The organism is Streptomyces sp. AV19 (genome assembly GCF_015999245.1).
Taxonomy (GTDB): Bacteria; Actinomycetota; Actinomycetes; order Streptomycetales; family Streptomycetaceae; genus Streptomyces.
This window is the reverse complement of the sequence record NZ_JAEAMR010000022.1, coordinates 840,915-887,353: the sequence shown is the minus strand read 5'-3', so window position 1 is coordinate 887,353 and position 46,439 is coordinate 840,915. Positions and strand designations below refer to the sequence as shown.

At 71.4% G+C, this 46,439-nt stretch carries 43 protein-coding genes and 1 pseudogene (1 of these 44 only partly in view); 23 read left to right on the top strand and 21 right to left on the bottom strand.

All coding sequences use genetic code 11. The features are described from left to right. From I5Q34_RS35290 to I5Q34_RS32025, 3 genes are all read left to right on the top strand, one after another. Positions 1 to 257 (top strand): hypothetical protein (locus I5Q34_RS35290; RefSeq protein WP_234429722.1); only part of this gene is annotated, 257 nt, incomplete at its 5' end. Between the two features lie 263 nt (positions 258 to 520). After that, complete coding sequence (locus tag I5Q34_RS32030; protein ID WP_199895944.1) at positions 521 to 754, top strand: DUF397 domain-containing protein; 234 nt, start codon at positions 521 to 523, stop codon at positions 752 to 754. A gap of 93 nt (positions 755 to 847) precedes the next feature. Then, positions 848 to 1,765 carry a helix-turn-helix transcriptional regulator gene (locus tag I5Q34_RS32025; RefSeq protein WP_199895943.1) on the top strand — a complete coding sequence of 306 codons (918 nt, stop codon included), beginning with the start codon at positions 848 to 850 and terminating at the stop codon, positions 1,763 to 1,765. A 20-nt stretch (positions 1,766 to 1,785) separates the two neighbouring features. Here I5Q34_RS32025 and I5Q34_RS32020 read toward each other — a convergent pair whose 3' ends face one another. The 6 genes from I5Q34_RS32020 to I5Q34_RS32000 all read right to left on the bottom strand — a co-directional run bounded on the left by I5Q34_RS32020 (position 1,786) and on the right by I5Q34_RS32000 (position 8,630). After that, a complete protein-coding gene (locus I5Q34_RS32020; protein ID WP_199895942.1) occupies positions 1,786 to 2,619 on the bottom strand; it encodes an SAM-dependent methyltransferase in 834 nt (277 codons plus the stop codon). A 151-nt stretch (positions 2,620 to 2,770) separates the two neighbouring features. Further along, positions 2,771 to 3,565 (bottom strand): helix-turn-helix domain-containing protein, encoded by a 795-nt coding sequence (locus tag I5Q34_RS36200; RefSeq protein WP_347343474.1) that lies wholly within the window; start codon positions 3,563 to 3,565, stop codon positions 2,771 to 2,773. Positions 3,566 to 3,945: 380 nt separating this feature from the next. Continuing rightward, positions 3,946 to 4,080 carry a hypothetical protein gene (locus tag I5Q34_RS35645; RefSeq protein ID WP_267912046.1) on the bottom strand — a complete coding sequence of 45 codons (135 nt, stop codon included), beginning with the start codon at positions 4,078 to 4,080 and terminating at the stop codon, positions 3,946 to 3,948. A 741-nt stretch (positions 4,081 to 4,821) separates the two neighbouring features. Then, a complete protein-coding gene (locus I5Q34_RS32010; RefSeq protein ID WP_199895940.1) occupies positions 4,822 to 6,963 on the bottom strand; it encodes a hypothetical protein in 2,142 nt (713 codons plus the stop codon). A 3-nt stretch (positions 6,964 to 6,966) separates the two neighbouring features. After that, positions 6,967 to 7,797, bottom strand: a complete 831-nt coding sequence (locus I5Q34_RS32005) for a hypothetical protein (protein ID WP_199895939.1) — start codon at positions 7,795 to 7,797, stop codon at positions 6,967 to 6,969. Then, positions 7,794 to 8,630, bottom strand: a complete 837-nt coding sequence (locus I5Q34_RS32000; RefSeq protein WP_199895938.1) for a vWA domain-containing protein — start codon at positions 8,628 to 8,630, stop codon at positions 7,794 to 7,796. The genes I5Q34_RS32005 and I5Q34_RS32000 overlap by 4 nt, the downstream gene beginning before the upstream one ends. Positions 8,631 to 8,910: 280 nt before the next feature. On the opposite strand from I5Q34_RS32000, the gene I5Q34_RS31995 reads away from it, so the two are divergent. From I5Q34_RS31995 to I5Q34_RS31985, 3 genes are all read left to right on the top strand, one after another. Continuing rightward, positions 8,911 to 9,303: a hypothetical protein gene (locus I5Q34_RS31995; RefSeq protein ID WP_199895937.1), complete on the top strand. Its 393-nt coding sequence runs from the start codon at positions 8,911 to 8,913 to the stop codon at positions 9,301 to 9,303. A 68-nt stretch (positions 9,304 to 9,371) separates the two neighbouring features. Next, entirely contained in the window at positions 9,372 to 13,013 is a 3,642-nt protein-coding gene (locus I5Q34_RS31990; RefSeq protein ID WP_347343473.1) for an AAA domain-containing protein, read from the top strand. Positions 13,014 to 13,088: 75 nt separating this feature from the next. Next, positions 13,089 to 13,484 carry a helix-turn-helix transcriptional regulator gene (locus I5Q34_RS31985; RefSeq protein WP_199895935.1) on the top strand — a complete coding sequence of 132 codons (396 nt, stop codon included), beginning with the start codon at positions 13,089 to 13,091 and terminating at the stop codon, positions 13,482 to 13,484. Between the two features lie 218 nt (positions 13,485 to 13,702). Here the strand turns inward: I5Q34_RS31985 and I5Q34_RS31980 are convergent, their stop codons facing one another. The 3 genes from I5Q34_RS31980 to I5Q34_RS31970 form a co-directional block, all read right to left on the bottom strand. Further along, a complete protein-coding gene (locus I5Q34_RS31980) occupies positions 13,703 to 15,046 on the bottom strand; it encodes a nitrate/sulfonate/bicarbonate ABC transporter ATP-binding protein (protein WP_199895934.1) in 1,344 nt (447 codons plus the stop codon). A gap of 11 nt (positions 15,047 to 15,057) precedes the next feature. Further along, the gene (locus I5Q34_RS31975; RefSeq protein WP_199896084.1) at positions 15,058 to 16,740 is read right to left on the bottom strand and encodes an ABC transporter permease subunit; all 1,683 of its coding nucleotides are present in this window, start codon (positions 16,738 to 16,740) and stop codon (positions 15,058 to 15,060) included. A 191-nt stretch (positions 16,741 to 16,931) separates the two neighbouring features. Further along, on the bottom strand, positions 16,932 to 17,090 hold the full coding sequence (locus I5Q34_RS31970; RefSeq protein ID WP_199895933.1) for a hypothetical protein: 159 nt from the start codon (positions 17,088 to 17,090) through the stop codon (positions 16,932 to 16,934). Positions 17,091 to 17,614: 524 nt separating this feature from the next. On the opposite strand from I5Q34_RS31970, the gene I5Q34_RS31965 reads away from it, so the two are divergent. Next, complete coding sequence (locus I5Q34_RS31965) at positions 17,615 to 19,291, top strand: APC family permease (protein ID WP_199895932.1); 1,677 nt, start codon at positions 17,615 to 17,617, stop codon at positions 19,289 to 19,291. Between the two features lie 95 nt (positions 19,292 to 19,386). After that, positions 19,387 to 21,606, top strand: a complete 2,220-nt coding sequence (locus I5Q34_RS31960) for an NADP-dependent isocitrate dehydrogenase (RefSeq protein ID WP_199895931.1) — start codon at positions 19,387 to 19,389, stop codon at positions 21,604 to 21,606. A gap of 229 nt (positions 21,607 to 21,835) precedes the next feature. Here I5Q34_RS31960 and I5Q34_RS31955 read toward each other — a convergent pair whose 3' ends face one another. Further along, entirely contained in the window at positions 21,836 to 22,495 is a 660-nt protein-coding gene (locus tag I5Q34_RS31955; RefSeq protein WP_199895930.1) for a class I SAM-dependent methyltransferase, read from the bottom strand. A gap of 458 nt (positions 22,496 to 22,953) precedes the next feature. Between I5Q34_RS31955 and I5Q34_RS31950 the strand changes: the two genes are divergently transcribed. From I5Q34_RS31950 to I5Q34_RS31935, 4 genes are read left to right on the top strand one after another with little or no spacing between them, the layout of a single operon-like run. Beyond that, on the top strand, positions 22,954 to 23,340 hold the full coding sequence (locus tag I5Q34_RS31950) for an SdpI family protein (protein ID WP_199895929.1): 387 nt from the start codon (positions 22,954 to 22,956) through the stop codon (positions 23,338 to 23,340). Positions 23,341 to 23,365: 25 nt separating this feature from the next. Further along, positions 23,366 to 24,061 (top strand): hypothetical protein, encoded by a 696-nt coding sequence (locus tag I5Q34_RS31945; RefSeq protein WP_199895928.1) that lies wholly within the window; start codon positions 23,366 to 23,368, stop codon positions 24,059 to 24,061. Continuing rightward, positions 24,058 to 24,723 (top strand): SdpA family antimicrobial peptide system protein, encoded by a 666-nt coding sequence (locus I5Q34_RS35915; RefSeq protein WP_199895927.1) that lies wholly within the window; start codon positions 24,058 to 24,060, stop codon positions 24,721 to 24,723. The genes I5Q34_RS31945 and I5Q34_RS35915 overlap by 4 nt, the downstream gene beginning before the upstream one ends. Positions 24,724 to 24,731: 8 nt before the next feature. After that, complete coding sequence (locus I5Q34_RS31935) at positions 24,732 to 25,703, top strand: sporulation-delaying protein SdpB family protein (protein WP_267912062.1); 972 nt, start codon at positions 24,732 to 24,734, stop codon at positions 25,701 to 25,703. Positions 25,704 to 25,770: 67 nt separating this feature from the next. On the opposite strand, the gene I5Q34_RS31930 is transcribed toward I5Q34_RS31935, so the two are convergent. The 5 genes from I5Q34_RS31930 to I5Q34_RS31910 form a co-directional block, all read right to left on the bottom strand. Further along, positions 25,771 to 26,106: a hypothetical protein gene (locus I5Q34_RS31930; protein WP_199895925.1), complete on the bottom strand. Its 336-nt coding sequence runs from the start codon at positions 26,104 to 26,106 to the stop codon at positions 25,771 to 25,773. 131 nt (positions 26,107 to 26,237) lie between these two features. Continuing rightward, complete coding sequence (locus I5Q34_RS31925; RefSeq protein ID WP_199895924.1) at positions 26,238 to 27,113, bottom strand: phosphotransferase family protein; 876 nt, start codon at positions 27,111 to 27,113, stop codon at positions 26,238 to 26,240. A 3-nt stretch (positions 27,114 to 27,116) separates the two neighbouring features. Beyond that, complete coding sequence (locus I5Q34_RS31920; RefSeq protein ID WP_199895923.1) at positions 27,117 to 27,632, bottom strand: DinB family protein; 516 nt, start codon at positions 27,630 to 27,632, stop codon at positions 27,117 to 27,119. A gap of 109 nt (positions 27,633 to 27,741) precedes the next feature. Beyond that, on the bottom strand, positions 27,742 to 28,587 hold the full coding sequence (locus tag I5Q34_RS31915; RefSeq protein ID WP_199895922.1) for a S9 family peptidase: 846 nt from the start codon (positions 28,585 to 28,587) through the stop codon (positions 27,742 to 27,744). A 139-nt stretch (positions 28,588 to 28,726) separates the two neighbouring features. Further along, on the bottom strand, positions 28,727 to 29,488 hold the full coding sequence (locus I5Q34_RS31910; protein WP_277965563.1) for a thioesterase II family protein: 762 nt from the start codon (positions 29,486 to 29,488) through the stop codon (positions 28,727 to 28,729). Positions 29,489 to 29,664: 176 nt separating this feature from the next. Between I5Q34_RS31910 and I5Q34_RS31905 the strand changes: the two genes are divergently transcribed. Then, positions 29,665 to 30,051, top strand: coding sequence for a hotdog fold thioesterase (locus I5Q34_RS31905; RefSeq protein ID WP_199896083.1), 387 nt, complete (start codon positions 29,665 to 29,667; stop codon positions 30,049 to 30,051). A 164-nt stretch (positions 30,052 to 30,215) separates the two neighbouring features. On the opposite strand, the gene I5Q34_RS31900 is transcribed toward I5Q34_RS31905, so the two are convergent. Together I5Q34_RS31900 and I5Q34_RS31895 are read right to left on the bottom strand one after the other, a co-directional pair. Next, a complete protein-coding gene (locus I5Q34_RS31900; RefSeq protein ID WP_199895920.1) occupies positions 30,216 to 31,469 on the bottom strand; it encodes an MFS transporter in 1,254 nt (417 codons plus the stop codon). A 142-nt stretch (positions 31,470 to 31,611) separates the two neighbouring features. Then, positions 31,612 to 33,273: a class I adenylate-forming enzyme family protein gene (locus I5Q34_RS31895; protein WP_234429719.1), complete on the bottom strand. Its 1,662-nt coding sequence runs from the start codon at positions 33,271 to 33,273 to the stop codon at positions 31,612 to 31,614. A 489-nt stretch (positions 33,274 to 33,762) separates the two neighbouring features. On the opposite strand from I5Q34_RS31895, the gene I5Q34_RS31890 reads away from it, so the two are divergent. The 7 genes from I5Q34_RS31890 to I5Q34_RS31860 all read left to right on the top strand — a co-directional run bounded on the left by I5Q34_RS31890 (position 33,763) and on the right by I5Q34_RS31860 (position 40,858). Then, positions 33,763 to 35,574, top strand: a complete 1,812-nt coding sequence (locus I5Q34_RS31890; RefSeq protein WP_199895918.1) for an AMP-binding protein — start codon at positions 33,763 to 33,765, stop codon at positions 35,572 to 35,574. After that, the gene (locus tag I5Q34_RS31885) at positions 35,574 to 36,707 is read left to right on the top strand and encodes a beta-ketoacyl synthase (protein ID WP_199895917.1); all 1,134 of its coding nucleotides are present in this window, start codon (positions 35,574 to 35,576) and stop codon (positions 36,705 to 36,707) included. Before I5Q34_RS31890 ends, I5Q34_RS31885 begins: the two co-directional genes overlap by 1 nt. Then, positions 36,704 to 37,636, top strand: coding sequence for a beta-ketoacyl synthase N-terminal-like domain-containing protein (locus I5Q34_RS31880; protein ID WP_199895916.1), 933 nt, complete (start codon positions 36,704 to 36,706; stop codon positions 37,634 to 37,636). The genes I5Q34_RS31885 and I5Q34_RS31880 overlap by 4 nt, the downstream gene beginning before the upstream one ends. Positions 37,637 to 37,692: 56 nt before the next feature. Further along, positions 37,693 to 37,950: an acyl carrier protein gene (locus I5Q34_RS31875; RefSeq protein ID WP_199895915.1), complete on the top strand. Its 258-nt coding sequence runs from the start codon at positions 37,693 to 37,695 to the stop codon at positions 37,948 to 37,950. Next, positions 37,947 to 38,687, top strand: coding sequence for a 3-oxoacyl-ACP reductase FabG (fabG, locus tag I5Q34_RS31870; RefSeq protein WP_307811763.1), 741 nt, complete (start codon positions 37,947 to 37,949; stop codon positions 38,685 to 38,687). Before I5Q34_RS31875 ends, fabG begins: the two co-directional genes overlap by 4 nt. 109 nt (positions 38,688 to 38,796) lie before the next feature. Next, on the top strand, positions 38,797 to 39,594 hold the full coding sequence (thyX, locus tag I5Q34_RS31865; RefSeq protein ID WP_199895914.1) for an FAD-dependent thymidylate synthase: 798 nt from the start codon (positions 38,797 to 38,799) through the stop codon (positions 39,592 to 39,594). A 52-nt stretch (positions 39,595 to 39,646) separates the two neighbouring features. After that, complete coding sequence (locus I5Q34_RS31860; protein WP_199895913.1) at positions 39,647 to 40,858, top strand: acyl-CoA dehydrogenase family protein; 1,212 nt, start codon at positions 39,647 to 39,649, stop codon at positions 40,856 to 40,858. Between the two features lie 7 nt (positions 40,859 to 40,865). On the opposite strand, the gene I5Q34_RS31855 is transcribed toward I5Q34_RS31860, so the two are convergent. Together I5Q34_RS31855 and I5Q34_RS31850 are read right to left on the bottom strand one after the other, a co-directional pair. Further along, entirely contained in the window at positions 40,866 to 41,870 is a 1,005-nt protein-coding gene (locus I5Q34_RS31855) for a winged helix-turn-helix domain-containing protein (RefSeq protein ID WP_199895912.1), read from the bottom strand. 429 nt (positions 41,871 to 42,299) lie between these two features. Beyond that, positions 42,300 to 43,202 carry a helix-turn-helix transcriptional regulator gene (locus I5Q34_RS31850; RefSeq protein ID WP_199895911.1) on the bottom strand — a complete coding sequence of 301 codons (903 nt, stop codon included), beginning with the start codon at positions 43,200 to 43,202 and terminating at the stop codon, positions 42,300 to 42,302. A gap of 102 nt (positions 43,203 to 43,304) precedes the next feature. On the opposite strand from I5Q34_RS31850, the gene I5Q34_RS31845 reads away from it, so the two are divergent. Both I5Q34_RS31845 and I5Q34_RS31840 read left to right on the top strand, forming a co-directional pair. Next, complete coding sequence (locus I5Q34_RS31845) at positions 43,305 to 44,831, top strand: MFS transporter (protein ID WP_199895910.1); 1,527 nt, start codon at positions 43,305 to 43,307, stop codon at positions 44,829 to 44,831. Then, a pseudogene (locus I5Q34_RS31840) lies at positions 44,828 to 44,942 on the top strand (IS481 family transposase); the annotation flags it as partial. The gene I5Q34_RS31845 and the pseudogene I5Q34_RS31840, both read left to right, overlap by 4 nt. Here the strand turns inward: I5Q34_RS31840 and I5Q34_RS31835 are convergent. Together I5Q34_RS31835 and I5Q34_RS31830 are read right to left on the bottom strand one after the other, a co-directional pair. Further along, positions 44,943 to 45,698, bottom strand: coding sequence for a CbtA family protein (locus I5Q34_RS31835; protein ID WP_199895909.1), 756 nt, complete (start codon positions 45,696 to 45,698; stop codon positions 44,943 to 44,945). It lies immediately after the preceding pseudogene. Positions 45,699 to 45,716: 18 nt separating this feature from the next. After that, positions 45,717 to 45,923, bottom strand: a complete 207-nt coding sequence (locus I5Q34_RS31830; RefSeq protein ID WP_199895908.1) for a CbtB-domain containing protein — start codon at positions 45,921 to 45,923, stop codon at positions 45,717 to 45,719. A 241-nt stretch (positions 45,924 to 46,164) separates the two neighbouring features. Here I5Q34_RS31830 and I5Q34_RS31825 point away from each other — a divergent pair, with 241 nt between their 5' ends. After that, positions 46,165 to 46,439, top strand: the 5' portion of a protein-coding gene (locus I5Q34_RS31825; protein WP_234429718.1) for a histidine phosphatase family protein. 283 nt of this gene lie beyond the right edge of the window; the window shows 275 of its 558 coding nt (coding positions 1-275); it begins with the start codon at positions 46,165 to 46,167; its stop codon lies off the right edge, out of view.

Genomic DNA, 46,439 nt, shown 5'->3' with positions numbered 1-46,439 from the left:
GCCAACTCCTCCCCGCGGCGGACGGCTTGGCCGGTGCGGGCAGCGGTGTCGTCACCCTGGGCCCGGTCGCCCACCACCTGGGCGCCCTGGCCCACCTTCTGGACCGTCCGCGCGCGGCCGCCGATCACTACCGCCGCGCGCGGGCGGTGGCGGAGCGGGCGGGGGCGCGGCACTGGGCGGAGGCGGCGGGGAGGGGGTTGGCGGGGCAGGTGGGTGACCCGCCGGGGAGGGCGTGCCGGGCTGGAGTTCCGCCATGAGCTCGTGCTCCATGGACATCTTGCCGCTCACCGCCGGGCAACTACGTCTGGCCGTTCACATGGGTCTTATGGGGCGAAATCACTACAACTCGAGCTCTAACCACACACTTTCGAGGGACACCACTGGGTGCGTCCGCTGGCCTAGCATTTTCGCCAGCCGTCCCCGTGCAATCGCATATGAGAATCCGCGATCTTGTGACGGCATCTCCCATCGGCAAGCCGCCCCATGGGCGGCGCAAGCGAGAGAAGGCCGAGGTCACTTCATGACGTTCGACAACAGCGTCCCTCCCGGCAGCATCGAGGGTGTGGAGTGGATCAAGAGCAGTGAGAGCGTCGGTCAGGGCAACTGTGTGGAGCTCGCGAAGCTGCCGAGTGGGGAGGTGGCAGTGCGCAACTCGCGTTACCCGGAGGGCGTGGCTCTCGTGTACACCCGTGAGGAGCTCGCCGCCTTCCTGAAGGGTGCCAAGGGATCGGAGTTCGATCACCTGACGGTGTGAGTGCCTGAGGCGTAGGCCAAAGGTTGGTCCGGCGGACATCCACCCCCCATCCTGGTAGCTGTCGACTGCGTCAGCCTCTCAGCGGGAGCCCAGATGTCCGCCGTTCCCAAGTCAGTTGAAGCCGCGACTGCTTCGGTGATCGCCATGAAGGGCGACCCGAAACAGGCGGCTGCGGCGCGCTTGCTGGGCGATCAACTACGGAGGTTGCGCCAGGAACGCGGACTCGGGCTGAAGGATGTGGCTCCGGTCATCAGGGGTTCGGTGTCCAAAGTGAGCCGACTGGAGCGGGGGGAGAGCCCACCGAAGGACCGGGACGTTCAAGACCTCGTGAGATTCTACCGGGTATCACCCGAGTTGGCCCATGAGATCGAAGGCCTCGTGCAGCAGGCACGCAATGAGGAGTGGTGGCAGCAGTACCTCGATGTGACACCGGGATTCCTGAAGAGGCTCATCAGCCTTGAAGGAGCAGCGGCCAAGATCTGTACTTACGAGACGCATGTGGTACCCGGACTGTTGCAGACTCCCGCGTACGCCCGTGTCCTGGTGCAGGCCGCCATGCCCGGAGCGACGATGGAGGAGATCGACAGGCGGGTCGCTCTGCGCATGGGCCGGCAGAGGATTCTGGACCAGCAACGCCCGGCTGTCGTCGCCCTCTTGGACGAGGGGGTCCTGCATCGCTGCGTGGGCGGTCCGGACGTCATGCGGGAGCAGCTCGAGCGCCTTCAGGAACTCGCCGGGCTCGATCATGTCAACATCCGGGTGGTTCCTTTCAAGCGAGGTGTGGACGTGACGCCGTCCTACCCCATCTCCCACCTGTACTTCGATGACGGCGGACCGGCCGAGCTGGTCTACCTGGAGCACATCAACAGCGCTCAGTACCTGACACGTCCGAAGGAGATCGACCAGTACCGGAGTGTGCTCGACAGGCTGCGGGATGCCGCTTCCCGCTGGGAGGAGAGCAATGCCCTCCTCGCCACGGCGATCGGACGGTGCAGGAGCGATCAGGTCTGACGGCCCGGCCGTCTCACCGGTCAGAGCTGGGCCAGACCGCCCCACTCGACCCAGTCCGTTGGGCGAAGGGCGGCGGGGGGAGGAGCTACGTCAGGGCGCCAGTCGACGACATCGACGAGACCCGGTTCGAGAACCTGAAGTCCGCGGAAGTACGCCTCGACCTCGTCGCGCTCGCGTACCCGCCCCCATTTGTCCCCGGTCTTCCGGGCCATCAGCTGGGTGACCTTTCGGCGGACGTCGGGGTTGTCGCTGATGAGCTGGCACATGACCAGGAAGTTTCCGGGGCCCAGTTCCCTGAGTACACCGGCTACCCGTCGGATGAGGGCCGCGGGGGAGCGGTCGTCATCGGTGTCGGGGAGGCAGTGCAGGACGGAGACGAACAGAGCCGCGGTGCGGTGGCCCGGCCGGATGAGCCGGCGCGTCTCCTCGTGGTCGAAGATGACCCCGGTGTCACGCATATCGGCCTGGATCACAGCGGTGTTGGAGTTCTCCTCCAGCGAGGTGCGCCCATGCGCCAGAACCAGGGGATCGTTGTCGACGTACACAACGCGACAGTTCTTGTTGATGCGTTGGGCGACCTGGTGCACGTTGTCCCGTGTGGGAAGCCCGGAGCCGTGATCAATGATCTGTTCGACGCCGTACTGCTCGACCAGTACTGCGACGACGCGGCGCAGGAATGCCCGGTTGCTGCGGGCGAGCGCCTGCGAACTGGGGGCGATCTCCAACAACTCCGCGCAGGCCTCTCTGTCCGGCAGGTAGTTGTCGATGCCTCCCAGTAACCAGTCGTACATGCGCGCCGCGCTTGGTGTGTTCACGTCAATTCGAGGTGCTTTTTGTTTCTCGCTGTGGACCATCCCGTCCCCTCCCGGCCGTGATCGGCCCTGCGCTGATGGAAGTGCCCATGCTAGAGAGGGCACGACAGTGAGAGGTAGTCCCTCGTTCGAGGGTAGGGCGGCGCATGGATGGATTTCGGAACGCGGGCAACAGGACTGCTGGATGAGCGACTTATCGTTTCTCGCTCGCCGCAAGGGTGTGCGGAGAAGGTGCCGCCGCGTCGGAGCCTCGGCTGGTGATGAGGGCGTAGTCGAGTTGCTCCCACAAGCTTCTGACCGCTTCCGGATCGGCGCCGAGTCCGGTGGCAAGGGCGGCAGTTGCCGACCAGGACGGGATGTCATGGCCGAACAGGATGCGCTGGACGACTGCGGTGGGAACCCCGGTCGTTGCGCTGATCTTCGGGAAGGCCGGACGGCCGGCTGCGAGGTGCAGGCCGCGCAGCGCATGACGCAGGTTGTCGGCGGCATCGGTGAGCGCCAGCCTCGACGGCCGCGCCACTCCTTGAGAGCTCTCCCAAAGGGCGCGTACATCCCGGGGGTTGCCGCCAAGAATGGTGGTCAACATGTGAGTGACGGGCCAGGTGGGGACGTGCTCTCCCGTCAGGACCCGCCACAGCTCCGACGGGGGCAGGTCGGCCTGTCGTGCGGCCTGCCGGGTGTCGATCCCCGAGCCTCGCTGAAGGGCTGACAGTGCGGCGCCGAGCGACCGGGGCTTCGCCAGGATCCCGCAGTCCGTCGGGGGCTCTTCCGTCCGGTGCGGTCGCCCTCCGCCGGCGGCGGGATCGCCTTCGGGCAGCGCGGCTCGGTCCGCGAGACGGGCGAGCCTCCCCCGCCTCCAACGGGCCCGGGCCGATGCTCCGCTGATGCCGGCAGCAGAACCTATGTCCTGCCACGACGCTCCGGCGAGGCGGGCCTCGTGCGCCACGAGGGCCGGGTAGTACAGCGCGGTGGCAGTGATCCGTTCCATGATGGACAGGCGTGTGCTCAAGGGCCTCGACGAGAGCTCCGCTGCTTCCAACTGTTCTGCCAGGCGGCGTAGATCACGAGCGGTTGATGCCCCGGAGGGCGTTCTGTCGCCCACAGGGGAGCAGCGTTGCTCGCGGGCCCGGGCGCGTTGGGCACGTGCTCTGCACTTCGAGTCGCAGTAGTCTCTCGGCCTGCCGACGCCGGCCCGGAAGATGATCTCCTTGCCGCAGGCTCCGCAGGCTCGTGGCCGGTGTTCCGGCTTCACCCCTGATCTCCTTGGTCGGCCGGGGCCCGGCAGGTGCGGGCCGGGCCCCGGCGCGGTCATGGCGCGGTCATGGCGATGGGCCGACGTCAAGTAGACGCCTTCCTACCGCAGATGAGTCAGCCGCGGCGGATCCGCAGCAGAGGGGCGGACGGACCGGTGGGCGCCGCATGGCCTGCGCCCGGCGACTGCAACAGCCACTCCACGAACAGAGGGCACCCGCCGATCACCACGATCGCGACGATGATGATCACGATGACGGCAGAATCCGGGTACAAGGTGATGTCCCATGTCCATGAGGGGTTTGGTGCACCCTCCGGACGGTGCATGCTTACGTGAGATAAGGCCGAGGACGGACTACGACGTCCCCGGTTCTTTCGCATGATCACTGCACTCCTCAGGTGTGTGGAACGATCATCTGGCGGTGGCCCTGGGGCGCAATCCCAGGGCCACCTCTGTGCGGTCGGCAACTCTGCCGACCGATCGCTAAGACGATACAACTGGCGCTCGCGTGCTTACAGTTGTTGAAGGATGGGCGAACCGATTTTCGCGCCGTGCAAAAGGGAGTCGCCGTGCAATCCCTGAGAGCAGGTTGCCGAACCGGGGGCCAATGGGCCCGCTCGCATTGTATGGAAAAGCCCCATTCCTGGGCGGGTTTGAGCGTTTCCCTAGGTCTAACGCGGCAGAAATTGATCGATCCTCATCAGCGTTTGCTGTCCTTAGGGGAGTCGTTCAGGCGATCATCCGTTGATTGTGGATCAACTCCTCTAAGTGGTTCACTCAAAATGGTGAATGAGAGAGGTGTGGAGTGCGATGTTCCGCTTGTTCTTGAGTCGTGAGGATGCAAAAGAAATCCGGGTCCCCGTCAGCCGTAGCGGCAAACGATCAAGTCATCCGTGGTGCCCGCCGTCTGCACGTGGCCCGGACATCGGTGCCGAGGTGAAGTGAACTCGCCCTGGCGCAGGGGGAGTAGATACTCCGAGGGCCGCGCCGTGTCAGCGGCCGGTCAGGACGAAGCGGAGATAGCGCGTTCGGGACAGATCGCGGTGTGTGCGCCGTGCCGCGATGAGGGAGTCCGTGACGGCGGTGAGGTCTGCCTGGGACGTCCGGATCTGGGCGGAGCGCTGACCGAAGGATCGGCGCTGTTGCTCGGCGTCGCGCAGTGCGTCGTTGTCCTCGGAGTCCAGGCGGGCCCGGGCTTCCTGGAGGCGCTGGTGAGCCTGGGCGCGTCGGGCGGTGGCATTGAGCTCGGCCTTGTCGCGTTCCGCGGCGCACTGCGCTCTGCGGAGGTCGAACCCGGCGATGATGGCCTGCTTCCGGGCAGGTGACAGCTGGGTGGTGCACCGGGAGCGCGCGTCGGCGGCCCTGGCGTCCCGCCAGGCATCGAGCGTACGGGCCTTGGCGTCGCCGATGCCTTTGATGTTCACTGCGGTCCCGTTGGGCTTGACTATGAGTGCGGTGACGTTCGTATAGCCGTGTCTGCTGGTCGATGTCAGACGGATGCCGGTGAAGTCGGCGGCAGTCCTGATGCCGTACAAGGCGAGGCCGTCCTTCAGCTTCTCACCGATTCCCGGAAGGCGTGCCATGGCGATGCGCGCCTTGCCCAGCTCGGCCTGGACACAGGCGTTCCGTGCTCCGGCGAGCTCCCGGTCCAGAGCCGCCTTCTGGTCCGAGTCGAGGGCCTGGAGCTTGAGGTCGATCGCTCGCATCTCCGTGACCTTGTCCTTCTCGGCGGCCGCCACGTCGTGCTGGTGGGCTTCCACCAGCGCGCTGCGCCGACGTGCGAGCCGCACCTTGCGAGCGGCCTCGGAGTCCTCGAACTCCCGCTGCTGCGCGTCGAGGTCTGCCAGATCCCGGCCGGCCTGCGCGGCCTGCCACTGTTGCGCCACGAGGGAACGCTCATGTTCCCTCAGACTCCGGACTTCCGGCCGGCTGCGGTGTGCGCCCCACCCCAGAAGGGCGGCAGCGGACACGGGCAGGGGCAGCAGGAACGAAGCGAGGGCATGGGCGGCCCACAGCAGTCCGGGTACGACCACGGCGAGGGGCAGGAGGACGGCAACCAGGGTGTCCAGGATTCGACGTCCCCGGAACCCGGTGGGCAGGGGTGGTCCCGGCGGGGCGGTAGGGACCGGCGGCGGCAGATGGCCGGCCATCCAGCCCGGCAGACCGGTGCCACCACTGCTCGCCGGGGCAGCCACCGGCGCCGGTCCGGTCGCTGTCAGGGGCGGGAGGGCGTCGAGTGGTTGCCAGGACAGGGCGCGGACTTGATCGGCAAGGTCCCGGACGGTGCGGTCGGGATGGGCGAGCAGGGCCGGGAAGCGTGGGGAAGCCGAAGGGTTCTTGAAGTCGTCCTCGGTGAGGAGCAGGTATTCGCCTTGCGGTTCGTGGAGCTGGGTCCACAAGGTGGCATCCGCTGCGAGGGCCTTGAGGGCCAGGTAGATCACCCAGAGGGAGAACCGGTCCATCGCGGAGCCGAAGTCCTGGTCTCCGCGCGCGGGCGACTGGTAATTGCGGTGTCCCCGTTCGGTGCCCGCGCGGCCGGTCAGTGCGGGTACGTACATGCCGTCGTAGTCGACGAGCCGGAAGGTCCCGTCGTCGGCCACCAGCAGGTTTCCGTGCTGCAGATCGCCGTGGGCCATCCCGTGCGCGGCGAGGTCGGCGGCGAGGCCGGTGAAGCGGTCCGCGAGCCGGTCCACGGCGGTGCTGTCGTGATGATGGGCGTCGAGCCAGGACGACAGGGTGGTGGCCTGGACCCAGTCCATCTTCAGTACGGGATACCGCTCGTTTCGCACGGTCACCGCGTCCGGCAGGTATTCGAAGCCCATCGTCCACGGCTGCGACAGGGTCGCGGGGTCGAGCGAGGCGAGCTGTCTGCTGATGGCTTCGTACCGTAGTTCCTGGTCCGGAACATGCCGGGTGAAGCACTTGACCGCGTAACGCCGCCCGGACGCCGGTGAGGTGAGGGAGAAGACGCTGGCGAACGCCCCGGAGATCGCCTTCGGAGTCTGAAGCCTGGTGAGGTCGGGAACCGCTCCCTTCAGCTCGGGGTGCCGGAAGCACAGATGGGTGTGCTGCAAGGCGTCTGCGTACTCGCCGCCCGTGGGGAAACGGCGGAGCGGTCCGGCGGCGCCAGACATGCATCATTTCCCTTCGATGTCGACGCGTACGACGGCGACGTCGTCGTTGCGCAGAGATTCCCGCGAGCGGAGGGTCTCGAGCCACGCGCCGAAGGAGTCGGCATCGTGCGGCCCCCCGAACTCCAGGAGTTGGCGGAGTGCGTGGACGGGGTCGGAGGCGGTGAGGAACCAGGAGGCGAGGGCGTCCGACATCAGCAGCAGACGGTCGCCCGGTTCACAGACCCCACGGGTGAACCGGGTACGGGCGGCAATCAGGCCGGTGTCGCGGTTCCGGCTGCCGAAGAGGTCGGGCGCGGTGCCGAACTCCTCGGGGTGCTCCACCGGGAAGGACCGCAGGGGCTTGTCGTCACGCATGTGGAAGAGGCAACTGTCGCCCAGCGCTGCCGCCTGCCAGTGCCACGACTCGGTGGGGGAACCGGGTTCCGGTGTGATCCGCAAGGTCAGCATGGTGGCGTAGGCGCCCTCGGCGAGTTTGGCTTGCTCGTACCACTTGAGGGGCCGGCCCGCGGCGGCCCGGTTCCGGGTGTACTCCTCCAGCCACGGCTCCCAGCGCTCCACCACCTCCGTCGCGAAGCGCTCGTAGCCGGCACCGCCGGTGAAGAACTCCTCGTCCCGGAGGGCGTATTCGGCCGAAGCGGCGGCCAGTAGCCGTGCCCAGTCCTTGGCCAGGACGCTCTCCGTCGCGCCGTCGCACACACTGGCCGTCATCGGCCCGGTGACGAGGACATCGCACGGCACGTCCGGCAGTACGCGGACAGCGTCCTCGCATTCTGCCGCCGTGCTGCCGTGCTTGGGTGCGACGAGGTGGGTGAGGTAGAGACCCGGAGAGCTCACCGCAGCTCGGTCGCCCGGGTGCCGATGTCCAGGAACTGGACGACCGCGGCGATGTCGGCGTTGTAGACGAAGCCACGCGTGGCGTCGCTGACCCGCTGCCCCTGGGACGCGGCATAGGAACGCATGTGACCGGGCAGCGGGCTCGACATCGTGAACAGCGTCCGGGCGTACGTGTCCGGCAGGTTCGCGTCGGAGTCGGGGAACGAGACCGGTGAACCTCCGGCGTCGGAGACATGGAGGTTGAACAGCAGCGCGGCACCATCGGCAGTGGCATGAGAGGTGACGGCCGCCGCAGCCTCGACCGGATCGCCGTCGGTCGACTCGCCGTCGGTGAGATTGATGACGATCGGGGGGAAGCTGGCGGGATGGCGCTCGGTCCACCCGGCCACGAGGGTCGCGGCGTACTGCAGAGCCCGGTTCATCGGGGTCCCGCCGTGGGCCACGGGATCCATCCACAAGGGGAACTTGACGCTGGTCTCCACCAGCCCGCCCGCACCGTCGGGCACCTTCTTCGTCCGGTCCTCCACGCGGGCAGGATTGTCGGCGACCTCACTCAGCGGAACGAGATCGCGGCCCGTGAGTGACCCCGCGAACGCCGAGCCCACCGTGGCTCCGTAGCCGATCACGGCAACGTGGAAGTAGTCGCGTACACCTTCCTCCTTGGCGCACTTGACGGACAACTCGGTGAGCAGCCGGTTGATGGCGTCGGCCACCACATCCGCCTTGCGCCGGGGTTCTTCATCGCCGATCGGGTCCGTCATCGAGGTGGACTGGTCGACGAGGAACACGATGCAGGTCGGATGGGTGCGGCTGATCTCGGCCGTGTAGGGCATGTGCGGACTCCAGTCGTGGGCACGCTGCGGTCGTCTCCGGGCAGGAGGGACTCCGGCGGCTCGCTCATGGCGCACGACCGGTCTCCCCCCGAGGACTTGAGCATCGTAGAGGACACCCTCGGTTGCTGCTATGGCCGGAAGAAGCAGTGACAGAGGCATGTGCGAACAGATATTTCTTGCGGGTTGAGGTGGTGGAGACCGCTGGGTCCGGACCGGAACGCGGAGACCAGGACGCAGGGTTCCGGTGGACCATTGGGCGGTGGGCTTGTCCGGAGGGGACATGTCGAACGACGAAGGCGTGCTGCGGGTAAGGGTTCTGGGTGCCGATCCCGCACACGCCGACCGGGAGGCACGGGAGTTGCGCGACAGGCTGCGCGGGCTTGCGGGCATCGAGGCGCGCTTCGCGGAACGGAAGATGCCAGGCCCGGGCCGGGACGGTGCGAAGGGGGCACTGCTCACCCCCGAGGTCGTGCTGTTGGTCTCGGGGGGTTCTCTCGGGCTGGCCCGCGTCGCCATCAAGGGGTGGGTGGAGGTGCGGAAGAGCCGGCGTGTGCGGCTGGAGTCCGGCGACGGCACTGTGACCGAGATGACGGGCCTCTCGCGCCGGGAACTGAGGGAGCTGAGGGAGCAACATCAGGGCGAGCGAGGCGAATCACCGGAGGCCTCGGGGTGAGCCGTCAGCATGCCCTGCTGATCGGTACGGCGGCGTATGAGGACGAAGCCTTCAGCACACTGCCATCCGTGCGTGCGGATGTGCACTATCTGAGCCAAGTTCTGGAAATGCCGTCGGTCGGGCGCTTCGAGCGGTGCGTGCGAGTGGAGGACTCCTCCAAGGACGCGATCAAGCAGTCCGTCGAGACCTTTCTCCACGACCGGGAGCCGGACGAGCTGGTCGTGCTCTACATCAGTGGACACGGCCTCTACGACAGCGAAGAGGGACAGCTCTACTACGTGGCCTCCGACACCCGATCCGACCGGTTGCAGCGCACGGCCGTGGAAGCGGCGTTCATCACCGAGCAACTCGAGGCGTGCGCCGCACGGCGCAAGGTCCTCCTGCTCGACTGCTGCTTCAGCGGGGCCGCGGTCCAGGGCTTCCGGAGCAAGGGCGGGGCGGGACGTCCGGTCGTGCCCGCGGTGGAGGCCGGCGGTGTCTATGTCATCACCGCGTCCCACCAGTGGGAGCAAGCGTTCGAGTCGGCGGTGGGCGAGCCCTCGCAGTTCACCCGAGCGGTGATCCAGGGGCTCCACTCGGGGCGCGCCGACCTCGACACGGACGGTATGGTCTCCGCCGACGATCTGTTCCGATACGTCAGCCGGGAGTTGAGGGCCGCTCCCGACGGCAGACAGCAGACACCGACCAAATCCAGCCTCCAGGTGACCGGCGAGATCTTCCTCGCACGCGCCGCAGTGGGGAGGCGTCCACCGGCCCTCGCCCCGCTGCCCGCCGCTCCCGCCACCGCGGGTGGGGACGAGACGCGGCTGTCCCTTCCGCCGGTCAAGGCGGCTGTCGCCGGCCATGACGACTCGGCGTTCACCGCTGCCGACTGGCCGAAGCTCTTCACGTACTACCTTCAGTGCCTGCAAGAGGAAAACGCGAACGGCGAGATGCTGCCGCTCATCGGCAACGACCCTCCGCGTACGGTCTGGCCGGGAGGGGAGGAGCTCCTGCTCTCGGGCGGCGCGGAGCATGTACTCGCGCCGCCGGATGTGGTGGCGCTCGCCGAACGGGCTCGGCGCGACGGCGCCGAACTCTGGTACGGCTACCCGGTGGTGGTCCTTTTCGACGGGAAGCGGCAGATGTGCGCGCCCTTGATGGCGCAGCAGATCGAGGTGGCCGAGGACGGTCAGGGCCGGCACACCGTGGTGCCGGCCGGCCCGGTGGTGCCACACACCAAGCTGATCGTGGACCGGCTGGGGAAGGACGAGGGCCTCGAGCTCGTCTCCTCGTATCAGCCGAACTGGCGGCCCGGGTTCCGTGACGAGATGATGCGCGATGTCCGCTCCCTGCTCGACCAGTTGGGCATCCCGGACACCGAACATCTCGACCCCGCCGCGCTCGGGAGCGGCGCGTCCCTGGGAGCTGCGCACGAAGGGGCCCGCAACGTCGCACTCGTCCATATGGTGCGGGACGAGTCCGGGGCTACGAAGCAACTGGTCAAGGACTACGCCTCCCTCCGGAAGCTGGCCGAGCGGATCCCGGAGACCGCGCTGGGGGCGCTCGCCGAACCGGACGTGGAGGGCCCCGAGTCGGGGCGCGCCGTGCAGATCGTCGCTCCCCTGGAACTGAACGAGGCACAGGAGTCCGTGATCCGGTCCGCCATGACCCGCAGGCTGACGGTGGCGACCGGGCCTCCCGGCACGGGGAAGAGCCAGCTCATCGTCAACGCCGTGGCCACCGCGCGGGCGGCCGGCGAGTCGGTGCTCGTCGCCTCCACCAACAACAAGGCGGTCGACGAGGTCTGGGAACGGTGCGAGGAGCTGGTTCCGGGGCTGGTGATACGGACCGGCAGCCGGGGCGGGGAGCGGGACAACATCGAGGACGAGCTCGACGGACTGGAACACCTGGCCCATCTGGCCGAACTCCCGCAGGGTTCGGCGGCGCTGCGTGGTGAACTGCGCAACAGCCTGCGCGAACGGCTCACCGTCCGGGAACGGCTGTCCGAAGTGGCCGTACGCGAACGCACGCTGGCCGGGGCCGGGAGCCGACGGCAGGCCTACGCCGACGAGCAGCGCCACGATGTCGCCGCGCTGGTGGCCGGACTGGGCGCCGACGCCGGCGTCGAACGGTGGCTTCCGGGCGCCCGCAGGACGAGCCGCGCCCGTACGTTCGGCCGTTGGCGGCGCCAGCGGGCACTTGGCAGGCTGCCCTCGCCTCCGGCAGTGGCCGACGACGCGGAAGAATTCGCCGAGTTCGTGCGATTCGTCGAGGACGAGGTGACGTGGCGGGCACAGACTGGGCTCGCCGACCGGGAGACGGACGACGAGCACCTGTTGCGACAGGTCCAGGACGCCGACCGGCGAGTACAGGACGCGGCGGTGGCACTGCTGCGAACACTCGTCCACGAGCAGGCAGCGGCCGCACGGGAAGCCATCCACGAGCGGATCCAGGCGGTGCGGGCACGGTCCGTGCGCGAGTGGGCCACCCTGGACAACATCCTGCCGAAGGTGTCCTGCTGGGCAGTGACCGCGCGGTCCGCCCGCCGGTTCCGTGACCGGCCCGCCATGTTCGATCTCGTGATCATCGACGAGGCGAGTCAGTGCTCGATCATGGACGTACTGCCCCTGCTCTTCCGCGCCCGTCGCGCGCTCGTCATCGGCGACCCCATGCAGTTGCCGCACATCACCAGGGTGCAGCCGCGCCAGGAGGCGGCGGCCCGCACCACTGCCTCGGTGCGCGCGAGCTGGCTGGAGGAACACCGGCTCGGTCACCGGCGCTATGCGTCCTTCCACGCCGCCGCGCGGGCGGCGGGTTCGACCCTGCTGCTCGACGAGCACTTCCGTTGCCACCCCGACATCGTCGGAATCTCCAACCGGTACTGCTACGCGGGCCGTCTGACGGTGATGACCGATCCGCGGGCACTGCGCCGTCTCGACGGGGTGGATGCGGTCCAGTGGCTCGATGTCCCAGGAAGGGCACGGCAAGGGCCCCAAGGCTCCTGGACCAACCAAGAGGAGGCGGAGCGGGCCCACATCGCGGTGGAGCGGCTGCTGCGCCGGATGCCACAGGGTTCCACCATCGGCGTGGTGACACCCTTCCGGGCGCAGAAGGAACTCGTCGCGCGCCGATGGGAGTCCGACCCCCGGGTGCGGGTGGGAACGATCCATACCTTCCAGGGTGGCCAGCAGGACGTGATGGTGCTGTCCCTGGTGGCCGGTCCGGATATCCGCCCCGCTGCCCTCAACTGGCTGTGCCGCGAGGTGAATCTCTGGAACGTGGCGGTCACCCGGGCACGGGCCCATCTCATCGTCCTCGGCGACCACTCCTTCTGGGCACGGCAGTCAGGATTCCCCAGCACCCTCCTGCGGGCAGCGGCCAAGGGCGGAGAGGTGGACCGGCCCTCGGCCCTCGATGAGGACCAGGTGCGTCTCGCCGACCGCTGCCAGCAGCTTCTCACCGACACGACTCCCGGCCTGCTGCTGGACCGGGAAACGGTGACGGACGGGTATCCCCACGACTTCGACGTCCAGGTGGGCGGTATGCGCAGGCGCATCCTGCTCGATCACGGGGCAACCCCGGACGGTGACGCCGCACGGCATCTACGGCTCATGCTGACTGCGGCGGCCCGATTGCCGCAGGGAGTGCGGGTGCCCGCCTGGCACGTGTGGGCAGGGCGGACACCGGTGGACGGGGCCGGGCCCGCGGAGCAGGAGCGGGGCCTCTGATCCGGCCCGGGAGGAGGCCCCGGGGCATGCCGTGCGTCCCGGGCCGGGGCGGTGTGGTCCGCTTAGACTCTTCGCATGGACGGGCAGGACTCGGCCGATCGTTCCCGCGGTGTCGAGGAGGCCGTCGCCGTGCTGAAGGCCGTGGCCGACCCGACGCGTTTCCGGGTGTTGTGGGCGCTGGCGCGGGGCGAGCACTCGGTGGGGCAGCTGGCCGAGCTGGTGGGGGCGCACGTGGCGGCCGTCTCGCAGCACCTCGCGCGGCTGCGGGCGGCCGGGCTGGTCGTCTCGCGCCGCGAAGGTACGCGGATCTACTACCGGGCGGCCGGGGCGCATGTGCGCGCGCTGCTCGAAGGGGCGGTGCTGGCCGCGCGGGCCGAGCCGGAGGGGCCGGCGCCGGCCAGTGTCGCCGGCAACACCGCCGTGGCGGCCCCGGCGGGGGCGCGGCTGCGGCCCCGGCCCGTGAACGGCTAGGGCCTGCCCGGCGGCTCTCGGGCTGCCGCCGGGTGAGCCGTCCGTCACCCGCGTCAACAACCCTGCTGTCCCCGCAGCCCTGGGCCGTGTCCGACGGCTCTTGAGGCCGCCGCCTCACAGGTGCAGGTGCTCCCTGTGGGGCGGTCGGCAGCTCATGAGTCGCGCCGCATGGCAGGGGCGGCCTGTTCGGCAGCAGTCCAAGAACCGTCGGACAAGCCCTACCGCGCACCGCCCTCGTCCAGGGCGTACTGCTCGGGCGCCGCGTCGTAGGAGTACAGCTCGGCGTAGCGGCCCCAGTCGGTGGCGGTCTCCAGCTGCTGGGCGGTCTGTTCGCTGGTGTAGTGGTGGGCCAGCAGGTCGCGGAAGAAGCCGGCGCGCAGCGTGCCGCCGGTGCGGCGCAGGCTGGTGACGATCAGCTTGACCAGCGGCGCGGCCTCCAGCACCGCGTCGGCGAAGATCTTCTTGGACTCCTGGACGTCGGCGCGGGCGAAGGCGGCGCCGCGCGGCGTGAGGACCAGGTCGCCCTCGCTGATCACGGCGAAGCCGAGCAGGTCGAGGGCGTCCACCTGGGGGAGCAGGTCGTCCACCTCCAGGCCGAGTTCCTCGGCGAGGCCGGCGAGGTCGCAGCGGTTGCCGTGCATGGCGAGGATCTCGGCGAGGCCGGACAGGCCGTCGACGCTGGCCCCGGGCAGCGGGGTGTTGGCCGGGGTGCGCCGGGCCAGTTCGGCGGTGGCGGGGCGGCCGGGCAGGTGCGGGGCGGTGTCCTTCTCGCGGCCGGTCATGACCTGGTAGATCGTGTCGATCAGGGCGTCGAACTCGGGCGCGTTGCGGTCCCGGGGCCGCTCCAGCGGCACGTCGAAGGCCGCCCGCAGGGTGCCCGGGCGGGAGCCGAGGACGACGACGCGGTCCGCCATCAGCACGGCCTCCTCGATGTTGTGGGTGACCAGCACGACGGCCCGGGTGGGGAACTGGCCCGACGCCCACAGCTCCATCAGCTCGCCGCGCAGGTTCTCGGCCGTGAGGACATCCAGCGCGGAGAACGGCTCGTCCATCATCAGGACGTCCGGCTCGACCACCAACGCCCGTGCGAAGCCGACGCGTTGGCGCATACCGCCGGAGAGCTCCTTGGGGTAGGCCGACTCGAAGCCGTCGAGGCCGATGAGGTCGATGGCCCGCAGGGCGGCGACGGCGCGCTCGGCGGCGGGCACGCCCCGGGCCTCCAGGCCGAGTTCGACGTTCTGCTGGACGGTGAGCCAGGGCAGCAGCGCGAACGTCTGGAAGACCATGGCCGTGCCGGGGTTGGCGCCGGCGAGGGGCTCGCCGCGGTAGGTGACGCTGCCCGACGTGGCCGGGATGAGCCCGGCCAGGCAGCGCAGCAGGGTGGACTTGCCGGAGCCCGAGCGGCCGAGCAGGGCGACGATCTCGCCGGCGCGCACCTCCAGGTCGATCCCGGCCAGGACGGGGAGTTCGCCGTCGGCCCCGGCGTAGGACTTGGTGACCGCCTCGGCGGCGAGCAGCACCTCGCCGTCGGGGCGCGGCGGGGAGGTCGTGGCGCGGGCCATGAAGGGCTCCTTCACAGGGAGTAGCGGGTCTCGGCGAGGCGGTAGAGGCGGCGCCAGACCAGCCGGTTGAGGCCGACGACGTACACGGCCATGACCGCGATCCCGGCGATCAGGTGCGGATAGTCGCCCCGGGAGGTGGCGCTCGCGATGTAGGCGCCCAGGCCGGTGGCGGTCAGTGTGGTCCCGCCGAAGGTGACGACCTCGGAGACGATCGAGGCGTTCCAGGCGCCGCCCGAGGCGGTGATCCCGCCGGTGACGTACGCCGGGAAGATCCCCGGGATGATCAGGCGCCGCCAGCGCTGCCGGCCGCGCACCCCGAGGTCGTCCATCGCCTCGCGCAGGTCGGTGGGGACGGCCGCGGCGCCGGCGATGGTGTTGAAGAGGATGTACCACTGGGCGCCGAGGGCCATCAGCAGCACGCCGCCGAAGTTGATCGACAGGCCCGTCCGCAGGAAGAACCAGGTGGCCAGCGGGAAGAGGAAGTTGGCGGGGAAGCTCGCCAGGATCTGGACGAACGGCTGGGCGATCCGGGCCAGTTTCGGCGAGAAGCCGATCCGCACCCCGACCGGCACCCACACCACCGTCGCCACGATCACCAGGACGACGACGCGCGCCAGGGTCGCCAGCCCGACCAGCAGGGGTTCGCCGAACACGCCCAGGCCGGTGCGGGCGTCGAGGTAGCCCAGCAGGTCCAGCACGCCCCAGACGACCAGCCCGCCGGCCACCACGGCGAAGACGACGTCTCCGGTGCGGCGGCGCACCGGGCTGACGGCGAGCGGCCGGTCGTCGGTGCCCAGCAGCCGCCCGGCCCGGCCGAGCGCCTCGCCGACGAGGCGGGCCGGCCGGCCGAGCAGGCGCGGCCAGGAGGAGCGGCGGACGAAGTCGAGCACCAGCGAACGCTGGACGTCGGTGGCCTCGGACTGCTCGTTCTTGAACCGCTCGGCCCAGGCCGTCAGGGGCCGCCAGAAGACGAAGTTCACCCCGACGACCATGACGGTCATGGCGGCGACCGCCCAGCCGACCTTGCCCAGGTCGCCCTCGGCGATGGCCGTGCCGGCGAACGAACCGACGCCGGGCAGCGCGTACTCGTGGCCGGAGACGCTGATCGCCTCGGAGGCCACCAGGAAGAACCAGCCGCCGCCGAAGCTCATCATCCCGTTCCACACCAGCCCGATCGCCCCGGCCGGCAGCTCGACCTTCCAGAACCGCATCCAGCGGGTGAAGCGGAACGAGCGCGAGACCTCGTCCAGTTCGTGCGGCAGGGTGATGAGCGAGTGGTAGAAGCCGAAGGTCATGTTCCACGCCTGCGACGTGAAGATGGCGAAGACCGAGGCGCACTCCAGCCCCAGCAGGGAGCCGGGGAAGAGGGAGATGAACCCGGTCACCGCCACCGACAGGAAGCCCAGCACCGGGACGGACTGCAGGATGTCCAGGGCCGGGACCAGTACCCGCTCCAGCCGCCTGCTGCGGGCGGCCGCGTAGGCGTAGACGAGGGTGAAGGCGACGGAGGCGGCGAGCGCGGTGAACATCCGCAGCAGGCTGCGCGCCGCGTAGTACGGCAGCTCGGCGGGGTCCGTGTTCACCTTGACGACCTGCGCGGGGTCGAAGGAGACCGTGGCCCCCTTGCCCACCCGCAGCAGCAGGTACAGCCCCACGAGGACGGCGGCGGCCACCACCACGTCCACCCAGGACATGCGGGACAGCCGGCCGGTCAGCCGGGCGGGCAGGGAGGTCCGCCAGGCGGCGGAACGCGACGGGTAGGTCACGGGGCGGCTCCCGGTGGGCGGCGGCGGTCTTCCCCGCGCTCCGTCCTCAGTCGATCACAGGGCGGGGACGTTGTCGCGAGCAGTGCTCCGCCGTGCGGGCGCGGGACGTGCGCGCCCGGTCAGGGCCGGCGTGCGGCCGGGGCGTCCAGTGCGTGCAGGACGGGGCTGTCGGCGGCGCCGTCGGCGATGCGGCGCAGGGCGGTGCGGAGGGCGGTGCGGACACCCGTCGGGGACAGGCGCGGGGCGCTTGGGATGTGGAGGACGGACAGGACGGACATCGGGGTCACCTCCGTGGCGGGATGTGAGCAAGGGGGGCCGGCGCGTGCGGCAGTGATCACCCCGTGTGCGGGCAGCTCGGCGGGTGCCCGGACGCGCTGGGTGCGAGGGGGGAGTGGTTATCGCGTGGCGGGGGCCGGCGAGGACGTACGGATGCGGGGCCGGGCGTGGCCCGGATCACCATGGCCGGTGTCCATGTCTCTCGCCTCCTCCCGGCCGGGGCACGCGGGTGGCGCGTGCTCGTCGAACGCCTCGGCAGCGTAGCGCGATACTTGCGTGGGCGCGCAAGTATTTTGATGGAAGCTTGACCCCGCGGGCCGGGCGGGCGCGGGCCGGGGGCCGCTGTTCCGGGCCCCGAGCCGTTTCCGCTGGTTGTCGTACTATGTCCGATGTCGCTGTTGCGTTTTCGGCCATCTCGCGAGATTCGGTGTGCGGTACACGAGGCCGGTGCGTGGTACGGGCGGAACACCCCCGCCCGGCCCGGCAGGTGGCATCACCAGTTCCCGGCAGAACGGAAAGCACCCTCGTGGACCTGAGCGCGGCCAACAACGCGGGCAACAAGAAGGGGCTCAGCCTCTTCGCCCTGATCATGATCGGGCTGGGGTCCATCTTCGGCTCCGGCTGGCTCTTCGGGGCCGGCCAGGCCGCGCAGGTCGCCGGCCCTGCCGCGCTGGTGGCCTGGGTGATCGGCGCGATCTTCATCGGCATGATCGCCATGTCCTACGCCGAGGTCGGCGCGGCCTATCCGCTGCCCGGCGCCATGGCCCGCTTCGGCTCCATCTCGCACGGCCCGGTGCTCGGCTTCATCACGGGCTGGGCCGTGTGGATCGCGACCGCCTCGCTGATCCCCATCGAGGCCATCGCCGGCACCCAGTACATGTCGTCCTGGAACTTCGGCTGGGCCCGCGGGCTGGTCTCCGACGGCAGCCTCAGCGCCACCGGCATCGCCACCGCGCTCGTCCTGACCGTCGCCCTCTGGCTGGCCTGCTACTGGTCGGTCGCCCTGCTGGCCCGGGCCAACAACCTGCTCACGCTGGTCAAGTTCGCCATCCCGGTCCTCGCCTGCGGCGCGCTCATCGCCTCCGGCTTCCACACCGGCAACTTCACCAACCACGGCGGCTTCGCCCCCAACGGCTGGTCCGCCGTGCTCACCGCCGTCACCGCCTCCGGCGTCGTCTTCGCCTTCAACGGCTTCCAGGCCGTCGTCAACCTCGGCGGCACCGCCAAGAACCCCGGCCGCGCCATCCCGCTGGCCCTCGTCGGCGCCCTCTCCCTCGGCCTGGTCATCTACCTCGCCCTCCAGGTCGCCTTCCTCGGCGCCGTCCCCCCGGAGAAGCTCGCCGAAGCCGGCGGCTGGAGCGGCATCAACTTCGCCTCGCCCTTCGCCGACCTCGCCAAGCTGCTGATGCTGCACTGGGTCGTCACCATGCTCCAGTTCGGCGCCTTCATCTCGCCGAACGGCGCCAACATCGGCAACGTCGCCTCGTCCGCCTACCTCGCGCAGAACCTCGCCGAGACCGGCTTCTTCCCCAAGAAGATCGCCGAGGTGCACCCCCGCTACGGTGTCGCCCGCCCCGCCATGTGGCTCAACCTGGGCTTCTCCGTCCTGCTGCTGGTCACCATCGGGCACAGCTGGGAGGCCCTGGCCAGCGTCGTCTCCGCCGCGATGGTCGTCTCCTACCTCATGGGCCCCATCGCCGTCGGCGTCTTCCGCAAGACCAAGCCGCACCTGCCCCGCCCGTTCCGGCTCCCCGCCGCGACCGTGCTCTGCCCGGTGACCTTCGCCTTCGCCGCCTGTGCCCTGTACTGGTCGAAGTGGCCCAACACCGGCAAGGTCGCCCTGCTCACCCTCGTCTCCGTGCCGATCGCCGCCGTCGTGCTGCGCCGCAAGGGCGAGAAGAGCCTCGCCCGGCAGTTCGCCCCCGCCTGGTGGATGGTCGCCTTCCTGCTCTGGCTGGCCCTGCTGTCCGCGCTCGGCAGCGCCGAGTTCGGCGGCCACGGCGTCCTCCCCGGCGGCGTGGACATCGCCCTGGTCGCCCTGTCGTCCGTCGGCTTCTACTTCTGGGCCGTCCGCGCCGGCGTCCGCGCCCACGAGGCCGGACTGCCCGGCCCCGACCCCGTCCTGGACACGGCCGCCGCGGCCGCGGTGCCCGGGCCCCGCGCGTCCGAGACCGTCGAGACCGCCGGGGTCGCCGCCCGCTGACCGGGGCCGGGACAGGGCCAGGTGAGGGACACCCCGGCGACGAGATATCTTGATATCGAGCAATGTTGCAAACGTGGAGTGGAGCGGAGCACCCGGTGACTGACTCGACCATCATCTACACGCACACCGACGAGGCGCCGGCGCTGGCGACGCATTCGTTCCTGCCCGTCATCCAGGCGTACGCCTCGACCGCCGGGATCACTGTGGAGAGCCGCGACATCTCCCTGGCCGGGCGGATCATCGCGCACTTCCCCGAGTACCTGGAGGAGGGCCAGCGCATCGCCGACGCCCTCGCCGAGCTCGGCGCGCTGGCCAAGACCCCCGGCGCCAACATCATCAAGCTGCCCAACATCTCCGCCTCGATCCCGCAGCTGAAGGCCGCGGTCGCCGAGCTCCAGGGCCAGGGCTACGCGCTGCCGGACTATGTGGACGACCCGAAGACCGACGAGGAGCGCGAGATCCGCGCCCGCTACGACAAGGTCAAGGGCAGCGCCGTCAACCCCGTCCTGCGCGAGGGCAACTCCGACCGCCGCGCCCCCGCGTCGGTCAAGAACTACGCCAAGACCCACCCGCACCGCATGGGCGCCTGGACCGCCGAGTCGAAGACGAACGTCGCCACCATGGGCGAGAACGACTTCGCGACCACCGAGAAGTCCGCCGTCATCGCCGAGGACACCACCCTCCGCTTCGAGCACGTCGCCGCCGACGGCACCGTCACCGAACTGCGCGAGCCCCTCAAGGTCATCGCCGGTGAGGTCGTCGACGCCTCCGTCATGCGCGTCGAGGCCCTGCGCACCTTCCTCGCCGCCCAGGTCGCCCGCGCCAAGGCCGAGGGCGTGCTGTTCTCCGTGCACCTCAAGGCGACGATGATGAAGGTCTCCGACCCGATCGTCTTCGGCCACGTCGTGCGCGCCTTCTTCCCGAAGACCTTCGCCGCGTACGGTGAGAAGCTCGCTGACGCAGGGCTGTCCCCGAACGACGGCCTCGGCGCGATCCTCAACGGCCTCGCGGCGCTGCCCGAGGGCGACAAGATCAAGGCGTCCTTCGACGCCGAGATCGCCGAGGGCCCGGCCCTCGCCATGGTCGACTCCGACAAGGGCATCACCAACCTGCACGTCCCGTCCGACGTCATCGTCGACGCCTCCATGCCGGCCATGATCCGCACCTCCGGCCACATGTGGGGCCCGGACGGCAAGGAGGCCGACACCCTCGCCGTCCTCCCGGACAGCAGCTACTCCGGCGTCTACCAGGTCGTCATCGACGACTGCCGCGCCAACGGCGCCTTCGACCCGGCCACCATGGGCTCCGTCCCCAACGTCGGCCTCATGGCGCAGAAGGCCGAGGAGTACGGCTCCCACGACAAGACCTTCGAGATCGCGGCCGCCGGTGCCGTCCGCCTCGTGGACGCCTCCGGTGACGTGGTCCTGGAGCAGCCGGTCTCCGAGGGCGACATCTTCCGCGCCTGCCAGACCAAGGACGCCCCGATCAAGGACTGGGTGAAGCTCGCCGTCACCCGCGCCCGCGCCACCGGCGACCCGGCCGTCTTCTGGCTCGACGGGACCCGCGCCCACGACGCCGTCCTCATCAAGAAGGTCGAGCAGTACCTGCCGGAGCACGACACCGAGGGCCTGGACATCCGCGTCCTGTCCCCGGTCGAGGCCACCAAGCTCTCCGTCGAGCGCATCCGCCAGGGCCTCAACACCATCTCGGTCACCGGCAACGTCCTCCGCGACTACCTGACCGACCTCTTCCCGATCCTGGAGCTGGGCACCAGCGCCAAGATGCTCTCCGTCGTCCCGCTGATGGCCGGCGGCGGCCTCTTCGAGACGGGCGCCGGCGGCTCCGCCCCGAAGCACGTCCAGCAGCTGGTCAAGGAGAACTACCTGCGCTGGGACAGCCTCGGCGAGTTCTTCGCCCTGGCCGCCAGCTTCGAGCACCTCGCGCAGACCACCGGCAACGCGCGCGCCCAGGTCCTCGCCGACACCCTCGACCGCGCCACGGCGACCTTCCTCAACGAGGACAAGTCGCCCACCCGTCGCGTCGGCGGCATCGACAACCGCGGCAGCCACTTCTTCCTGTCCCTGTACTGGGCCCAGGAGCTGGCCAAGCAGACCGACGACGCCGACCTGGCCAAGGCGTTCGCCCCGCTCGCGGAGACGCTGACCGCGCAGGAGCAGGCGATCGTCGACGAGCTGATCGCCGTCCAGGGCTCGCCGGCCGACATCGGCGGCTACTACCAGCCCGACCCGGCCAAGGCCGCGGCCGTCATGCGTCCGTCGCAGACCTTCAACGCGGCGATCGCGTCCCTCGTCTGACGCGTGCGGCGGGTTCCCGCCCCGGTCGGCCTCGTGCCGGCCGGGGCGGTTCCGTATCGCACGGGGCCGGGGCCCGCCTCGCAACTCCGCGTGAGGGGTAGGGGCCGAACCACGTGAACGGTGTGTCGTGGCCGCAGTCCTGCCCCTCTCCCGCATAAGCGGCGTCCGGCTTCCGCCGCGGCCTCAGTGAGTTCGTGCGGACGGCGGAGGGGCATGCGGGTCGTGTGGGTTATGCCTCCGGCTTCCGCGCCAGCAGGAAGCCCTGCGGCGTCAACTCCGGGAACGCACCCGTGTCCTGCGGCTCGCGCACCATCCGGGTGTGCACCTCCAGCCCCGCCCGGCACAGCATCTCCGCCACGTCGTCCGGGCGCAGCCGGTGGAAGTCCAGCGCTATCGGGTGGCCGAACCCGTCCGTGCGGTGCGACGTCTCGTCGCCCACCTGGAAACCGAGCAGCATCTGACCGCCCGGTGCCAGCACCCGGTGGAACTCCGCGAACACCCGCGGCCGTTGCTCCCTCGGCACGTGGATGACCGAGTACCAGGCCGTCAGCCCGCCGAGCGTGCCGTCCGGCACGTCCAGTTCGAGCATCGAGCCCACCTCGAAGCGCAGGTGCGGGTGATTGCGGCGGGCCACCTCGACCATTCCGGGGGAGAGATCGATTCCCGACACCGTCACCCCCAGGCCGGCCAGGTGCGCCGTCGCCACGCCGGTGCCGCACCCTACGTCGAGGACGGGGCCGCCGCCGTTCCGTACGAGCTCGGCGAAGCCGGCGAGCAGCGCGCGCTCCAGGGGCTTGGATGCGAGGTGGTCGCCGAAGTGGCCGTCGTAGGCGGCGGCGAGGGTGTCGTACGACGTGCGGGTGGCGTGCAGGAAGCCGGGTTCGGTCATGATCGGACCGTATCTCGTACGGCCGAGCGAGCTGTCACCGGTTGCAGCCAGGCGACTTGACCCGGCGCGGGCGCGTGTCCAGCGACGGGGGGACGCTCATGCGCGAGCTCCGGTCGAACCCCTCCCCCATTCCCCGCGCCTCCTGGTCCGCGTTCGTGACCGCTCTCGCCGCTGCGGACGGCGACCTCTCCACCTGATCCAGGCGCGTGAAAGATTCACGCCGCGCCCGTGAGGACGTCACTTCCCGAGGGTTCAGCCCACTGATGGGATGGAGCCCTGCACAGCGAACGGCGTTCCCTCGGCATCGGCGCCGAGTTCGGTACTGCCAGGGCGTGTGCAGGGACAGAGGGGGAACTGATCCGACGCACTGAAGAGGAGCCTGATCCCTGCCGTAAGGAGGGGTGCAGGCTTTTCCGCATGCTTTCGACGATGATGACTACGTCCTTGGAGGACGAGCAATGGATCCGGTCGCGGGATTGGTATTCGGCGTAGGGCTGTTCACGCTGGGTGCGATGATTCACTACATGAAGAATCAAGTTGCGAGTGGGAATATCCAGCGCAACTCTGTGATCGGAATCCGGACCAAGGCGACGATGTCCTCGGACAGCGCTTGGGAGGCCGGGCACGCCTCGGCGTCCCCGATGCTGACGGTGACATACCTGACCGCCTATGCCGTGGGTGCGATCACCTTGGCAATCGGTCTGTCGTTGATGCTGAGTGACGCCAGGAATCCAGCTGTTCTCATCGTCCCGTTGACCGGAATCGGCGCGGTTCTCGCGCTTCTCACGGCAGCGGCGGTCAAGGCGAATTCGGCTGCACGGGCAGCTGCTCGCGAACAGAGATAGTCCAGCGCGCGCTGGGCTGCATCACATGTCAGGGGAGGACATTGTGAAGTTCACATCCAGAAACGTCATCGCCACCATAGTGGCCGGCTCCATCATCGCGGTGGGCGGCGTCACCGCCCAGAGCGCCTTCGCCGACGACGGCCGCGTCGTTTCCGCGCCGGGCAAGGCGCAGCTCAAGGAGGCGGCGAAGGAGACCGCCAAGTACAGCGACGAGGAGCTTCTGCAGCTGCTGCTCGCCGCCCAGGGTCCGATCGCGGACGCGCATCCGGAGCTGAAGCGGATGCTCGGATTCAACGCCTCCAAGCCGCAGACCGACGAAGCGGCGCTGAACAAGATCATCACGGGGTACCTGGCCGCTCACCCCGAGTTCCACAAGAAAATGGCGGTTCCGTTCCAGTCCGGAGACCCGGTGCGCGTCGACGCCGCCCTCCGCGACTTCTCGGTGAGCTTCAACGAGTTCATCAAGAAGAACGGTCAGCCCGTGAACACCGGCAAGGTTCAGGCGCGGGCCGCCGGCTGGTTCTACATGGGCGCGTACGTGGCCATCTATGTGAACGCCGTGGGAGCCGCCAACGCGGCCGTGTACACGAACGCCGGAGTCGCCACCAACGCCCTCGCAACCCTCGTGGTCGTCACGTGGTATCTCGAGGACGGCAAGCCGACCGGCTCGGACATCGAGCGCGACGCGTTTGTCGACGCTCTGACCTCCGCGCTGACGTGAGTCGCGGCCCGGCGACCATCGAGCAGAACGCCGACGAGCAGAACGCCGACGAGCAGAACGCCGACGAGCGGACCGCCGGGGGGACGGACTCCGAGCCGATTCGCTCGGTACCGGGTCTGGTCTCTGCCGCGGCCGGCATTCTCCTGGTCGGAGCTCTGCTGGCTGGATCGATCTTCTTCTCCCTTCCGAGCAACGTACTTTCCACGCGCGACGGGGGTGATCTCCGGGCGCTGTCGGCGAGGTTCATGCCCCAGAGTTGGGCCTTCTTCACGAAACCTCCGAGCGATCCCGAGTTCGTTCCCTACACCGTGTCCGGTGACGGTGTCGCCTATGCGTCGCGACTGCCGAATTCGCGCGCGGACAATCTCTACGGGCTGACGCGGCGCCAGCGTGCGCAGGGCCCGGAGGTCGCCAACATGGCGAACCAGGTGCGGGCGTGGAAGAACTGCGAGGAGCTGGAGGGGGATTGCCCAGCCGTGGTCGCCGGGTCCTCGGCCGCGCCTGTCTCCGTCACCAACCCCTCTCCGGTACCGACCCTGTGCGGGCGGCTGGTGCTTGTGGAGACGAGGCCTGTCCCGTGGAAGTTCCGCGACAAATATAAAGGTTGGCGCCTCGACAAGAAGGCCGCTCTTGTGGAGGCGAAGTGTACGCGAAGCGAATAGCCGTGTGGATGGAACGGTCCGTTCGGCGCTTTCCTGCCGAATCCCGGGCTCTCGGCGTGGGCAGATCGATGATCGCGCTCGCCCAGGCGTCGATCCTCCTCTTCACGCCGGCGTCCCATCTCTTCGTCCCGGTGGGCGGGGACGAGATCAAGGTCGACTGCTCGACCTCGGCCCAGGCCGCGTCGCTGTACTGTCTGGCGGGCTCCGCGGACCGGCAGCTCCTCAACTTCCTTGTTCTGGCCATGCTTCTGGTCGTGGCGAGCGGGATCCTGCCCCGGTATACGACCGTGCTGCACTTCTGGGCGTCGCTCTCCATCAACCAGTCGATATCGCTGCCTGACGGTGGCGATGCCGTCGCGCAGGTCGTCACCTTCTTCCTTGTTCTGGCCTGTGTCAATGACAGGCGGACCTGGCATTGGCAACGACCCGGTGGTGAAGAGCGAAAGGGGTCCGTCCGGCAGGGGATCGCCTGGGCCGGCTGGTGGGGCGTGCGACTCCAAGTCGCGTATATCTATCTCGACAGTGCCCTGGCGAAACTGTCCGTCGGCCCGTGGTCGGAAGGCAGCGCGACCTATTACGTCGCACGTATGGAGAACTTCGGGGCGGCCGGCCTGTTCGACGACCTGTTCCGCTGGTCGACGAGCATCACTCTGCTCGCCCTCCTCTCCGCGTGGGGAGCGATGTTCGGGGAGTGCGTGATCGCGCTGCTGCTGTTGCGGCGCGGGTCCCGGCAGGCGGTGGCCGCGCTGGTGAGCGCATGCCTCCACGTGATGATCATCCTGCAGCTCGGGATCGTCTCCTTCGGGTTCATCATGGTGGGGGCGGTCGTCTGCGCGGCGTCCCGGGGTCTGGACGCGAACGCCCCGCGGTTGAAGAGCCTGTTGTCGCGCATCCGTGGTTCCGCTCGGGAAGGCCACTCGGCCGTGCCGACGGATCCCGAGCCGGCCAACAGGGCCGACCCGGTGGCGCTCGGGTCGTAGTGACGGGTCTCCGGGCTGCGGCGGTGCTTCCTCCTCGGGGGAACCGCCGCAGCCCGACGCGTTCCGGTCAGCGGCGGACGGTCAGCGTCAGCGCCGACGAGGAGCGCCAGTCGCCGCCCGGGCGGCCGACCAGATAGCTGACCCGGATGGTCCCGGGCGTGGAGCGTCCGATGACGAACAGGGTGCTCCGGCCCACCTCGTCGGCTCCGACCACCCTCCGGTCGATGAGCGAGGTGCGCAACACCCCGGTATCCCAGCGGAGTTGGACCTCGTCCCCGCGTGTCATCCGCGGATACGGCTCGACGCGCACGGTGAGACCCGGTGATCCGTTCAGCACGACGACGCCGTCCACCGCTCCGTCGACCGAGGGAGCGGCCAGCTGCGCAACAGATGCATCACTCATGTCCTGTTGTCCTGTCCTCACGCGGGGTGCGTTGCTTTCCGGCCATGTGCGGGGGAGCAGACCGTAGCTCCTTTCGGCGGCACGTACCAGACCGGCGGGCGCGGCGGCGCCGCCGCGCGCCGTCCGCCGCGTCAGGCGCGCAACTCCCGCGCCAGGGAGCCCCACGGCTCCGGCGGCGAGCTCGCCAGGAAGCGCAGCACGCGCAGCACGCGCAGCAGGCGGCTCAACGGCGGTGCGGTCCAGTGCCGTTGGCCGGTGACCGGCGGGCGCATCGCCGCGACGAGGGCCCAGGACAGGTGGTGGCGCAGGATGCGCGGTGCGAGGCCGGGGGCGCCGTAGCCCTCCAACGCCGGGACGACGTCGGTGAGATCGAGCTTGGCGAACTCCATCGCCGGTTCGCCCCGGCAGGCGTCGCCCCAGTCGACCAGGGCGGCGAACTCTTCCGCCTCGCCGACGAGGACGTTCTGCGGGGCGACGTCGCCGTGCAGCAGGCAGGGCGGGGACGCCGGGGCGAGGCGGTCCAGGCGGGTGAAGCAGGCCGTCAGCCAGGCGGCCGTCGCGGGGTCCACGGAGCCCCGGCGGGCGAGGTGACCGACGATCCCGTGGGGATCGCCGCCGTCGTCGTACGGGAGCCCGGCGGGCGGCGGGGCGGCGTGCAGCAGGGCCAGGTCGTGGCCCAGCGCGCGCAGGACGCCGGCCCGTCGGGGGCCGGACAGCGGCACGGACTCCAGGCCGGCGCCCGGTACGCGCTCCAGGAGCATCCGGGGCGGGTCGCTCTCGGTGAACTCGACGACGCCCGCCGTCCGCACCCCCGTCCGCCGGGCCGCCGGGATCACCGCGGCCTCCTTGCGCAGGTCGGTGGCGGACGCGGCGTCCCTGGGGATGCGCAGGAACAGATCGTCCCCGAGGGCGAACGCGTGGTTGGCGACGCCGCCGGGCACGGGGGTGACGCGGTCGGCGGGTACGCCGTGCCGGGCCGCGGTCGCGTCGGCGAGGGAGCGGAGCACGCGTCAGACCGGTCCCGCTCCCGCGGCCAGCGTCGCCGGGGCGTAGCCGAGGTCCGGCGGGACGGACACGCCCAGCGAGCGGGCGATCGGCACGATCATCGCCAGGTGGTGGACGGCGTGGTAGGAGACGAAGAGCAGCTCCCGGCCGACGGTCGAGCGGGTGCGGGCCACCGCGCCGTCGGTGCCGACGACGGTGACGACCTCCACCGGATAGCCGAGGTCCCGCGACGGCATCGTGCGCACCCGCAGTCTGAGGTTCGCCAGGCGGGCCAGCGCGGCGCCGCGGTCGTGCTCCAGGACGCCGCCGCGGGTGCGGCGGTCGTAGTCGACGGTGCCGCTGTCCGCGCCGGCGAGGATCGCGGAGTAGTGGTCCACGCAGTGGCGCACGTGAAGGGCGATGCCGCTGGCGTCCCGGGGGCGGTGCAGGTACTGGGCGTCGGTGAGTATGCCGACCAACTCCTCCATCCGGAGCAGCTGTTCGGCGGAGCGTTCGGTGACCGTGGCGGTGGGATCGTTCAACGATGGAGCTCGCTTTCTTTCCGGAAGCTACCCACGGTAGTGCGACGCTCGCGGCGGACGGATCGGTTCCGGGCCGGTGGGCGGGGCGCGTGGCGCTGCGCGAGGCGCTTCAGTCCCGCGAAAGGCGCTTCAGGGCGTCGATCATCGTGCGGCACGCCTCCGCGCCGGGCTCGATGGGCGTGTAATGGCCGGTTCCGGGCAGAAGGAGCAGCTCGGCGTCGGCGTGCGCGGTCGCGTACGCCGTCGACTGCGCGGGCGGAACCTCCTCGTCCGCCTCGCCGTGCAGCAGCACCGTGGGCACCCCGGTGGTGCCGGCGGTCCGCACCAGCGTGATCGGGTCGGTCAGGGGGAGGCGGTCCTCGATGTGCCCGGGACCGCCGAGCAGTTGGAGGGCGGCGTCGTCGCTCAGGCCGTCACGGACCGTGGCCGTCAGATCGGCGACCGGTGCCAGGGCCAGCACCGCCGGGGGCGGCTCGGCCGTGAACCAGGGCGACTCCGGGGGCAGCAGCCCGCGCGCGCCCGCCCACAGCGCCAGGTGCCCGCCCGAGCTGTGCCCGGCCAGGACGTACGGCCGTCCGCCCGGGATCGTGTCCAGGGCCAGCGCGACGTCGTCGAAGGTCTCCGGGTAGCCGCCGGTTCCGCCCGAGAGGCGGAAGCCGGGCAGCGCGACGGCGAAGCCGTGGCCCGCCAAGTGGGCGGCCAGCGGCGTCAGATGCGTACGGTCGTAGCGCCAGAAGCCGCCGTGCAGCAGGATCACCAAGGGGCCGTCCCCCGGCCACAGGTCGTACACCTGCTCCGGGTGGTCGCCGTAGCGGCCGCGCGCGGGCGGTGCCACCGGGGCGAGGGCGAGCACCCGCCGCTCCTCCTCCAGGCCGGCGTCGGACACGGCCGTGCGCCGCCCGGAGTTCGGGCCGTCCCCGGTCTCGTGGGCCGCGGCGGTCGCGCCGTCCGTCATAGGGTCTCCGGAGGTCGCACGGTCAACTCGCCCATCGGATCAGGATTCGCGCGGGAAGTCGAGACCTTGACGATCGACGGGTGGGGCGATCGATACGAGTGGGACGGTCAACGAGTGGGATGGTCAACGGGCGGGACGGTCAACGGGCGGACGGGACGCCCTCCTCCGCCCGGATCGCGGCCGTGATCTCCGCCACCAGCGGCGCCGGGTCCGGCAGGAAGTAGAAGTGGCCGCCGGACAGGGTGCGCACGCCGCGGAACCGGGTCGTCCGGGCCGCCCAGGTGTGCATCAGGTGCGGGAAGGCGTAGGGGTCGGCGTCCCCGGCGAAGGCCGACAGGGGAACGGGCAGCGGCGCGGCGTCGGCGTGCGGCCGCCAGCACTCGGCCAGGCGCAGGTCCGCGCGGAGGACGGGCTCGATCAGCTGCCAGAGCTCCGGGTGCTCCAGGACCTCGCGCGGGGTGCCGCCCAGGGCGACGACGGCGTCGCGCAGTTCGTCGTCGGGCAGGCCGAACCGCTGCTCGCGGCGCGGGTGGTGCTCCGGCGGGTTGATGGCGGACAGGCCCAGCCAGCGGGGGAGCGGCAGACCGCGGTCGCGGAGGGCGAGGGTCAGCTCGTAGGCGGTCAGGGCGCCCATGCTGTGCCCGAAGAGGGCGTAAGGGGCGCCGAGATGGGGGCGGAGGTCGTCGAGGAACGTTTCCGCGAGCTCGGCCGCCGTGGTGTGCGGCCGGCCGGGACGGGTGGCCCGGCCCGGGGCCTCCAGCAGGCACAGCTCCCACTCCCGGGGCAGGAGGCCGGCCCACGCCCGGTACGGGACGTGCGAGCCGCCGGCGTGGTGCAGGACGAAGAGGCGCAGCCCGGCGCCGGGGGCGGGGCGGGGGCGGATGATCGGGTCGGTGCTCACGGTGCGAGCGTACTGAGCGGCCGGGCGCGGGGCGCATACCGGGGCCCCGCGGCCGTCAACTGGCCGCATACAGTGGGCGGATGGAGAAGACCTTAACCACCGAGGCACCGACCGTGACCACCGAGACCTCCTCCCCCCGCTTTCCCGAGCACCTGCCCGCCGCGCTGACGGAGATCATGCGGGGGCACGGCTGCGTCCCCGACGCCCTGTACGCCAAGCTCGGCATGGAGGTGACCGAGGCGACCGCCGAGCGGGTCGCCGGGTCCATGCCGGTGGCGGGCAACACCCAGCCGTACAGCATGCTGCACGGCGGGGCGTCGCTGGCCTTCGCCGAGACGCTGGCCTCGATAGGCGCCGTGCTGCACGCCGGTCCGTCGCGCATCGCCTACGGCGCGGAGGTGAGCGCCACGCACCACCGGGCCGCCCGGTCCGGCACGGTGCACGGTGAGGCGGTGGCGCTGCACCGGGGGCTGAGCTCGGTCACGTACGAGGTGGCGATCCGCGACGACAAGGGGCGCCGGCTGTGCAGCGCGCGGGTGACCTGCGGGGTGCGGCAGCGCTGAGCGCTCCGCCGGAAGTGCCGCGACGGGCCGTCGGCCGGCTGCGGCGCCGTCGTGGCCGGTCGTGCCCACGCGGCGGAGCCGTACAGCGAAAGGGCCCCGCGCCCCTTCGGGGCGCTGCCGAACCGCAGCGGCTTCGCCTGACCCGCTGAGCTCCCCGAAGGCCCTCAGCTCTTGGAGGGTTCCGAGGCGGCCGCCGCCGGTGCCGGGGCAGCGGCCGCGGCGGCCTTCCGGCCCCGCCCGCCGCGCAGCGAGAAGCCCATGACGGCGAGGGTGAGGACCTGGAGGCCGAGCCCGGTCAGGCCGAGGGCGAACGCCCCGCGGCCGAGGACGAGTCCGCCGGCGAGGCTGCCGAGCGCCTGGCCCGCGTAGACGGCCGAGCCGGACAGCGAGAGCACCACCTGGGTGTGCTCCCCGCCCGCGTTGACCAGCCGCTTCTGCTGGGCGGGGTTGACCGTCCAGCCGATGAGCGACCACAGGACGGTCAGCGCGAACAGGCAGGCCACGGTGGTGGCGTTGTCGCCGCCGTAGCGCGCCAGGACCGCGAGCAGGCCCATGACGGCGACGAGCAGCGTGGTGGAGAGCACCGCGATCCGCTGCGGGGGGAAGTGGTCGATCAGCCAGCCGGCCGCGAAGTTGGAGACCACGCCGCAGACTCCGTAGACCAGGTAGACCCAGGTCAGGGCGCCGCCGTCGATGCCGGCGGTCCTGTCGACGAACCAGGCCAGATAGGCGTAGAGCCCGAACATCGCGGCGTACGTCATCAGGCTGCCGAGCAGGATCGACGGCACGCCGGGCAGGACGGCGGCGCGGGCGCGCCGGGCGAGGGACGCGACGCCGGCGGACGGCACGGCGGGCAGGGCGCGGGCCAGGCCGAGCAGGGCGACGAGGCTGAGCGCGGCGACGAAGACGAACGCGGCGCGCCAGTTCACGAAGTTGGCGATGACGGTGCCCAGGGGGACGCCGAGGGCGCTGGCGAGGGTGAGGCCGCCGAGGATGGCGGTCAGGGCGCGGCCGCGCTCGGCGGGCGCGACGATGGTCGCGGCGCTGGACGAGGCGGAGGGCATGTACATCGCGGCCGCGAGGGCGGCGAGGACGCGGGCGGCCATCATGACCGTGTAGTTCGGGGCGGCCGCGGCGAGCAGGTTGGCCAGGACGAAGCCGACCAGGGACACCATGAGGACCCTGCGGCGGTCGAGACTGCCGGTACTGACGGCCAGTAACGGCCCGGCGACGGCGTAGACGGCGGCGAAGACGGTGATCAGCAGGCCGGCGGTGCCCACGGACACCCCGAGGTCGTCCCCGACCTCGGGCAGCACGCCGCTGACGAGGAAGGCGTCGGTGCCGAGCGTGAACGACCCCAGGGTCATGAGCAGGACCGGGCGGCGCGCCGGTGGGCCGGGGAACACCGCATTGATCATGCGCGTACTCAACTGGTCCTCCAGGAAGGGCGGGAAGCGGGCTCCGGACGGAGCGGTTCCGGGTTCGGGGATCGCCCGGGTCCCGGCGATCGGTCGCCTCGCCGGGACGGGGGATGGGGATGGGGATGGGGACGGGGGTGGGTCAGCGGATGGCGAACGCCGCGGCGTCCCGCGTGGCGAGGTGCCCGCGCAGATCGGCGTAACGTTCCCGCAGTTGCCGCTTGAGCACCTTACCGGTGGGCCCGGTGGGAATGTCGGCGTCCTTCGCGGCGAGATCCAGCACGGCCAGCGGCGGCTGATCCCTTTCGGCCAGGGCCGCGTTGGCCCGTTCCAGCAGCGTCGCCGGCGGGGTGGAATCGCCGTCGCGGCGGCGGACGACGGCCACCGGCACCACCGTGCCGTCGTCCCGCCCGGCGACCACCGCGCAGTCGGCGGCCTCGGGCAGGGCGAGCAGCAGGATCTCCTCCATCAGCACCGAGTAGCCGTCGCCGGCGTCGGTACGGATGCGGTCGACCAGCCGGTCGACGTGGAAGAAGTCGCCGTCGGCGGTGCGGTGGACGAGGTCGCCGGAGAGGCGGTAATCGCCGAGGCGGCCCCGGTGGTAGGTGTCGCAGTCGTTCCAGTAGCCGGGGGAGAGGGAGGGGCTGCGCAGGGCGAGCAGCCCGACCTCGCCGTCCTCGGCGGGGGTGCCGTCCTCGCGCAGGACCGTGACGTCGGCCAGCGGGACCGGCCGTCCCAAGTGGCGTGGGCGGGCGGGGGATTCGGCGGTGATCGTACGGCCGAGGGCCGCCCAGCCCAGCTCAGAGGCGCCCAGGCCGTCGCGGAAGGCCGAGCCGGGGACGGGTCTGCCGTCCTCCAGGTGGTGGCCCAGCGCGATGAGTTCGCGGATGTGCGCGTCGTGCGCCGAGTCGCCGGTGTTCATCCACTCCCGGACGGAGGCGAAGTCCTCGGGGGCGGGGCGGGAGTTGGCCAGGGCGGAGTGCACGGGGTGGAACGCCTGGACGATGGTGGGCCGGTGGGTGCGCACGGCCCGGGCGAGGCCCTCGGGGCTGCGGTCGGACAGCGAGACGAACGGGAGCCCCGCGAGGACCGCGTAGAAGGTGAACGCGATCGCGCCGGAGTGCGAGGCGGCGATGGCCGAGAGCATCACCGAGTCGGCGGGCTCGGGGTGGGTCTCCAGCCGGAAGCGGGCCCCCGCGATGCTCTGCCGGTGGGTCCACACCACCAGCTTGGGCACGCCGGTGGTGCCGGAGGTGTGGCAGAGCACGACGGGATCGTCGGCCGCGTGCCTGAACAGGGCGTTCTCCGGCAGCGGTTGGCCGTCCAGCCGCCCGGCCGTGCGGCGGGTGTGGATCCAGCGCAGGCCGTCGACGGACTTGAGCGCGGGTTCGAGGCGGGCGAGGCGGGTCTCGTCGGTGTAGATCCCGACGGGCGCGCAGCGTTCGACCAGGGCCAGGACGTACTCCGGGACCATCAGGCCGTTGAGCAGCACGGGTATCGCGCCCAGCTGGGCCAGGGCGGTGAGGTGGACCTGGTCCTCGAAGGTGTCCTCGATGTGGACGACGACCCGGTCGCGGGGGCCGACGCCCCGCTCGCGGTACCAGGCCGACCAGGCGTCGGCGAGGGCGACCAGCTCCTCAAGGCTGAACGAACCCTGCTCCACGCCCTCGGCGTTGACGATCGGCCGGTCGGCGACGAGGACGGGGAGGCCGGGGGCCGGGCTGGTGCGCAGGGCCGTGCGCCAGGCGTTGCCGCCGCCGAAGTCCTGCTGGGCGAGGGCGGCGCGGGCTTCGGTGGTTCGCAACGTGCGGGGGGAGAGCCGGGTTTCGGAGGACAACCCGGTTTCGGGGGACGGCCGCAACGACCTCACCTTTTCCATGGGTAGGCGTATTCGGGGCGGAGACGCCGAGACATTAGCACCGGGAGCCCCCGGTTGATTTGCCCGAATCCGCTTGATTGCGGCGGTAGTTGATCATGTTCCGGCCGTTCGTCGGAGCGCGGCCGGTTTACGCGCATTGTGTGACCTGTGAGTACGGGCCGACCGCGCGGAACCGGCCACCCGGCATGGCCGATTCCCTTTGTTCCGAGGCGTGTTGGTGTTCCGCGGCGGTGAGCGCGGCTACTCTGCGCTGGAACGTGTGTGCGTTCAATGACGTGTGTGTGCGTTGGCGGCGTATGTGCGTTCAGCGACGTCAGCAATCGTGAGCGGCGCCGTGGTCGTCCACGTCCTGCCATCGATCGACTTTTTCCGAGCCAGCACCAGTGGACGTGACATACCTCCAAGGGGGCGCCCATGTCTGACTTATCCGGATTCCCACCCGCCGACGATGTGCTCGACAGGCTCCGCGCGATCGTCGCCGGCGTCCTGGAGACCGCACCGGAGGCCGTCGAGGACGACGCGCTCTTCTTCGAGGACCTCGCCCTCGACTCGCTGGAGAAGACGGAGATCGTCGTCCGGGCCGAGAAGGAGTTCCGCCTGACCCTCGGCGCCGACGAGGCCGCGCTCATGCGCAGCGTCGAGGAGTCCGCCGCCGTCCTGCGCGAACGCCTGGACGCGGCGGCCGGCACCGGCGTCGACCCGGTCGGACTACTGCTGGGCGGGCACCTCGCCCGGGGCCGGGGCGACCGGACCGCCTGCACCGACCCCGACGCCGGTGACGTCTCCTACGCACGGCTGCACACCGCCGCCGCCCGCTACGCCGGTCAACTGGCGGGCGCGGGCGTCCCGTCCGGCACCCGGGGGCTGATCGTCGCCGACGACTCCGTCGCCACCGTCACCGCCGTCCTCGGCCTGTGGTGGCACGGCTGCGTCCCGGTCGTGATCAGCCCCATGCTCACCGACGACGAGGTCCGCCACGTCGCCGCCGACTGCGCCGCCGCCGTCGTCCACCTCGACGCGACACCCAAGCGGCAACAGGCCCTCGAAGCCCTCCTCGGCGGCCTGCCGCTGATCCGCGGCGCGGACGTCAGGGCCGCGCTCGACGGCGACGCGCCCGCCGACGGCCCGCCCCCCGTCACCTGGCCCGAGGGCCGCGAGGCCCTCGTCCAGTACACCTCCGGAAGCACCGGCCTGCTCAAGGGAGTCCGGCACCGGGCCGGCGCGCTCACCGCGGCCCTCGCCGGCTTCGGCTCCGTGCTCGGCCTGCGGGAGGACGACACCGTCCTGTCCACGGCCCGCATGTCCTTCGGCTACGGCTTCGGCAGCACCGTGCTCTACCCGCTCGCCGCCGGCGCCCGCACCGTCCTGCTGCGCGGCGCCGTCGACGTCCACTCCGTCACCGCCGCCGTCGGCCGGCACCGGCCGACGGTGCTGTGGTCGGTGCCCCGGCTGTACGCCGCCCTCGCCGACGCCGGCGGCGTGCCCGCCGGGACCGTACGGCTGTGCGTGGCCGCCGGCGAGCACCTCGCCGCCCCGCTCGGCGAGCGCGTCCGCACCGCCTTCGGCGCCGAACTCGTCAACGGCCTGGGCGCCACCGAGGTCCTGCACATCGTCGTGGCCACCCCGCCCGGCCGCCCGATGCCCGGCACCATCGGCCTCCCCGTCCCCGGGGTCACCGCCACCGTCCGCGACGCCGACGGCCGGCCCGTCCCCGACGGCACCGAAGGGCGGCTGCACATCGCCGGCCCCACCGTCGCCCTCGGCTACATCGGCCGCCCGGACGCCGCCGCCCGCACCTTCGCCGACGGCGGCGTCTACACCGGCGACATCGCCGTACGCCGGGACGACGGCACCGTCGTGCACCTGTGCCGCGCCGACGACCTGCTCAACCTCGGCGGCTACAAGGTCGTCCCCGGCGAGATCGAGGCCGTCGCCCGCGAGGTGGCCGGCGTCAAGGAGTGCGTGGTCGTCGGCACCACCGACGGCGACGGCCTCCAACAGGCCGTGCTGTACGCCGTTCCCGCGCCCGGCGCCGACACGGCGGCCGTCCGCCGCGCCATCACCGCCGCCCTCCGCGGGCGGCTCGCCCCCTACAAGCGCCCGGCCCGCGTGGAGTTCCTCACCGAACTCCCCGTCACCTCCACCGGCAAGCTGGCCGCCTTCCGGCTCAGGGCACTTGAGGAAGACGCCGGGGAACACCGGCTCAAGGAACGGGTGAAGCGGTAGTGACCTGGAACATCACCGGCACCGGGGCCGTCGCCAACATCGGCGGCACCCCCGGCCGGATCTTCGACGCGCTCTGCGCCGGGCAGGAGACCCGCGCCCCGCTCCGGGCCTTCGACCACGACAAGTACCGGACCCGGTACGCCTACGAGATCGACGACCGCCCCGACGGCGAGGACGAACCGCTGCGCGCCACCACCTGGCTGATCCACGCGATCCGCCAGGCTCTCGCCGAGGCCGGCCTGCCCGAGGACCTCTCCCGCGTCCCCGTCCTCGTCGGCACCACCATGCGCGAACAGCGCAGCGCGGAACTCTGGTGGACCCGGGGCGCCGCCGTCACGGCCGCCGACTTCCACTTCGGCGGGGCGCTGCGCGCGGCCTTCGGCGCCGCCACCACCTACACCTTCGCCAACGCCTGCTCCGCCTCCCTCTACGCGCTGGGCATGGCCACCGACATGATCGAACTCGGCGCCGCCGACACCGTCGTCGTCGCCGGCACCGACGCGGTCACCGAGAGCGCCTTCGGCACGCTCGACCGCGTCCAGAACGAGACCCCCGAGGCGCTGCGCCCCTTCGACGTCTCGCACCGGGGGATGCTGATGGGCGAGGGCGCCGTCGCCGTCGTCGTCCGGCGCGCGGGCACCGGCGGGCCGCCCCCGCAGGCCCGGGTCCGGGCCGTCAGCATGAACTGCGACGCCCACCACGCCACCGCCCCCGACCCCGCCGGGATCCGGGCGGCGGTCCTGGAGGCCCACGAACGGGCCTCCGTCCGGGCCGCCGACATCGACCTGGTGATGCTGCACGGCAGCGGCACCCCGCGCAACGACGAGACCGAGGCGGCCGTCCTCGCCGAGGTGTTCCGGGGCGCCGGGCCCGGGCCGCTGATGACGGCGATCAAGTCCATGACCGGCCACACGCTGGGCGGTTCGGGGCTGCTGAGCCTGGTGATGGCCGTGCAGGCGATGCTGCGCGGCACCGTCCCGCCCGTGCTCGGCCTCACCGAACCCATCCCCGAGGCCGCCGGCCTCGGCCTCGTCCGGGACCGGGCGGCCGCGGCCCCGGTCACCACGGCCCAGATCGACGCCTTCGGCTTCGGCGGCATCAACGCGGTGGCGATCGTGGAGGCGGCCCGGTGAAGCGGCACGCGCCGGGCGGCCGGCGGATCGTCGTCACCGGCACCGGACTGGCCGTCCCGGGGCTGGCCCGGCCGCTCGACCTGCTCGCCGACGAGCCGCCGGCGGAAGGCGGCTTCGACCCCGCAACCGCCCTGAAGGGCAAGGACATGCGCGGCAAGGACCGCGCCTCCCGGCTCGCCCTGCGCGCCTGTGACGCGGCCCTCGCCGACGCCGGACTCCTCGACGGCGACGGGGCGTACCGGGGGGCGGGCGAGGCCACGGCCGTGGTCGTCAGCTCCAACCTCGGCACGCTGGAGACCGCCTGCGAGTTCACCGACACCATCGCCCGCGAGACCGTCACCGGGCTCAGCCCGCTCGGCCTCCCGCAGACCTCCAGCAACGTCGTCGCCGGCTGGATCGCCATCCGCCACGGCCTGCGCGGCCCCAACCTCACCGTCTGCAACGGCGCCACCAGCGGCCTCGACGCGGTGCACTGGGCCTGCCACCTGATCCTCGCCGGCCGCTGCCGGCGGGCCGTCGTCGTCGGCGTCGAACCGGCCGCCGGGCCCGTCGGCAAGCTCCTCGGGCAGGAGCCGCGCGACGTCACCGCCGCCGTGGTGCTGGAGAGCGCGGCCGACGCCGCGGCGCGCGGCGCCGGCGCGCACGCCGTCGTCTCCGCGTACGCCCGCGGCGCCGACGCCGCGCGCACCGTCGCCGCCACCGAGTCCCGGACGCCCGTACCCGTCCAACTGCGCCTGGCCGCGGGCCACGTGGATCTGACCGACCGGCTCGGCGACTGCTCCGGCGCCCTCGGCGTCCTGCAGTGCGCCGCCGGCGCCGACCGCCTCCGGGCCCGCGGAACCGGCGCCGTCCTCGCCGTCACGGGCGGCACCGCCACCGACGACGCGGCCGCCGCCCTCCTCCTCACCGCCGAACGACACAGCAACTGAGCAGCAACTGAACAGCAGTTGAGCAGCAATTGATCAGCAACTGAAAGGACCCCACCGTGGCCGCTGTCGTGGACATCGACGACCTGCGTGCGATCGTCGCCGGCTCGCTGGAGCTGGAGCCCGGGGACGTGGCGGACGACGCCCACTTCACCGACGACCTCGAAATGGACTCCCTCGCCCTGCTGGAGGTCTCCTCCCGGGTCGAGAAGCGGTACGGCGTCGCCGTCCGGGACGCCGCCCTCGGCTCCCTGCGCACCCTCGCCGACCTGCGGATCCTCATCGAGTCGCTGCTGGCCGAGGGATCGGCGGCGTGAGCGCGCGGCCGGTGGCCGTGGTCTCCGGGGGCTCCCGGGGAATCGGCGCCGCGGTCGTCGAGCGCCTCGCCCGGGACGGCTTCGACGTCGCCTTCTGCTTCCGCTCGCGCTCCGCCGAGGCCGAACGGACCGAGCGCGCCGCCGCCGCGCACGGCGCCCGCGTCCTCGCCCGGCGGGCCGACGTCGCCGACGCCGACGCGTGCCGGTCCTTCGTCGCCGCCGCCGAGGACGAACTCGGGCCCGTCGCCGCCGTGGTGACCGCCGCCGGCATCACCCGGGACAAGGCCCTGGCGACGATGGAGGACGCCCACTGGAACGAGGTGCTGCGCACCAACCTCGATGGCACCTACCACCTCTGCCGGCCCGTCGTCGAGCGGATGGCCCGCCGCCGGGCCGGTGCCGTGGTCACCCTCTCCTCGCTCGCCGGGCTGTACGGCAGCGCCGGGCAGGCCAACTACGCCGCCTCCAAGGCCGGGATCATCGGCTTCACCCGCTCCGTCGCCAAGGAGTACGGCTCCTTCGGAGTCCGGGCCAACACGGTGACGCCCGGCTTCATCGAGACGGAGATGACCGAGGGCGTCCCCGAGCGCATCAAGAAGAAGTACCTGAGCCGGATCCCGCTGTCCCGGTTCGGCACCTGTGACGAGGTGGCCGACCTGGTGTCCTTCCTCGTCTCGGACCGCGCCGCCTACATCACCGGCCAGGTCCTGGGCGTGGACGGCGGACTGGTCGTCTGAGGCCGTGAGTCCGAGGCCGTGAGTCCGAGGCCGTGAGTCCGAGGCCGTGAGTCCGAAGTCGTGATCCGAGGCCGTGAGTCCGAGGTCGTGAGAGAGAACAGGCAAGAAAATGAAGCCCGTTGAACCGGAAGTCTTCCTCGTCGCCCGCCCCGGCATCGACTACCCGGCCCTCGCGGCCTACCTGGAGGAGGTGGGCGGCGGCGACTGGCTGGCCCGGCTGGACCGGGGCGAGCTGGACGGCGTGCTCAACGACCCGCAGAACCTCGCCGAGTTCGCCGGGCGGATCTGCTACCGGTCATGGGAGCCGGGACTCAACCCCAACGTGACCCGGATCCGCACCGACCAGGACGCCTACCTGGCCAACATCCTCTCCAGCATGCACGGTTCCGTCCTGGAACACGTGAGCTTCACCTTCGTCCTGCACCACGTCAGCCGGGTCCTCACCCACGAACTGGCCCGGCACCGCGCCGGAGTGGCCGTCTCCCAGGAGTCCCTGCGCTTCGTCCGCCTCCAGGAACTGCCCTTCTGGTTCCCCGGCTGGGCGCGCGAGGACCCGGAGCTCATGGAGCGCGCCACCGAACTGCTGGAGCGGATGGAGGAGTTCCAGGGCTGGATGGCCGAACACTTCCGGCTGGACGAGGACGGCCGCCGCTTCGGCGACAAGAAGCACAAGACGTCGTTCATGCGGCGCTTCGCCCCCGAGGGAGTGGCCACCGGGCTGGCGTGGACCGCGAACGTCCGCACCCTGCGCCATCTGATCGAGGCGCGCACCGCGCCCGGCGCCGAGGAGGAGATCCGGCTGGTCTTCGGCCGGATCGGGGAGATCGTACGCGCCGAGGCCCCGGCGCTCTTCTCCGACTTCCAGGTCGAGGACGGGGCGTGGGTGCCCCGCTGGCGCAAGGTCTGAACCCCTCCCATATCAAGACCTATATGACGCTACGTCGGAAAGTGATGACACGATGCCCGTGACAGACATCGCGCCCGGGACGTCCCGCGCCCCGCTGACCGGCGAGGAGATCCTCCGCCGGGCCAAGGAGGCCGCCCCGCTGCTGGCGGCCCGCTCCGAGGAGATAGAACAGGCCCGGAGGCTCCCCGACGACGTCGTGGAACTCCTGCGCGCCACCGGCGTCTTCCGCATGGCCTACCCGAAGGCATGGCAGGGCCCGGTGATGACCCCCGCCGAGCGGACCGAGGTCATCGAGGCCCTCGCCACCGGCGACGCCTCGGCCGCCTGGTGCGCCATGGTCGGGATGGACAGCGGCATCTTCGCCGCCTACCTGGCCGAGGACGCGGCCCGCGAGCTGTTCCCCGGACTCGACATGATCACCGCGGGCGCGATCCCGCCCCGGGGACGTGCCGAGCGGGTCCCCGGCGGCTTCAAGGTCACCGGCCGCTGGCAGTTCGGCAGCGCCATCACCCACGCCGACCGGGTCATCGCCGGCGTCCTCGTCCATGACGCCGACGGCAAGCCGGAGCCCAACCCCGGCCCGCGCGGCGGCCGCGCCCACTGGCGCATCGTCGTGGGCCGCCCCGAGCAGTTCGAGGTGATCGACACCTGGCACAGCACGGGACTGGCGGGCAGCGGCAGCCGGGACTACGCGGCCGACGGGATCTTCGTCCCCGAGGAGCACACCCTCAGCTTCGCCAACCCCGTCGTCCCCGGCCCCGAGGCCGAGCCCGACGCGATCCTGCGCACCATGCCCGGTGTCGCCCTCGGCGTCGGCCGGGCCGCCCTCGACCACGTCCGCGCGATGGCCGCCACCCGCGTCGACGGCCAGAGCCTCACCCCCTGGCCGGAGGAGTACCGCGTCCAGATGGCCGTCGCCCAGGCCGAGATGGAGCTGCTGGCCGCCCGGCACGCGGTCTACGGCACGCTGGAGCGCCAGTGGGACCTGCTCACCCGGGGCGAGCGACTGACCCCCGACGACCGGGTGTCGGCGGCCCTCGCCCGCGTCAACGCCTTCCGCACCGTCCGCGGCTTCGTCGGCCGGCTCTTCGACCTGGTCACCACGTCGGCGGTCTACCGGCCCTCGCCGCTCGACCGGCACCTGCGCGACCTCTACACCATGTGCCAGCACGCCACCGTGCAGGACCAGATCCTCCAGTCCTCCGGAGCCGTGCTGCTCGGCGGGAAGCCGCGCAACCCGATCGCCGTCGGGCTCCCGGAGTAGCCCCGCCTCAGCAGGGCGTGCCGTCCAGCAGCGCCCGCCCCAGCGGCGTCAGCCGGTGCCGCACCGACGAGCCCGTGCGCTGCGTCGTGATCAGCCCGGCCGTCCGCAGGACCGTCGCGTGCTCGCTCGCCGACGCGGGGGAGATCCCCGCCCGGCGGGCGAGCTCGGCCGTCCCGCCCCCGGCCGCGGCGGCGTCCAGCACGCGGGCCCGGGTCCGTCCCAACAGCCCGCTCAGATGCCCCAGATGCTCGTCGCCGCTTCCGGTCGGCGCCAGCACCGCCTGATACACGCCCAGCTCCCGCGCCACCGGGTAGCGCACCTCCAGCGGCGCGTCCGGGTCCGCGCTGTCCAGCCGGAACACCGGGGCGGTCAGGAAGAACGTCGGCGTGAGCAACAGCCCCCGCCCCTCCAGCGGCAGATCGACGTCCATCGAGCACGGCGCGTGCAGCACCGGGGACTCCCAGCGCAGCGACGGGTGCAGCGTGGCGAGCAGCCGCTCCACGCCGTGCTCGGCCATGAGCCGGACCCGGTGCGCCCGGTCCGCCTGGACGCACGCGGCGAGCTGCCGCCAGTACGGCGCGACGACCGCGTCGTAGTACGAGCGGAACGCCCGGTCCACGAGCCGGGTCGCCTCCCGGTCACCGTCGTGCAGTTCGTCGATCCAGCGAGGGACGGAGGGCCGCCACTCGCGCGCCACCGAAAGATCGGCCGCCCACACGTGCCGCGGCATGCTCCAGGTCGCGTCCAGGCTGTGCTCCAGCGACGTGGACCCGCGCACCCGGATGAACGCCTCCGGCACGTACTCGTCCAGCCCCGCCGGCGCCAGCTCCAGCAACGGCCGCACCACCGGGCTCAACTCCCGCAGCGACCGCTGCCGCCACCCCTCCAGCGCGGCCGCGCCGCTCCGCTGGAGCAGCGGCAGGCTGAACGTCGCCTCGGCGAGCGGGTCGGGTGTCGTCGTCAGCCGCACCCGGGCGAGGTCCTCGGCGCTGAAGCGCACGCGCAGGGTCACGGCTTCTCCGGCCTCCGGGGTAGGGGTGAGGGCTGGGTGAAGGAACGCTCACCTCCACTTGTCCCGCTCGATGGTAAGCGTTCGCCCGTGTCCGTATTCGGCCAGCCCCGAAGACCTTTGCCCGCACCCGCCCCGGAGCCGCAGACTCCGTTGTCGGGCCACGACACCCCAGGCCCGCGCCAGGCGCCGTCCGGCCGCCACGGGGGGATCCGTGACACAGGCGGTGGGGGGAGACGTTCACCTGGCAGCCGAAGGGCGCCGTTCCGTGTGGGGACGGGATGGCGCCCTCCGGCGCGGGGCAGCTCTCCGCGTTCCGGAACGCCGGTGTCGGCGCGCCGGGTTCCGCGAGCCGGGTGTTGCGGGACTGGACGTTGTCGACGCCCCTCCAGTGTGTGGACCCACCGTTTTCAGAGGGTGATAGAGCGACAGTCACCCGTCCAGATGCCGGGACGCCTCGGAGAGGGCGGCGGCCTCCGGTTCCCGCTGATCGGCAACTTGGCTGTGCAACAGTCGCAGCGCGTCGGCCGAGGCGCTGTCGTTGGGGGTATAGACCTCGAGCCGGTGGTCGGGGCTGTCGGGCTGGAGCCACACCTGGTAGTCGACGTCGACCCCTCCGACGGTCGGGTGTCGCAGGCGCATGGTGCCCACGGTGCAGTCCGCCACGTCGCCTTTGGCCCACAGCGCGGCGAAGTCGCCGCTGTGCATGGTGAGTTCGCCGATCAGTTCGGCCAGCCGGGCGTCGGTGGGGTACCTGCCCGCGGTGAGCCGAAGGTAGGCGACATGGATTCGAGCCAGTTCGTCCCAGTTCCGGTGCAGGTCGCGGGTGAGGGGGTCGAGGAAGAACATCCGGGGGACGGACGGCCGTCGCGCGAGATCGTGGGGCGCGTCGAAGTCGATGTGTTCCGCGACGAGAGCATGTCCGGTGCGGTTCCAGGCCAGCACGTCGCCGCGGCGGCCGAGCACGACGGCCGGCGTGGTCTCGCCCAGGGACGCCAGGAGCGCCAGCACTCGTGGGTGCGGCTTTTCGGGGCGGGGACGGACCAGGCGTGATGTGGTGGGCCGACGGGCGAGGTTGTGCAGGTGGGCCGTCTCGGCCGGGTCGAGCCGGAGCACGCCTGCGAGCGCGTCGAGGACCTGTCGGGAGGCCGTACCGGCCTGACCTTGTTCCAGCCGCGTGTAGTAGCCGGCGCTCACGCCGGCGAGCTGCGCGAGCTCCTCACGGCGCAGGCCCGGTACGCGGCGGGCGGTGCCGTAGGTGCGCAGTCCCGCGTCGGCGGGTGTGACCCGGTCGCGGCGGTTCTTGAGATATGCCCCGAGGCTTTCCAACTCCATGACTGCGAGCGTAGGCGCGACGGCCCGTGTCCGGGTGCCCCTGGGAGGTGTACCCATGACATGGGACTGGTTGCCGAGCGGACCGCGCCGCACCGTCGGAGCATGAATGAACAGCGCGTTTCTCACTCACCCGGTCCGCGGCAGTGGCTCGGTCTGCTGGTGGTGACCGGCCCGGTGCTGCTGGTCGCGATGGACGGTTCGGTCCTGTTCCTGGCCATGCCCCAGGTCACCCAGGCGCTGTCGCCGACTGCCGGTCAGGCGTTGTGGATCCTGGACGTCTACGGATTCGCCGTCGGGTCCTTGCTCATCGCGTTCGGCAGCATCGGCGACCGGTACGGTCGGCTGAAGCTGCTGATGGCCGGCGCGGCGGTGTTCGGCGCGGCCTCGGCGGGAGCGGCGTTCGCACCCGGGCCGGAACTGCTGATCGCCTTCCGGGCATTGATGGGCGTGGCCGGTGCCACGCTGCTGCCGTCGGCGCTGGCGGTACTCGGCGAACTGTTCACCGACCCACGCCGGCGAGCACAGGCGATCGGGATCTTCGCGGCCACCTTCGCCGCCGGGTTCGCGATCGGCCCGGTCATCGGCGGACAGCTGCTGAGCAGGTTCTGGTGGGGATCGGTCTTCCTGATCAATCTCCCCGTCGTCCTGCTGTTCCTGGCCCTCGCCCCGATCCTGCTCCGCGAGGTACGCGCCACCCGGAGCGGCCGCATCGACGTCCTGAGCGTTCTGCTCTCCGCCGCGGGCATCCTGCTGACCGTCTACGCGATCAAGCACGCCGCCGCACAGGGGCCGTCCGCCGCCCCGACGGCCACGGGGATCGCCGGCATCGTCACCCTGGGGTGGTTCACCCGGCGGCAACTCCGCCTTGAACACCCGCTGATCGACTTCCGGCTCTTCCGCGACCGGGTGTTCACGATCGCGGTCATCACCGGGCTTCTGCCGCTGGCCGCATGGTCGGCAGTGGCCTACCTCGGCGGTATCTACCTCCAGTCCGTCCTCGGGCTGCCCGTCCTGGACGCGGCCCTCGTCGCGCTCCCCGGCGCCGCCGTGCTCACCGTCACCTGCATCGTCACACCGGCACTGGTCGCACGTACCGGCACCCGAGCAGCACTCATCACCTGCCACTTCTTCATCGCCGCAGGTCTGCTCCTGCTGCTGCCCACCGGCGTCTCCGGCGGGATCGGCTGGTACCTGGCATCCACCGTCATCGCCGGCATCGGCTACGGCATTTCCTTCAGTGTTGTCGCCGACACCGCCGTCGCCGCGGTTCCCGCGGAACGTGCCGGGTCCGCGGCGGCGATCGCCGAGACCAGCAACGAGATCGGCAACGCGCTCGGCATCGCGCTCCTCGGCTCGCTGGCCGCCCTGGTCTTCCGGCTCGAGGGACCCGACCTCGCCGGCACCCTCGACGAGACGCTCCGGATCCCCGGCCTCGCGCCCGCCGTGATCGGCGAAGCGAAGGCCGCCTTCGTCACCGCTCTGCACGCCGCTGCCGTCATCGCGGGCATCCTCCACGCCGCACTCGGTGCATTCGCCCTGCGCCGGATACCGAGAACCTTCCCCGGCACGGGTGACGCCGGCACGGAGCCCCTGGCCCAGGACGCCGTCGAGGAAAGCGGCGTTCGTTGACCCATGCCGGCTCCCCGTTCGGCATCGAGGGCCGACGACGCCTCGTCGAGCGGTGCCGGACCCGGCCGATCGCTCACGGTGCAGCTGAGATGGGCATCTCCCGAGCCCTGATCAGGAGTGCCCTGCGCCGTCAGGGGTGACGGCCGGGGCGCTCGGCTCCCCGGCACCGACGAGCCGTTCGGCCGCCCCGCCGAAGAAGACGCCGAACGCCGCCCACAGCGTGCACGGTACGGCCAGTGCCGCGAGGCGGAAGCGCCACAGGAGGTCCGCCGGGAAGTCGGCGGGGACTTCGTCGACGGGCGGGAGGAGGGCGTACGCCAGAGCGATCGCGGAGAGCAGAGCTGCCGCCGCGGCGACCGTGGCGTGCCAGGGGCCCAGGCGGGGCGACAGGCGGCGGCCGAGGAGGACGGCGCCGGCGCACAGCAGGGCGCTGAGGGCGATCATCAGGACGTAGAGCGTCGTCCGCGTGCCGATGGTGTCCGGCTCGCCCACCGAGGGCGGGTTGGCCGGGTACTTGAGGAACGGGATCACGTGGACGGCCAGGAGGGCCGCGCCGGAGAGCAGGGCCGCCGTGGCGCGGGGGCCGAAGCGGCCGGTGCGGCCCAGGAGCGCGCAGTACGCGAGGGACGCGAGGCCGCCGAGGGCGAGGGCCTCGGCGAGGACGCCGGTGGCGAGCCCGGCCGTCGACTGGAGGGAGCGGGAGACGACTTCGGCGCCGTGCTCGTGGGTGTGCGCGTCCTCGAAGGAGATGGCCGCGTTCATCTGGGGCTCGCCCAGGAGGTAGGCCACGACCAGGGCCAGGAGGCCCGCGGCCAGGCCGGCGAGCAGGCCGCGGACGAGCAGGGGACGTACGGGGACGGGACGCATGCGGGTACCCCCGTCGGGTCAGTGGCAGGGGAAGCCGAGCAGGTGGCGCGCGTCGTGGACCCACTCGTGGACGCCCGCGCCGGAGAGGAGCGAGGTGGCGCCCTGTTCCGCGCCGACGAAGTAGAGCAGGGCAAGCGTCAGCAGGCCGACGAGGAGGGCCCACGGGGCGAGGGACTTGAGGGGTATGGGAGTGGTGGCGGGGGAGGTGGGGATGGAGTGGGCCATGGCGAGACCTCCTGAGGGAAGGGCGCGTCCCGGTCATCGGGTTCGGGGCGGCGAGGGGCGGGTCCGGCTTTCACGGTGGCGCGACCGTGCCGGAGTCCCACCGGCTTCCGCCAACTTCGTCGCCGGCGTCCCGGTGACCGTACCGTTTGAGCCAACGCCCGGCTACGGGCGGGGAGATGCGCACCCGCGCACGGAGGGGCGCCAGTCGCCGGCCGTGCGGGGCTGGAGAGGAGGAGCGGGATTGACGGTACGGGTGGTGCTGGTCGCGCCGGTCACGGGGCAGGTGGCGCGCTTCGGCGACGAGATGCCGGACGCGGCCGCGTTGCGGCGGGCGGAGGCGGCCGCGGGCGCTCTGCCCGCCTTCGTCCGGGCGTACTCCGCCCCGGAGGCGCGCTGCCGGGCGACCGTGGACGCCCTGGGAGTGCACGCGGTGCCAGCAACGGAGTTGGGCGATCTGGACGTAGGGCGGTGGCGGGGCAGGGAGCTCGACGACGTGGCCGCGGACGAGCCGGAGGC

What these genes read in the sequence shown, in the direction of transcription:
- I5Q34_RS31900 (WP_199895920.1), bottom strand. Translation starts at nt 31,469, where the DNA reads ATGATCAATGCGGTGTTCCCCGGCCCACCGGCGCGCCGCCCGGTCCTG.
- I5Q34_RS31975 (WP_199896084.1), bottom strand. Translation starts at nt 16,740, where the DNA reads ATGTCCTGGGTGGACGTGGTGGTGGCCGCCGCCGTCCTCGTGGGGCTG.
- I5Q34_RS31915 (WP_199895922.1), bottom strand. Translation starts at nt 28,587, where the DNA reads ATGACGGACGGCGCGACCGCCGCGGCCCACGAGACCGGGGACGGCCCG.
- I5Q34_RS32010 (WP_199895940.1), bottom strand. Translation starts at nt 6,963, where the DNA reads ATGTCTGGCGCCGCCGGACCGCTCCGCCGTTTCCCCACGGGCGGCGAG.
- I5Q34_RS31830 (WP_199895908.1), bottom strand. Translation starts at nt 45,923, where the DNA reads ATGGCCCACTCCATCCCCACCTCCCCCGCCACCACTCCCATACCCCTC.
- I5Q34_RS31905 (WP_199896083.1), top strand. Translation starts at nt 29,665, where the DNA reads ATGCGGGGGCACGGCTGCGTCCCCGACGCCCTGTACGCCAAGCTCGGC.
- I5Q34_RS31935 (WP_267912062.1), top strand. Translation starts at nt 24,732, where the DNA reads ATGGAACGGTCCGTTCGGCGCTTTCCTGCCGAATCCCGGGCTCTCGGC.
- I5Q34_RS32025 (WP_199895943.1), top strand. Translation starts at nt 848, where the DNA reads ATGTCCGCCGTTCCCAAGTCAGTTGAAGCCGCGACTGCTTCGGTGATC.
- I5Q34_RS31950 (WP_199895929.1), top strand. Translation starts at nt 22,954, where the DNA reads ATGGATCCGGTCGCGGGATTGGTATTCGGCGTAGGGCTGTTCACGCTG.
- I5Q34_RS31945 (WP_199895928.1), top strand. Translation starts at nt 23,366, where the DNA reads ATGTCAGGGGAGGACATTGTGAAGTTCACATCCAGAAACGTCATCGCC.
- I5Q34_RS31985 (WP_199895935.1), top strand. Translation starts at nt 13,089, where the DNA reads ATGGACGGGCAGGACTCGGCCGATCGTTCCCGCGGTGTCGAGGAGGCC.
- I5Q34_RS31955 (WP_199895930.1), bottom strand. Translation starts at nt 22,495, where the DNA reads ATGACCGAACCCGGCTTCCTGCACGCCACCCGCACGTCGTACGACACC.
- I5Q34_RS31860 (WP_199895913.1), top strand. Translation starts at nt 39,647, where the DNA reads ATGCCCGTGACAGACATCGCGCCCGGGACGTCCCGCGCCCCGCTGACC.
- I5Q34_RS31850 (WP_199895911.1), bottom strand. Translation starts at nt 43,202, where the DNA reads ATGGAGTTGGAAAGCCTCGGGGCATATCTCAAGAACCGCCGCGACCGG.
- I5Q34_RS31930 (WP_199895925.1), bottom strand. Translation starts at nt 26,106, where the DNA reads ATGAGTGATGCATCTGTTGCGCAGCTGGCCGCTCCCTCGGTCGACGGA.
- I5Q34_RS32030 (WP_199895944.1), top strand. Translation starts at nt 521, where the DNA reads ATGACGTTCGACAACAGCGTCCCTCCCGGCAGCATCGAGGGTGTGGAG.
- I5Q34_RS36200 (WP_347343474.1), bottom strand. Translation starts at nt 3,565, where the DNA reads ATGGAACGGATCACTGCCACCGCGCTGTACTACCCGGCCCTCGTGGCG.
- I5Q34_RS31835 (WP_199895909.1), bottom strand. Translation starts at nt 45,698, where the DNA reads ATGCGTCCCGTCCCCGTACGTCCCCTGCTCGTCCGCGGCCTGCTCGCC.
- I5Q34_RS32020 (WP_199895942.1), bottom strand. Translation starts at nt 2,619, where the DNA reads ATGGTCCACAGCGAGAAACAAAAAGCACCTCGAATTGACGTGAACACA.
- I5Q34_RS31980 (WP_199895934.1), bottom strand. Translation starts at nt 15,046, where the DNA reads ATGGCCCGCGCCACGACCTCCCCGCCGCGCCCCGACGGCGAGGTGCTG.
- thyX (WP_199895914.1), top strand. Translation starts at nt 38,797, where the DNA reads ATGAAGCCCGTTGAACCGGAAGTCTTCCTCGTCGCCCGCCCCGGCATC.
- I5Q34_RS32000 (WP_199895938.1), bottom strand. Translation starts at nt 8,630, where the DNA reads ATGCCCTACACGGCCGAGATCAGCCGCACCCATCCGACCTGCATCGTG.
- I5Q34_RS31995 (WP_199895937.1), top strand. Translation starts at nt 8,911, where the DNA reads ATGTCGAACGACGAAGGCGTGCTGCGGGTAAGGGTTCTGGGTGCCGAT.
- I5Q34_RS31845 (WP_199895910.1), top strand. Translation starts at nt 43,305, where the DNA reads ATGAATGAACAGCGCGTTTCTCACTCACCCGGTCCGCGGCAGTGGCTC.
- I5Q34_RS31890 (WP_199895918.1), top strand. Translation starts at nt 33,763, where the DNA reads ATGTCTGACTTATCCGGATTCCCACCCGCCGACGATGTGCTCGACAGG.
- I5Q34_RS31970 (WP_199895933.1), bottom strand. Translation starts at nt 17,090, where the DNA reads ATGTCCGTCCTGTCCGTCCTCCACATCCCAAGCGCCCCGCGCCTGTCC.